We start from the raw sequence: 57671 nt of genomic DNA on the forward strand, positions 1-57671 counted from the left end.
GCGCGTTGCTAAAATCAATTTGATGGAAAGTCAGCAAAGGTTTTAACTCAACTATATTTTTTGATAACGTTTCTGGCACCTTAGACTTCTGTGAAACCTTACCGTCAGATAACAATAAATTTTGAAACGTCAGTTGAATATTTTCTGGATCGGCTAATTTAATTTCAGAGCCTTGTAAATTAAGCGCCTCAAGTGAAAAAATTAAATCATCGGATTCAGGCTGGCGCCATAAAAGCTGTTCAATTGAAGCTTGAGAATACAACGTACCTTTAAGAGACTGTATCGGGCTTTCCCATTTTATTGAGCTGTCATCAAGGGTTAGCTGGAATTTATTTGCCTTTAGGATAGTTGGCTGCTTATTAACCTCAATAGGCAAACTAAGCTCACTACCTTTTATCGACGATTTACCTAGGTTAATGTGCCATTGTTCATCTTCTTGAGTGATTTTTGCCGACAGTTCAGTATTAAACTTACCTTTAGCGGTTTTATAGGTTTCAGGTAACCATTGGTTTAAGGCATCAATGTTGACACCTGCTTTCATTGTTTCAATATCTAACGTAACGGCTTCTGTCGTTTTCTTAAATGATGAGATCAACGCAAGTTCTTCGTTGTTTAACATACTTTGAAGCGATACATCGCCAATAACACCTTTCGCATTTAATAAAGTGTTCGACAGCGTTAGCTCGGCTATTTGCCACTGATGCACAGTATTCGCTGCCAAATCAATATTGAAAGCTAATATGCGCATATTGTTTAACATCACATTTGATTCGGAAGCACTTTTTGCTTCTGTATCACTATCTGCAGATTTGGTAGGATCCCAACCGGCAAAGGTAAGACCGTTTTCTGACCATTGAACGCTTAATGTACCGCCGTTTAAAGTGCCTTGTTCAACCACAAGGTTACCTTGAATTAATTGCCGCCATTGCAAATCAACAGCAAGTTCATCAATAACTAAAAATTGTTTAGATTGATGAGCTAATGTCACTGACTCTACATTGATCGATAAAGTAAAAGGGTTTAAACGAACCTTTTTGATGTCAGCAATTAGCGCACTGTTTGGTAAACCTTTATTGACAAAATAGGTAACGAGCCCCGCCGTGCCTAAAGTTAGATAGGCAAAAAGAATTGCAAATACAGTACTGATACCAATAATAACTTTGTATTTTTTAATCATAAATCTCAATGTTAATAGGTGAATGTAAAAAACTTAATTAAAATTTGTACGATAGATTAATCAAAATGAGAGCAGTTCTTATGCTACTTACCTTGTTCCGTGATATCAACGTGATTCATCACCTAAAATAAAAAAAGCCTACTATCTAAGTAGGCTTAACAAGCTATTGCAGTAAAAATTTACTGACGTATTAAGTGATCAAACGCTGAAAGTGCTGATTTGGCTCCTTCACCCATTGCTACCACTATCTGTTTATAAGGAACAGTTGTTACATCACCACAAGCAAATATACCAGGTTCCGACGTTTGACCTTTTTCATCAATGATCACTTCACCGTGTGGTGTTAATTCCACAATACCTTTGAGAAACTCGCTATTAGGTAATAAGCCTATTTGAACAAAAATGCCCGCTAGGTGTTTTCTATGCACTTGATCTGTTGTTCTATCAAGATAATCAATGGCAACAACCTTACCATTATCAGCAATAACTTCTTTCGCTGCTGCATTATTGATCAAGGTGATGTTATCGCTTGCTTTTGCTTTATCAACCAATAATTTATCAGCTTTAAAATCAGATAAAAACTCAAAAACAGTCACATGATTTACCATACCAGCTAAATCTAACGCAGCTTCAATACCTGAATTACCACCACCAACAACAGCAACGTCTTTACCCTTAAAGAAAGGCCCATCGCAATGCGGACAATAAGCAACACCGTTACCGACATTTTCTTTTTCACCTGGTACACCAAGTTCCCGCCATTTTGCGCCAGTCGCAATAATTAATGCTTTTGTATTAATAACCTCACCAGTAGATAAGGTAAGAGATTTCGTCTTTCCTTTTTCAATCTTATCAACGCGAACATGCTCTTTTAGCGTAATATCGTATTCGGTTAGATGGCTATAAAGGTTTTTGGTTAATTCAGTACCTGTCGTTTGAGGTACGGAAATTAAATTTTCGATACCTACCGTGTCTTTTACTTGCCCGCCAATGCGATCAGCAACCATAGTGACTTTAAGGCCTTTTCGGGCTGCGTAAATTGCAGAAGCCACACCAGCAGGACCACCGCCTATTACGGTAATATCTTGTAAGGGAAGTGCTTCAGTTTCTGTTACTTGTGAAATAGTTGGAAATTTTTGCAACAACTTGTCTAATAACTGAGCCGTATCCACTTTACCATTGGCAAATAACTCACCATTTAAATAAACGCTTGGTACACCTTGTATGCCACGTTCTTCAATTAACGGTTGAAATTCACCGCCATCAATCATCTCGCTACTAATATTCTCATTAAGTAAGGCGAACTGATTTAACGCTTGCACTACATCCGGGCAGTTATGACAGCTTAAACTAATAAACACCTCAAAATGTAAGGGCTGGTCAACATTTTTAACCAATGTTTGCACATGCTTATCTAGTTTTAATGCTGTGCCTGATGATTGTAATATCGCCAGCACCAGTGAATTAAACTCATGACCTGAGGGTGTTCCAGAGAACTCTATACCATTACGAACACCATCAACTTCAAGCTCGAAAGAAATAGGACTACGTAAAGCGTTATCACGCTCTACTAACTGCAATTTATCACTGACTGATACTAGTTGAGTTAAGAAGTCTTTGAGTGCACTACGTTTTTCATGCTCACCCGTTTGTAAAACAAGTGTCACATCATTTGCCATTGTCGCGGTGTAAGTTTTTAATGCATTTAAAATATCGTTAGTTAACATTGTTTTACCTTTATATCATTCAATAGGGATGGTGAAAGGTGAGCACGACCGCCCACCTAAGTAAAAAAGTCTTAAATCTTGCCGACTAAATCTAAGCTAGGCGTTAAGGTTGCTTCACCTTGTTCCCAAGCTGCCGGACAAACTTCACCGTCATTTTCTCGTACGTATTGAGCAGCCTTAACTTTGCGTACCATATCTTTTGCAGAGCGACCAATGCCTCCTGCATGAATTTCAGCTACTTGAATAATGCCATCTGGATCGGCCAAAAAAGTACCTCGATGTGCCATATGATCTTCTTCGATCATCACATCAAAGCCGCGCGTTATTTTGCCCGTTTGATCGCCAAGCATTGGAAAGTTAATTTTGCCAATAGCATCACTTGAGTCATGCCACGCTTTATGTGAGAAATGTGTATCGGTTGACACGGCATAGACTTCCACGCCCAATTGCTGTAATTCTTCATATTGATTTGCCATATCTTCTAACTCTGTAGGGCAAACGAACGTAAAATCTGCTGGATAAAATAAAAATATCGACCATTTACCTTTAACCCCCTCAGATGATATTTCAGTAAATTCACCATTTTGGAACGCTGTCGCCGTAAATGTTGGGATTGATTGACCAATCTTCGCCATGAGTATTTCCTCTTTTCTTAAGTTGATGAAGCAAAAGTGCTTCGATGAGGAAATGATAAACAACACCAATTGATTAGGAAATTAGAATAACTTGATTTTAACGTTCGGTTTTTCTGAATGTTAAGTCAGCACCGTAAACCGTAAATAAATACCAGCGACTCAAAAATGAAGAGAAAGCGAGTACTCACTTTAATCAACTTAAGGAAGGATTTAATTGAGGATTTAAATAAAGATGAATGATTTACATCGTTTAACGATGAGATAAAAAGTTTTAGTCAGAAAGCTTTGAATAAACGATTCATTTGCAATCAGTGATCAATGACTAGGGCCTGTTGATCACTGATTGCAAATTTAGGCTCGCGTTACATTAATAATGCTCTTGTTTTGTAACCAACCAAACAGCATGAATAACAGCAGGCACCCAGAAAATAAAACACAGAATAATATTAATTAATAAATCTTGTCCTACGCCTTTTTTCAAAAACACGCCAATAGGTGGCAGTAATACAGCTAAAATTATCAGTATGAGTTTATTGTCCATTCTACACCCTTATAATTAAGTTCAATTAAATTTGTACGCACTTATTATCTGATAGCTTTCTTCGCAAAAATGCATTGCTTTTTGTAGCTTAACGTTGATGATAACGACTGACAAGGTTATGCAATATGATTTTGATTCGCCGTTACCTGTGAACTAACAAGTCTTATTTTTTTCGGCTAATTTCAATAGCGCCGTCAAGATGAATATCACGTTGTGGAAATGCCACGACAATACCATCTTGATTAAATTCTCGATTTAAGGCAAACCTAATATTACTAGCAACATGTCTTAATCCCCCTTCAACTTGAGAGTTAATCCAAAAGTACACTTCAAACACTAACGCATTGTCACCAAACTCTTGGAAAAATACTTGTGCCTTAGGTGATTGCAATACTTCCTCTTGTTCATTCGTGACATCTAACATAATACGGGCAACTTGATCACAGTTGCTGCCGTATTGTACGCCGACACTGACAGTTCCACGTATCAATTTATCACGCAATGTCCAGTTAATAACCGTGTTTTCAAGCAGCTTACTGTTGGGGATCAACATATGTACACCATCTACCCGCCGAACTCGGGTAGAGCGAGTATTTATTTCTTCGACCACGCCTTTTACACCTTCAAGCTCAAGAAAGTCTCCGATTCTAATCGGTTTTTCTCCGATCAAGATCCAACCACTAATAAAGTTATTTATGATATTTTGCGCACCAAAACCAAAGCCAATGGCAATAGCACCCGATAAAAAAGCAAAAGCTGTGATAGGTACTTTCAAAACAGCTAAAGTCGCAAAGAAAATAGCCACGAGTACTACCACATAAAGCACTCGCTCAATGAGCTGAATAAAGTTTGGATCTTTATTCCTCGCTTTAAGTACATTGGCGACCTTGCTAATCACCAATTTTGCCGCAATCAAGCTTACGATAATCCAAAGAGGTACAGCTAATACCTCAATCACCGTGACAGTTTCTTCATTAAAGGTGAACAATGGATAGTCTAATAAACGACGTACATCACTTAACATTAGCATTCTTCCCCTATATCGGAAGCAACAAATACATTAGCGGCATCAACATAAAAATGCGAGCCTAAGGCTTCACGGCCTAATAGCATCAGATAGGTCATGTCTGATCTATCTGTAAGTGTTATTTCAATGTCCCATTCAAAGTCACCGAGTTTTGCACCCGTTTTAATCACATAACGTTGTTCACTAATACCATTGGATGATTTTATTTTACGCACATCATGCACTAAGGCTTTACGCCGAACCACCTTTTGAACGTTATGTATTTCAGGATGAATATCAAACGCCACTCCTGGTTTATTACCGATTTTTATTCGTTGAATATTATCAACATGTAATGAAGATGTTTGTGCGCCAGTATCAACCCGTACCGTGAGCTGGTTTATCTCAAGATCTGGCAGGTTTACCGTTTCTAATCGACCTATAATGATTCTTTCATTCATATTAATGCTTCACTATTATCAATATTACCAATGAGCTCTTCTTCAATGGTATCAATATGATCAACAACATGCTGATCATCCTCAGAAAAGAACGCAATGTGGTACATTGCTTCACCTTCTTGTACTAATGGGATATTCTGTTTTCCTATAATAACACCATCTTTATTTGCTATTACCTGCCCTAACACTTTGCCAAATGGCGAACCGATATCAGCAAGTACATCGCCTTTTTTCACTTGATCACCCAGCGAATAATGGTGAGTTACAATGCCGCTAGCATTGCCTCTCACCCAACCACTATGATTGGCAATAAAGTGATTTTCTTTACGTTTTGCCGTTCGACGTTTCGGCATCATTTTTAAGTGTCGCAATATATTCACAATACCTTTAATACCCGCACGAATTGAAAATTCATCAAAACGCAAGGCTTCGCCCGCTTCATATAGTAAGACTTTAGTGTCATTAGCAACCGCTGCTTCTCGTAATGAACCATCAATAATATTTGAATGCAAAATCACCGGAACACCAAATATTTTAGCCAACTCAAGCGTTTCTTCATCAGCAAGATCCGCCCTGATCTGGGGTAAATTAGAACGATGAATAGCCCCAGTATGTAAATCAATACCATAATCGCAATGACTAACAATTTCTTTTAAAAATATGTTCGCTACTCGACCTGCTAATGAACCTTTCGCTGAACCAGGAAAGCAACGGTTTAAATCTCGTCTATCAGGCATATAGCGACTTTGATTTACCATGCCATATACATTTACCATCGGAACGGCGATAAAAGTACCTGCACTAATTTTAAATCCTTTTAAATTAATCAACCGGCGAATAATCTCTACGCCATTCAATTCGTCACCATGTACTGCAGCACTGACAAAAATCGTTGGTCCTGGCTTCTTTCCCCGCACAATATAGACAGGTAGATGAACATCCATATCGGTATATAATTTTGCTACTGGTAAGGCAATATTTTTTATTTCGCCGGGCAAAATAATATGTTCGCCTATTTTTAGTTCATTCAACACATCTCTCCTACAAAGGTGTTATAAAAAAGGGACTTACCCTTTTCCACGCATTCTATTGCTGGTGGTTTTTGCACTTTTTTCAATAAATTCAATTACTTTAGATGCAACATCTAAGCCCGTTGCCGTTTCTATACCTTCTAGCCCTGGAGATGAATTCACTTCCATTACCATTGGGCCATTATGAGAACGTAACAGGTCTACGCCACAAAAGTTTAATCCCATCACTTTGGCTGCATTTAAGGCAGTTAAGCGTTCTTCTTTACTCAGTTTGATCACCTCTGCCGAACCTCCGCGGTGTAAGTTAGATCGAAATTCACCCTCTAGACCTTGACGTTTCATCGCAGCTACTACACGTCCCCCCACGACTAAACATCGAATATCAGCACCGCCAGCTTCTTTAACAAACTCTTGAACCAAAATATTAGCCTTTAACCCCATAAACGCTTCAATAATACTTTCAGCCGCTTTTGCAGTATCTGCCAGCACTACGCCTATCCCTTGCGTACCTTCAAGTAATTTGATCACGAGTGGTGCGCCACCTACATTTTTAATTAAATCTTTGATGTTATCGGCCTTACTGGCAAAGCCTGTTCGTGGTAAGCCAATGCCTTTACGCGATAATAATTGTAAGGAACGTAGCTTGTCACGAGATCGACTAATGGCCACCGACTCATTCACATTAAAGGTGCCCATCATTTCGAATTGTCTGGCAACAGCAGTACCATAAAAAGTTACTGATGCACCTATACGTGGAATTATCGCATCATATTTTGGTAATTCTTCACCATGATATCGCACCGTCGGCCGACTACTGGTGATATCCATATAACAATGTAGGGTATCGACGATATCTACTTCATGTCCTCGTGCTATACATGCCTCTTTTAAACGGCGGGTTGAATATAAATTTTGATTTCTCGATAAGATAGCTATTTTCATTTTTTTCACTCTCAATCTATTTGGTGGCAAGATAATTGAAAAAACATGATTATTAAAACGAAATAAAATAAACTGTTTAATAAATTTTTCTTATTAAAGCATAGTATGAAACTCGCACTTTTAAGTACTTTTTTAGAAGTTAGTCAAACCTTGCATTTTCGCGTGGCTGCTGAAAATTTATTCATCACTCAAGCAGCGGTGAGTACCCGCATAAAACAGCTTGAACAAGAACTAGGTGTAATGCTTTTTGATCGAACTCATAAGCGCTTAACACTAACGGCAGAAGGCCATCGTTTAATAAAGCATGCTAACGACATGATTATTATGTGGCAAAAGCTAAAACAAGAGGTTGGCGTTGCACAAGCAAATTCAGCCCAATTGTTCGTTGGTTCTATGATGTCTATCTGGGATATTGTGTTACAAGACTGGTTGCAGAAAATTCATCGAAACTTAGATGATGTACACCTGATCACGCATACGTTCTCGCCAATGGAACTTAGAAAACAGGTTATTAGTCGCCTCGTTGATATTGCGTTTTTATTTGAGCCGCCTTACGTTGAAGATTTAGTCACAGACAAAGTCAGCAGCGTACCATTACAATTGGTTTCAACAGACAGTACCGCGCAGTTGAACACGTTAAATAATATGGTGATGGTAGATTATGGCGAATCCGTCAACGCGCAATTTTTACGTGAATTAGGTGATATGGCCGTAATTAGGCATAACATGAGCCAACCGAGGATCGCTTTGAACTTCATTTTAGAAGCAGGGGGATGCGCTTATTTGCCAAAACAAATGTGTTTTGAACATTTACGTAAAAACAAGTTATTTCTTGTACCTCAATCACCTGAGTTTAGTCGCGATATTTACGCAATTTATTTGGCGAAAAGTCACAAAGAAGCACTCATTCAAGATGCGTTACAACTTTTTCCTTACATGCGTACCTAACGGCACGCTTTAATAAGTTTAATAATTATATTTCAAGTGTTTGATAAAATATTTCTATTAAACACTAAGATCTGTTGCTCTTTCGAAATTAAATGTTGTTCGAACTAAACGTGAAAGACCAACAACCCTTAGTTATTTGACTATAAAATTTAATGTTTTTATTTATTTTCGCGTTTTGCTACGTACATTGCAGCATCTGCTTTTTCGAATATGGTTTGTGTATCCTCGCCGTCGATCCCCATAACAGCACCACCAAAACTCATGGTAATATTAAGCTCTAGTAATTTCTCAGTTGACGAAGCTAACGCATAAACACCACACAGCTTTTGTTTTTTAGCTTCAATAAACAATGCTAAATCTTGGTGATTATTAATGTGGGGGGCAAGAATAACAAATTCATCACCGCCAATACGCGCAACGGTATCTGATACTCGATTAAACATACGTAGTCTATCCGCTAATAACTGTAAAATGCGATCACCTACTAAATGGCCAAATTCATCATTAATTGGTTTAAAATTATCTAAATCAATTAAAACAAGTGCGAATTTACTTTGGTAACGAATATATTCTTCATATTTTTTTTCGACTTGTGCCTCAAAAGCTTCACGGTTGTATAGTTGTGTTAATTTATCTCGTATTGCTTGTTCTTCTAATGCTGACTGAAATAAAAAACGCTCGCGAGCAAATAAAATTGTACGAGTGATTAATGTGCTAGAAAGCTCCTCTTTTTTTAGAAAATCTTGCGCCCCTAATTGAATCGCTTTAATCGCTATATCTTCATCACTACCTGTTAAGACGATAATGGGAGTTTTCTTAGCGAATGCCTTTATCTTAATTAACGTATCAAGTCCTTGGCTTTCAGGTAAATTGAGGTCAGTGATCAATACATCTGGCTCTAACAAATTAATAGAATTAGCCAGCGACTCTATTGAGCTAAAACATTGCACATTGAACGTTTGCGTTTCAACTTCACTAAGCTTTTGCTTTATTAGGTACTGATCTTCAGAACAGTCTTCAAGTATGGCTACAACAATTCGATTCATTAGCTAGCCTTTTCTGAAAAAGCGTTAACCTCGAACCAATATTCTGTCACGTTGTTTAATAACTTTTGAATACCAGACATTGAATTTGGTTTAAGCAAATAAGATTTAACGCCTAATTCATAGGCGAATTTTATGTCTTTATCATGTGAAGACGTCGTATAAATAATGACAACCATCTGGTTAAAATCTGGGTGGTGACTAATTTTTTTCAGCGCTTCAAAACCGCTTAGTTTAGGCATATTTAAATCTAACAAAAACACAGTGTTTAGCACGGTGTTGTTTTGCACATAGTCAATAAACTCTAAACCATTACGTAAAACAGTAAGCTCAATAGTTAATGTCATTTGCTGACACGCAAGTTTGAAAAAATAAATATCATCATCATCGTCTTCAATGAGCACTAATTTACGCATAAAAAGCTCCTTTTTTAGGTAGGTACAAGGTAAATGTTGTGCCTTGGCCTTGCTCACTTTGGCAATATATTTGTCCTTCATGCACATTGATAATTTGCTGGCAAATTGCAAGTCCAATTCCACTACCTTCATATTCGCTATTAGCATGAAGTTTTTTAAACGGTTCAAAAATAGACTCTAAGTACGGTTCATCAATACCTATGCCGTTATCACTCAAGGTTATAATCGTTTCATGGTCACTTTCACGTAAGCGTATATCAATGATAGGATCTTGGTCAGTTTTCGCAAATTTTATCGCATTACCAATAAGATTCTGTAGTACTTGAACAAATAACGTTTGATCTGCCATCATTGTAGCGTTGTCGGGCGAAACATGAACTTCAGCGCCACTTTGCTCAATTAAAAATTGCAACCTATCACAGGCAACATTAACCACTTCTTGTAACTGACACTGCTTAATAGTTATGGCAGAGGTATTAATTCTCGATAATTTTAAAATATCTTTAATCATTGTTTTCATTCGCTCGGCAGCATTAATAAGGCGGGAGAATTCATATTCAGCGTCTTGATCATTAGCAATAATAGGTGCTAGCCGCTTGCTTAATAAACTAGAAAATGCCGTGATTTTCCGTAAAGGCTCCTGTAAGTCATGCGAGGCAACAAAAGCAAACCGTTCAAGATATTCGTTTGACTCTTTTAATTTCTGTAATAGCGTGGTTTGTTCTGTAATATCGACAAAAGTACCTAACATTAGCTCAGGTTGGTCAGATTTATTACGTTTTACAATGCAGTCGACCGAATAACACCACACCCAATGGCCTTCTTTATGTTTAAAACGGTAGGTTAATGGTACCAATGCTTGCTCTTCATCATTCATGACATTATTGATATGTGTTTCTACATGAAGAACATCATCAGGATGAAATAATTGCATATAATCGGCTGTAGCATTAATGTCATCAATGTTATAGCCTAGAATATCGGTGTAACGTTGATTTATTCTAACATTCACGTTTTGGCGGATATCAAACAGATACAGCCCACAAACTGTTGAATTTATAATCGTTTCGAGAAAAGCTTGATTTTCTTCTAACGCGATTTCACTTTGTTTTTGCAGGGTAACATCAATGGCTGTCCCGACAACCGCCGTGACATTTTTATGCTGATCAAATACGGGATATAGTGTTGCATTATACCAAGCACTAACTCCGTTTCTTCTGATGTGTTCTAGGTAATCAAAAGGTTGTTTACTCGATATACAGTGTTCATAGCGTTGTCTTATTTTATTGGCGACTTGTTCTGTTAACACATTACCCGATAGCTTTGTAAGCGTGAATCCCGTAATTTCTGATTGCGTTAAACCAGTCCATTGGCATGCTGTGTTGTTAAATTCTTCAAACATGAAGTCATGTTCAGGGGTGACCGACACCACCCAAACCGCATGACTCGTGCCATTATAAATGGCATTTAAAAAACCTTTTTTTTCTCGATAAAGTTTTTCAAGTTTTTTTGTTGGGTCGATATTTCTCAAAGAGCCAGACATTAATAAAGGTTGGCCATTTTGATCAAAAAGACTGTTGCCAATACTAACAAACCAACTATAACGTTGATATTTATCACGGCCAACATACTCAACAACATATTGTTCCTTATCGCTAAAATGAGTATCGAGAGCATTCTTGACCTTATCTTGAAAATCAGGATGGATATGCGAGAACCAATCGTCAAAACTAGGTTCTTGTATCTCAGGTTTACCAATTAATTCCATAAATTTGGGTGAATATTCGACATGATTGTTTTTTATATTCCACTCCCAAATACCATCTTCAGTGGCTGATATTGCTCTTGATAGGCGTTGATGAGATTCAAGTAACTCATTTTTTACTTGGGTAAATTCAGTGATGTTTTTAACCGCAATAAGTGTTACTAGCTGTCCTTCATATTCTGCGCGATCAAGCGACAATTCAACAGGTACATGAAAATTTTTAATCGCCGATATTCTGCCATTAACAATAAGCTTTTCTTTATCTTTACGCGTTTCATCGGCTAAGTATTGCTGAACACTCTCTGTTGTATTCTGATCAAGTTTTACAATATCAAAAAGAGAAAAATCAGTTAATTCAGGCGTAATATAATGAGAAAATTCATCGGTAAAGGTTTGGTTATAAAATACGATATTATTGTCTTTATCTAGCATTAAGGTACTTACCGGGATGCTATTAAGAATAAATTTTACTAATTTTTGATTCGCTAATTCAGACTCTAATGCATCAACCGTTGCCCGGTTAACATTAAGCTGCTCTTTTACTTCATCAAATTGCGCTACCGTCGGCAAAGTAATGGCTGCGGGCATCAACTTATAGACATAAATCGCTGTAGCAACAGAAACAACCGCGGTGATCGCTTTACTAAGGCCATGATAACCATACACACCATGCCAAATAGTCCAAATACCAAAAATATGGGTGATTCCACAACATAAAATAAACAGGCTGAATAACCAAAACACACCTTGAAAGCCAATGTCTTTTCGTTTCGCTGAAAAAATCATAATTGCAACAGGTAAAGAGAAGTAGGCAAAAGCGATAAGAAAGTCTGATATAACATTTGTCCAAAGAATGTGAGGTTGCCACAAATAGCAGTGTCCGTGTGGCATATAGTCCCCGCGAAAAAATGACGAGAGGGTATTTATTTCCATTTGTAAGATCCTAATAAATCTGTAAAAAACAATTTAGCAGAGGCAATTTTTCGCTAAATTTTATAAGAGATACCTTAGGTATAGCACAAATCGCTTAATGTAGGTTTTGTGCTTTCTTACAGATTAACGCTACAGTTAAAATGCCAACGTTTTATGTTACTAATAGGAAAAAGAAGTAAAACCACTATCATTGACAATGGCTTTAGTAAGTATTGAAACGCTTGAGGAATTATTTTATCGGTTCAACCATCGCTTGGCTTATTCAGTATTAATTTGAATATGTTTACGCTTTAGCTGCTGATAAACTTAATGCAAAAAAGTCTTTTGTGAGCTTCTGCTCTATTTTTGCTGCTTCTTGCGTAGGACAAAACAAGGTGAATGAAATACAGACCTTGCCCAGATCAGTTGTGGACATTTTAACACTTGGCTCTGGCCCAGGAATAGTAATTTCTAGTCGATTTTCAATCAATGTGCTGTAGCGTTCTGCAACATCATTAAAACCTGCACAGTAGCCAATAGCATTTGTTAACAAACACTCTTGTATGTTCGAGGGTAAATTTGATGCGTCATCACACACTAATGTAAATGAATGGTTCACATAGCGTTTCATATAATTAAGATTTTTAATCGGCTGCATCATCAATTGCGTATTAGGCAGAAAAACACTGCGCCCTGTGTAAGAATAATTAGTTAGACTGACTTCAAGTAGGGTAACTTTTGCCCAATCGGTCTCAGTAACCTCACCGGTATATTCATTTATTTGGATCCAGTCACCAATGCGAAATGCAGGGCTACTCGATAAATAAATAAAACCAATAATACACTGAATAATTTCTTTCGTTGCAATCACAATCGCAACAACAAATGCTGCAATGGAAAATGCAAAACGTTGCAATTCTTCGCTCCATAGCATCATAAGCGCAATCAATACGAATAAATTAATAATATTTTTCAAATGATTAACGACATATCGCTTATCAACACCTTTGCGTTTATAACGCCGCCTGATGACACGACTTATCGCAACTTTTATGGGGATAACAATTAATATCAATGCCGCAGATAACAGCCATTTATTGGTTAAAATAACATCCATTGATAAGCCTTATAGTGAGTATTTAATGTAATAACGTACGCGGTGCATTGTTTACGCGACGATAAATAACGTAACAAGTTTGAATATTAGTTGATATCCATCAGCCAATTCGTGTGTAAGTATTTACCAACTTACCAAGTCTAGCGATGGCTTGTTCGATGCCTTCATGCCATTTTACACCAAAGCTAATGCGCATATAATGCGTATATTTACCTGAAGGTGAAAATATTTGTCCTGGCGCAAAGCTTATCCCTTGCTCTATTGCTTGTTGAAAAATATCGCTTGTATCAATAACTGAGCGACATCTTATCCAAAGCACACTTCCTCCTTGTGGATTAGACACGCAGGTAGCTTCAGGAAAGTGCTTTGCGATTAAAGCAATCATCCGTTCACGATTATATCTCAGTATTTTTCTTAATACATGCAAATGACGATCATAATCGCCACTCAGTAAGTAATCTGTTAACGTCCATTGTTGTAACATTGAGGTTGAACACGATTGTGCACGTTTTATGCGTTTTGCTGCCTCTTCAAACTTTCCGGGGATAAGCCAACCAACGCGATATCCTGGTGCTGCCGTTTTAGAAAAAGAGGAACACGTCATGACTAAGCCTTTCTCCGAAAACAGTTGAGCTGGTATAGGTCGCTTCTCTGTAAAATATAAATCACTGTATACATCATCCTCGATTAAAGGGATGTCTTTTGATTCAAGCAGTTTTACTAATTGTTGACGCTTTTTCTCCGGCATGAAAGAACCCAGTGGATTGTTAATCGCTGTTGAAAATAAACACGCTTTTACCGGATGCTTTTCCAATACTTTTTCTAGCTCATCAATACACACACCATCTTCGGTGCAGGTGTATACTTCAAGCGCTTTCATTTCTAAACTTTCAATAAGCTCTATTAAACCAAAATAACAAGGTGACTCTACAGCAATAATATCGCCTTTTTTAGCGACACACTGTAACGCAATAGAAAGCGCCTCTTGCGCACCATTTGTGATTATCATGTCATGGTGATTTACACTCATACCATGTTCTTGATAGCGAAGCGCCAACGATAATCGTAATTTTTCATCCCCATTCACAGGCCCATAACTGACAGCCTTTTCAGCGGTTCTACTTAACACCGAGCGCATAAGTCGTGCTAATGTTTTATCTGGTGGATGAGCATTAACGGGATTAGAAATCCCTAACGCTACAGTATCAGGCACATGCATGGCATCGTAAACTTGTTCAATAAGGCTGCGACATGATACTTCAACGGGTTGGCATTGTGCCCACTTAGCTCTCATCGGTAATAATGTTCGAGCATTTTTTGCATTCAAATAATAACCAGACTGCGGCCTTGCAGAAACAGTACCTTGACGCTCAAGTTCTACATACGCTTGTTTTACCGTGGGCACACTTATACCAAACTGTTGGCTAAGTTTACGTAAACTTGGAAGTTTATCTCCCGGTCGAATTACGCCGCTATCACTCTGGTTTTCAATAAAGTCGATCACTTGCTGATATAGAAACTCGGGAGCTGAACGATTAACTAGCCTCAAACTGTATAGGTTCCATTTTTAATTTTTTGTATATGTTATTAAAACAAAGAGTCGGTAAACTGTCTACAAAAATTAGCTTTATAATGACAACGCATGAACAACTATTTTCTGTATGGTATTACCGTTTTAATTTGGGGCTCAACATGGTTTGCCATTCATCTTCAACTAGGGGTTGTAGCACCTGAAGCTTCAGTTGTTTATCGCTATGCGCTCGCCTCGGTGATGATCTTTATTTACTGCTTATTAAAAAAACAACGGTTACGGTTTTCTTTACGCCAGCATTACCAACTTGCTTTGTTTGGGGTTTGCTTGTTTAGCGTGAATTATTATTTTTTGTATCATGCACAAACACAGATCAACTCAGCATTAAGTTGCATTGGATTTTCCACCCTGATGATCATGAATATCATCAACGCGAAGCTATTTTTTGGTACGCGAATTGATACGTCAGTTTACCTAGGAGGGCTATTAGGGCTCACAGGTATTGTGATTTTATTTTGGCCGCAAGCCAGTGAAATTTCGCTATCAAATGCCACTGTGTGGGGGTTTTTACTGTGTTTAGTTGGCACACTATCGGCATCATTTGGCAATATGTTATCGATTAAAAATCAATCGGATGGTTTTGCCATTATGCCTGCGAATGCATGGGCAATGGGTTACGGAGCACTCTTTATGACTTTTGTACTACTGATACAGGGAAAGTCATTTACCTTTGATTGGTCAGTTAATTACGTTGCTTCGCTGGTATATTTGTCATTATTTGGCTCAGTGATCGCCTTCGGTTGTTATCTCAGCTTATTAACAAAAATTGGCGCTCATAAAGCTTCTTATGCAAATATTTTATTTCCTGCGGTAGCGGTTGTTATTTCAACATTTTTTGAAGGGTTTACTTGGGATACGTACACCATCATCGGTTTTATTGTCATCATGCTAGGCAATTTAGTATTGATTGTAAAACCCCGCATTACGGTGAAAGAATCACCTGCACTAACCTAATACCAAGGCTGACTAAATAACTAACGTGAAAATAGCACGGCCCTTAAAATTTCGTGCAATACGCACAGCGGCTTAAATAACTTCCTTCCGTTTAAGCCGCTTTTTCTTTTTCGCTCATCTAAGCAGTTAAGCTCCTATAGGTGAGCCAGGCGGTAATGTAATCTTACGATTTTCTTTTACTTTTAATGTGTTTGATAAATACAGTGGAACTTGCGTTGATAACAAACGATATTGTGCAGCTAAAGGATGATCTTCGGTTTGCGTTAAAAACCATTCTTCAAGTGATTTCAACGTAACAAACACCTCTGCTTTAACTTCTGTCACTAAAGACTCTTGCTGCCACAATTGTGCTAGTTTATCGATAACTAAACGATTGATACGCTGTTGCACTAACATTTCATGACCTTTGCCCACGGGCTGTTTTATCGTTTTATTAATTAATTGTGAGAACAACTCGGCGACTGAAGGCACACTATCATCTAAGGCAGATTGCTGTGCCAAACGACTCAAACGTGCTTTATTGAGTAATAGATCAATCGTATGTTTTGCGCTTGCTTGTGCTGCTGAAATAGCATCAAACGCGAGCCCTGTTTGGCTGGCAAAACTTTCTCTATCTCGATTATAGCCATATGCTTTTGGCGGTATAAGCTCAACAATATGTTTAGGCAGCGTTAATATATTAGGAGATAACGTCGCTAATAATTGGCTTATCGCCGCTTGTTGCTTTTGTCCTTCAACGATGCTTAAAGTATTAACGAAAGGTTGCTCACGCACTTGATAAGTGTAGTTAATACCGGCGACTATTTTTGCCGCTGCTTCTACTTGATAGCGATGAAAATTATAGATTGGTACTAATGCTTGCTCTAGTTCGGATAATGCTGTTCCTACTGGGATAGTGTTTATCCCAAGGTTTTTTAACGCTACTGCTCTTATGTCTAACACGCGTTGTAATTCTGCAACGGGGTCTTGACCATTATCCCATAAATGAGCAGTTGAATGCCCACCGGATTGAGGACGGGCGTCAGCGTCAGACATAAATTGCAGCCCTTTCTCTTGTGCTGTTTTTATCACGTTTGCCAAATATTGCTGTTCTTTTTTAGGCTCAACATCTTGATAACCATAGGCAACAGCATGTTTGTCCCACGTACCCAAATTAACATCATAGGCATTAGAAAGGTCTATTTTACCTTGGTTTAAACGAATGTAAGGGTGCGGGTAGTCCATCACAGATGTTCTATTATTACTGCTAGCAGAGAAATTATGAGCAATGCCTAGGGTATGCCCGACTTCATGTGCAGATAATTGGCGAATTCTCGCTAACGCCATTTCTTTCATTGCCGTTGTATCGGTATTTGCATCACTAAACGGTGAGGTTAGCCCTAAAGCAATTAAATAATCTTGACGCACTCTTAATGAGCCTAACGTAACATGACCTTTAATAATTTCTCCCGTACGGGGATCTACCACTGAAGAGCCATACGACCATCCTCTTGTTGCGCGATGAACCCACTGAATAACGTTATAACGTACATCCATTGGGTCAGCACCTGGTGGTAACATTTTCACTTGAAAGGCACTTTTATAGCCAATCGCTTCAAAAGCTTGATCCCACCACATTGCGCCATCAATTAATGCACTTTTTATCGGCTCTGGTACACCAGGATCTAAATAATACACAATAGGCTCTACCGCTTCGCTTAGCGTGGCTGTTGGTTGTTTTTTCGCTAATCGATGACGGTTAATCACGCGTTTTACTAAAGGTTCTTCAATCGCAGAGGCATAATCTGCAAATTTATGCGCCCAGAACCCACTGAACGGATGAAATTTTCGCATGGAATATTGATCATCGGGCAAAGCAATTAATGAATGATGAAAATTGACCGTTAGCGTATTATTGTCTGGTGTTACCGACTTTAAATATTGACCAGCACCAGTACCTTTAAAAGTAACCGTGGCTTCTAATTCAGTATTTTTTTCAAACGCTTTACTTCTTGGTGCATAAAAGGCGCTTCGAGAATTATCAATAGAAAAGTTACCTTGTTTACGTGCCTTTAACGTTGCAGATAATTTATGAATATCAGATAAAAGAAACGGCGTGTAATCAATAAGGTAACGTTGTTTCCCTTCAGCAACAACGTTAAACCCCCAAATAACCGCACTTGCAAACGCTTGTTCAACCGCTTTTTTTTCTAGTTCATTATCACTATCTGCGCGGTAATAAGTATTGCGTTGTCTTAATAAGGCTTTATCGCCTACTCGTTCAAAGGCAACTAAACGAGTTTGGCCTAACTGCCCTCGATCAAGACCAATATCATTTGAGCCAACACCGTGAGGCATCGCACTTTGAAATAAAAACGATTGTTGTTGTGCTACCTCTAAGAATACCTTTCCTGATGCGTCATCATAATAAAAGGTAAAAAAACCTTGGTGCTTTTGCTTATCTTCGACAAAAGATGTTAACTCATCAGTGGCGACCGCAGTAAAAACAAAACAATACAGTAAAATAAATACAATGTTTAATGGCTTCATTTCTTTCTCTTCTATCAACAGCATTGTCATACTTAAATAGATAATACACCTACAAAGCGACGCCGTTTTATTGTTATAATCAAATGAGAATAGGCGAAATAAACGCCTACGCTTAAAGCGACTTAAATGACTCGACACACATTCATCAAGCGCTTAAAAATAAATAAAAAGTACATTTTATACAATTTAACCACCCATACTGTAAAAAATTAGGTATTACAATGCAACGACTTGCCCCTGCTTTACGTGAAGATAATGTGCCATTAGATCTCATTTCCCTAATAAAAACCATTTTAGCCGCCACAAAGGAAATATCATTTCGTGTAAGCCAAGCTCATCTTGGTGGGTTAATGGGTTCAACGCTAGATGAAAATATACAAGGTGAAGTACAAAAAAAACTCGACGTAGTTGCCAATGAACTCATTAAAGATATTTTGCTTGAGTCAGGTTTTGTTCGCGCAATTTCTTCTGAAGAAGAAGAGCATTCTGTCGTTGGTGATGAAAACGGTAAATTTATTGTCTCATTTGACCCATTAGACGGTAGCTCAAATATTGATATTAATTCGCTAATCGGTACCATCTTTTCAATACACGAAGCTCGAGATGATGTACCTGCAGGAGATTCTGCACAATTCCAACAAGCAGGCACTAAACAGGTATGTGCTGGTTATGTATTGTACGGTCCTTCAACCATGTTAGTCATGACAACAGGTAAAGGTACGCATTTTTATGTATTAGATCGTACTCATGGTGGTTTTTTATTAGTTGAACGCAATGTGCAAGTACCTAAAACCACTCAGGAATTTGCAGTAAATATGTCAAACCAACGGTTTTGGCAACCGCCAATGCAGCGTTATATTCAAGATTTAATAGCGGGTGATACCGGCCCTAGAGAAAAAAACTTCAATATGCGCTGGATTGCAGCCATGGTTGGCGATATTCATCGTGTATTAACGCGCGGTGGCATTTTTACTTACCCTGCAGATAGTAAAGATCCTAAAAAGCCTTTTAAATTAAGATTAATGTATGAAGCTAACCCTATGAGCTTCCTTATTGAACAAGCTGGTGGCCTAGCGGTGACCTCTCAAGAGCGTATTATGGACATTGAACCTGACGATATTCATCAGCGTGTTGAAGTCATTATGGGCTCAGAAGAAGAAGTTAACATCTGCTTAAATTACTACAAGTAATATTGTTAAATATATACCGTTAATCATCGTATTCTTTCTTGTACGGTGATTAACTTTTTCACAACACGATTGTTCGCTCACCTAATAAATACCTTCCAGAACCTTCAGTGATTGATGCTATAAATTTGTTAATATCATGTGTCAGTTTTCTTTACAAAAAGTTATTTGTACATTCGTACAAACTGGTTAACCTCTTGAATAAATGTAACTAATTTACTTGGCATATTTTGTGCAATCTCAAGTTGAATTTAATATTTATTAAGGTATAAGGACATGTTTAAAAAATTATTAACCTCTGCACTATTTGCCGCTACGGCACTTAGCGCACAAGCAAATACAATTGTAGACTTAGAACTACAACTTCTCGCCGATGTTTCAGGTAGTGTTGATTCCGGTGAATATGCATTACAGCTTCAAGGCTATGAACAAGCGTTTCGCTCTGCAAGCGTGCATGCAGCGATTGAAGCAGGCACCGAAGGTAAGATCGCTGTGCAATACCTTGAGTGGTCAGGCTCAAGTAGCCAAAGTGTACAAGTTGATTGGACACTGATTGATACCGCAGCTGATGCCATTGCTTTTGCCGACCAATTAGCATTACTATCAAGAGCTTTTAGTGGCTCTACTGGTATTGGCTCTGCAATTGCATTTGGCGCAACATTATTTGGCACAAACGATTTTGATGCCGCTCGTCAAGTAATGGATGTATCGGGTGATGGCACAAATAATGATGGTGTCAGTGTTACAACGGCACGAGACAATGCATTAGCTGGTGGAATTGACACTATTAATGGTATTACTATTGGTAGTGCAGGTGTTGGCACATATTATCAAAACAATGTAATTGGTGGTTTTAATGCCTTTCATCTACACGCAGCTACATTTGCGGATTTTCAAGCGGGTATTGAGCGTAAATTAATCAGAGAAATCTCAGCAACTGTTTCAGAGCCAGGTACTATTGCTATGGTAGGTTTAGCTTTATTTGGATTAGCGCGTATTCGTAGAAGCTAATTTTTATTAAAAGCTGATATAACAAGTTTAAAGTCGCTTATAGCTTAAGCGGCTTTTTTTTGTCTCCATTATTTTGCTAAAATACCCATAACGTTTTAATCGCTCACTACGACAGAGAAATATTTATGCCCAATTATGTTGTCGGTCACAAGATCCCTGACTCAGATTCCATTTGTTCAGCAATTGCTTTATCTTATTTAAAAACCGAACTTGGTGAACATACTGTACCCGCCCGTTTAGGCGAATTATCGCCTGAAACACTATTTATCTTAGATAAGTTTGGCTTTGAACAACCAGAGCTTAAACTAAGTTATGCAGGTGAAAGCTTATATATCGTTGATCATTCAGAACGCACACAAGGCCCTGATGACATCGATGACGCAACTATTTTAGGCATTATTGATCATCATAAGCTTGGCGATATTACTACTTCTACGCCATTAGAATGCTGGATACGTCCTGTTGGCTGTACTAACACCATTATCAAAATGATGTACGATTTTCACGGTATCGCTATCCCAAAAGATATCGCTGGCGCTATGATGTGTGCAATCTTATCTGATACCGTTATTTTCAAATCACCAACCTGTACCACTGCTGATATAAAGTGTGTTGAAGCGTTGGCTGAAATTGCAGGTATTGACGACCCACAAGCACTTGGTATGGAAATGTTCAAAGTAAAATCAGCGGTTGAAGACACACCAATACGAGACCTCGTTTTGCGTGACTTTAAAGATTTTGACATGAACGGCCACTTAGTTGGTATTGGGCAATTAGAAGTTATCGATTTAGCTATTTTTGATGATATTAAAGCTGAACTTGAAGCAGATATAGCAGCGTTAAAAGTAGAAGGTAATCGCCATAGTGTACTGTTATTGTTAACCGACATTATGAAAGAAGGCTCTGAAGTGTTAATAGTAAGTGATAATGGCGATTTAACTGCTAATGCGTTTGATAAAGCGTCTATAGACGGACGTGTATGGCTCGATGGTGTGCTATCTCGTAAGAAACAAGTGGTACCGCCACTGCAAAAATCTTTTTCTTAAGCGTATAGTTAACCTTATTTTTTTAGAAACTCAGCAAATGCTGAGTTTCTTGTTTCAGGGCAACGATAATGAACATTAACAATAGCGAGCGTTTATCTTTTCGTTTAATGGATAAAAACGATAAGCAATTATTATGGCAGCTCGATCAAGACTCCGAAGTGATGAAATTCATTACTGGCGGGAAAATATCATCAATGGAAAAAATTGAACACGTTTTTATACCACGAATGGAAGCTTACCTTAATAAAGAAAAAGGCTGGGGACTATGGCAAGTCAACCTTCTGACAGACAACACTTACCTAGGTTGGATTTTAATTCGTCCTATGCAGTTTTTTTCAGATCACCCTGAGCTCGATAATTTAGAAATAGGATGGCGATTCTTTAGGGACACCTGGGGGAAAGGGTATGCAACTGAAGCCGCTCAGCAGGTAATGCAATCCTTACATTTACAGTTGGGTTACAATCAGTTTAGTGCGATTGCAGATGAAGACAATCACGCCTCAATTAAAGTCATGAAAAAGCTAGGCATGCACTACGTAAAAACATACCACCACAAGGATCAATTAATTGATTGCCAAGTTGCCTATTATCAGGTTAATAAAAACCCTAATATATTGTAATAAAATTCTTTTCGTAGCGACTAAGCGACCACATAACTAAGAACAAGGATTTTTATGCAGTTGCTCGTCAATCAAGTATTAAAGCAGTACGCTACTGTAAAAGCAGTAAATCACTTAAGTTTTAACGTTAATCGCGGGGAAATATTCGCGTTATTAGGTCCTAATGGCGCTGGTAAATCTTCTTTAGTTAAAATGCTCACTGGATTTACAAAGCCAGATGCTGGCAATATTAGTGTAACAATAGACGATGTGGAATATGACGCCATACCCAATTGGGCACTAGGTTATTTGCCAGAAGATCGTGGTTTATATCCGGAGAAATCCGTTATCGATAACATTTGCTATTTTGCACAATTAAATGGCATGGCAAAAAACGATGCAAAAGAGCAGGCAGCTTTTTGGTTAGAAAAATTTGACTTAAGCGAACGTAAAAGCGACCAACTTAAATCCTTATCAAAAGGAAATCAGCAAAAAGTACAGCTGATCACCGCTGTTATTCATCAACCTCAATGGATAATACTCGATGAACCTTTTTCAGGCTTAGATCCAGTCAACCAAGAAAAAGTCGTTACCTTTTTACATGAACTGAAAAAGCTTGGTATGACAGTACTACTTAGTGCCCACCAAATGGCCATGGTTGAAAAAATCGCTGACCGTATCTTACTCATGAACAAAGGGGAAGCCGTTTTCTATGGCACCCTAGGTGAAATTACACAGCAATTAGGCAGTAATAACCTCGTTGTCGCGAGTTATATACATGCTATCGATCAGGAAAAAATAACGGAATTGTTTCCTAAAGACGATGTTGTGCAAATAAACGATACGAAATTACAAGTTGCATGTGCAGAAAAGGATCAATTAAACCACGTGACAGATAAACTCACTAAACTTGGTGCGCTTTCTTCTATTCAATGTCAACAAAGAGATCTACATCAAATTTATATCGATGCTATTGAACAACATGGAGAAATTGCACATGAAGCCTAACAAATCAAAACAAGTATGGCTCGTTACCTGTTGGGAGTTTATGCACTTTTTCAAATGGAAACAGGAACTTATTTCAAAGCTGATCATGATTGCAATTGCAGCAATCGTGTACTTTTGGCAAGTGGTTAAACATGATGACATTACGATTTATCAAATAGCCCTGACAAGTCAAAACGTTGTCTTACAAAATGCCGGACAATTTAATTTTGAATATGTTGATAATACATCGCTTTCAGCCTTTGAATTGTTACAGCAAGAAGAGAGTAAATATGACGCTGTTATCGCGATGGGTTCTAATAAGCCAAGTGAACAGCAGCAGCTCATTTTAACGGTAAATGATAAGCAAAGCTGGCATAGCAGCTTGAATACGGAAGTATTAAATCAGTACCGACAATCTATTGCTCAACAGTTAAACTTGCAACCTAATCAGCTAGCACTGCTTCAAACACCTGTTGCTATAACGCAACAGTACGCTGATCAAGCAATTAAATCTGAAGACGACGTTAGCGATACGATTGCAATCGTGATGATAGTGCTCATGGCTGTCGGTATATTTACCTCTTTCGGACAACTCTTTGCAAGTATTACAGGAGAAAAACAACAGCGTGTAACAGAGCAACTCTATTCGTGTATTAGCGCACAAAGCTGGATAGATGGTAAAATTCTAGGCCAACTACTCCATGCGATTAAAGCGATGGTCACCGCGGGTATTACCGGTTTGCTTGGATATGCTTTTATGTCAGTTGTGATAAACGATCAAAGTATTGACCTTACAATGATTGATTGGTCGTTTATCCCCTGGTTGTTTATCTTCTCACTTTTAGGTATTTACATCAGTACTGCATTTATCGCGGCTGTCGCTGCTGCTATTGATGACCCGAATCATAGTGCTAAAACGAGTATGATGTTATTACCACTGGTACCTGTCGCTTTAGTTTTTATGACCATGGATGATGCGTCTGGTTGGGCGATGAGTATACTAAGCTTTTTACCACTAACTTCGTTTGTAGCTATGCCAGTTAAAATGTCGCTCATTGATGTGCCGCTATGGCATACACTTTTATCGCTGCTATTAGGTATTGCTTTAGCCGCGTGGTTAAGATCAGGTGCGGCAAGAATGTTTAAAATGGGTATGACTATGTACGGCAAAGAACCAAGCGTAGGTATGATGTTTAAATGGATGATTAAAGAGCCTAAATAACCTTTTTTATATGAGCCTATCCAAAGAATGGTAGGCTCAATATATAAATAACGTTTTATTTAGTTAGTTTTTTACGCGTCACTAAACCTAATAACGTTAAGCTTAATAAGGCAATTGTACCTGGTTCAGGTACCGTTACTGGCGTGGTATCATGACCAACACCACCAACATTGGTTAAATTTTCCCCTGAAATATCAAAGGCATAAAATGAAGTTCTATCGTTATCATCAGCATCAACAAAATTTGTCGTATCTGATAAAGACCATTCACCTGTTACCAAATCACCTGAAATGTAATCGCTGTCGAATTGCGTTAATACTGCAAAGTATGAACCAGTGTTTAACGTTCTTGAAATGAATGCATCCCAACTGTTACCACTTGTAGCTGATACAACATTAGAACCATCGTCATCAGATTCAAGAAGGTTACCAAGGCTATCAAAAATAAACAATTGACTGTCAAAGCCACCGTCAGCAATGGTAGTTCCTTCAGCATTTACACCGCCAGCATAACCCCAGCTTGTTAATTCAACCAACGAATTGTCAGTAGCAACGTCAAAGCTGATATAAAAACGACTTTCATCGTTATCAAAATTACCTGTAAACGATTCTGTAATAAGCGTTGCATTTGCCGTTAGGCTCATCATCAGTGCTGCTGCTGCCGAGATAAATTTTTTCATTCTATTAAATACCTTTCTTAATTAATTACTGCTGAGCAGCATAAAGCAAAAAAACGAACCAATAATATATAAGCAATATTTTTCAATTAGTTACATATTTCACCTTCGAATTATTATTATTTTTAAAACAGAGTGTAAACAAACCTGACACTAATTTTATCAATAAAAACGGTAACTTATGGTTAAATATCACACAAAGAAGAGGCAGTACGAATTTCATGGAATGCAAAAGTTGATCATATTTTGTGATCATAGAGGGCGATATTTAACTATTTAGACCCAGTTATAAAAAAGCTAGCGAAACGCCGGGCTATTGAATGAACTTGGAGCTACCAATTATGTTATTGGTAGCTTTTTACTTTTTCCAAAGTAATGTTAAATAAAAACAGTGCATTAACTATTCACATTAAATAAGCCAAAAGCTAAATCATTACAGTTAGCATATAATTTTCAGGATGTTATGATGCCTTTTTAAGCGTACATGCCTTTTACTGTTGATTACGGTTTTCAAAATTGCTAATTTAGAAAGTTATAAAGCAGTTACAAGGAAAGTAATGCAAATCGTATTCAGCCTAATTTTGTTTCTATTCTCAACCTTCAGTATATCTAAAGAGATTAATCCTGCCGATTGGTTACTCTGGCATAAGGTTGAAACTGAGTTACCTTATTCATCAACGTTAACAATTTATCCACCCGTAATGCTTTATGCAGAAAATGGAGTGCTTAGAGGCTCTATTTCTGCACCTTACTCTCTTAGCGGCAATAACAATAGAGTTATTAATGAATTTTTAATTACAGTCATGGATGCGCGAGGAAATACTCATTTTCTTGAACCTAAACTGGAATCAGTGGGCTTTGTTAATGATACTGGTATTAGTATGTCCTCTCTTAGCTCTAACTCTTTCCATAACGGTAAAATTCAAATCCAGCTTTACAAAACTAATTCAGTAGAGAATCGTCAGGAGTTGTCTGATAGAAATAAAAAAGACATGACTAGACAACAAGGAATTGAAAATGCTTTAACCAACATAAGAATTCCTAAACCAGTTTTAGGAGAAGTATGGCCCATTAAAGCTTTAACATTACAAGGACAGAATATAGATGTGATCATCTCTTCATCAAAATTCACAATAATCCAACTTTATAGTGAATTTTGTGGTTTCTGTAGAAAAGCAATTCCTTTGAATAACGCATTGAATGCTTCTGAGAATATTAAAGTTATAGGTATAGCTGGAACAAACAATTTTAACGCATTTAAGAGACACTTAAATACTAGTAGACTTGAATACTCGTTCATTACTTATGAAGACGACTACGCAGAATCAGCTCTGTTAGAAGCTACAGGACAACAGGGTTTCCCTACGTATTTTGTTCTGGACGCGACAAAGCAAGTACTCGGAATTTTTGTAGGGAACTCTTCTCTTGAGAGGTGGCTAGCAGCTCAAGCGATATAACATGAAATTACTTTGCCTTTCTGCTCAACAGGTGTATCTTTTCTTGGTTAAGGCTAAAGCTGAGTATGTGGTAATCCTCCCGAAAAATAGTTGACGTCAAAAGTGGAATTTCTCGTAAAATGATCGAAGGAGATCCTATGACCACCTTTATGCGGATTTAAGCCTGTTATCTCTGTGTCTAAGAAGACCTATCTCGTCATAATTCCCCACGCCACTGAAGGGGTTATAGGTGATTTGACTGGTTTTTATAGTATATTGTTGAAATTTAAATACTAATTGTAATGTATATTGAAGTTAATCTAGATTAAATATAGGTTGATTTTGGTGTAGGTTATTGTTTTATAAAAATAAGAATATAAAAAAGCCACTATTAAGAAACAGTGGCCTCCAAGCTCATTCAGTAGCCCAGCGAAACGCTAGCCTTTTAAACACTAATGTCTAAATCAGTAATTCACATGCATACACTAAACGTATTACACCCGCTCAAACACCGTTGCTATACCTTGACCTAAACCAATACACATCGTTGCTAAGCCAATGTTTGCATCTTTACCTTCCATCAAATTGATTAAAGTAGTTGAAATGCGGGAGCCTGAACATCCTAATGGGTGACCTAGTGCAATCGCTCCACCGTTTAGGTTGATCATGTCATCCATTTTATCTTCAATGCCAAGCGCTCTCACACATGATAATGCTTGTGCAGCAAAGGCTTCATTAAATTCAGCCAGTTCAATATCTTCAATAGTAAGACCAGCACGTTTTAATGCTTTTTTTGTAGCTGGAACTGGACCATAACCCATGGTTGAAGGATCACAACCCGCAACGCCCATACCTCTAATTTTAACCCGTGGCGTTAACCCCATCGCAGCCGCTTTTTCAGCTGACATCACTAACATTGCTGACGCACCATCAGAAAGCGCAGAAGAAGTACCTGCGGTGACTGTACCGTTAGCAGGGTCAAATACAGGACGTAAACCTGACAATGTTTCAATGGTCGTTTCAGGACGAATGACTTCATCATGATCGATCATGGTAAGTGCGCCAGTGACTGAATCATGCCCTTGAGTAGCAACTATTTCACTTGCCCAACGACCTTCAATAGTCGCTTCATGTGCTTTTTGGTGTGACCGCGCGCCAAAGGCATCTTGTTGCTCACGAGTAACACCATGTTGTCTACCAAGCAATTCGGCGGTCAATCCCATATTACCCGCAGCACGTGAGATGTATTTGCTTAATGCTGGATCAAAATCAACATCATACATCATCGGTACATGGCCCATATGCTCAACACCACCAATGATATAAACATCTCCCTGTTCGGCCATAATGTTCGTTGCTGCATCATGTAATGCTTGCATTGAAGAACCACATAAACGGTTTACTGTAACAGCACCAACATGCTTGGGAATATCTGTTAACAATTGTGCATTTCTGGCAATATTAAAGCCTTGTTCTTTGGTTTGTTTAACATTACCCCAAATAATATCTTCAATCGAATTAGGATCTAAATTTGGATTTCTAACTAACAACTGCTGCATCAAATGTGCAGACAATGTTTCAGCACGTGTATTTCGGAAAATACCAGCTTTTGAACGCCCCATTGGTGTGCGAATACAATCAACAATTACGACTTCTTTCATGTTCTTCTCCTAGGCAGTTTTAACGTCAGTGGAAAAATATGATTTACCTTCAGCAGCCATATTACGTAGACCATCTGTTACTTGGTAAATCTCACCTAAATGCGCATATTTATCTGCCATCGCGATAAAATTATCTAAGCCCAATGTTTCTAAATATCGTATTGGGCCACCTCTAAACGGTGGAAATCCTAAGCCGTAGATTAAGCCCATATCTGCTTCAGCGGCTGAACCTACAACCCCTTCTTCTAAACAACGTACCACTTCATTAACCATCGGCACCATTAAGCGTGCAATAATTTCTTCGCTGGTAAAGTCTTTTTGTTCAACTTCGAATAATTGATAGGCTTTCTCTGAGGCAACCTTAGTTGGTTTACCTCGTTTATCTTTTCCGTAATCATAGAAGCCATGGCCATTTTTCTGACCAAAACAATTTGCTTGGTATAATTTACTTACGGGATCATTGTCAATTTTAGCCATGCGAGTAGGAAAGCCTTCAGACATAACGCCTGTACAATGATCAGCAGTATCAATTCCAACAACATCGAGCAGATATGCTGGGCCCATTGGCCAACCAAACTGTTTTTCCATCACTTTATCAACGGCTGTAAAGTCAGCACCTTCAAGTACCAACTGACTAAAACCAGCAAAATAAGGAAAAAGTACACGGTTAATATAAAAACCAGGGCAATCATTCACAACAATAGGCGATTTACCCATCTTTGCTGCGTATGCAACAACAGCAGCAACGGTTTCGTCAGAAGTATCTTTACCGCGAATCACTTCAACCAGTGGCATTTTATGTACAGGATTGAAAAAATGCATACCGCAAAATTTATCTTTTCGCTTAACACTTTGCGCTAATAAATCGATAGAAATCGTTGAAGTATTTGACGTTAAAATAGCATCTTCAGCAACAGCTGCTTCCACTTCGGCAAGTACCATGCCTTTTACTTTAGGGTTTTCAACAACCGCTTCCACAACGATATCAGCATCTTTTACACCCTCATAGCTTAACGTTGGTGTAATATTATTCAGTACGCCAGCGAGCTTTTTCGCATTAATACGACCTCGATCGGCTAGCTTGGTTAATATGCCAGCAGCCGTGCTTAAACCTAAATCAAGTGCTTCATTATTGATATCTTTCATGACGATTGGCGTACCTTTATACGCCGATTGATATGCTATACCACCACCCATGATACCGGCACCAAGCACTGCAGCACGGTCAACTTGTTTAGTTGCCATTTTACTGGCTTTTTTCGCTTTACCTTTAACAACTTGATCTGCTAGAAACAACCCTATTTGAGCTGTTGCAGCTTCGGTTTTTGCAAGCTTTGCAAAGCCTTCATTTTCTAATGCCATTGCGCCACTACGATCAAGATCAGCTGCGGCTTCAATCACATTGATCGTCGCCATTGGTGCAGGGTAATGTTTACCCGCTTTTGCAGCAACCATGCCTTTACAGGTATTGAACGTCATCACTTTCTCTGTTGCAGATAACGTCAAGGGTGATAACTTAGGTTGGCGTTTAGCTCGCCAATCTAGTTTTCCAGCAATCGCTTCATGTAAAGTACTTAGCGCTGCTACACGTAATTGCTCTGGCTCAACAACGGCATCCAATACACCTGTTGCCAATGCTTGTGCAGGTTTAAATGCTTTACCCGTAGACATCCATTCAATCGCATTATCGGCACCTATTACACGAGGTAGCCTAACAGTACCGCCAAAACCAGGCATTAATCCTAATTTTACCTCAGGTAGGCCGATTGAAACCGTTGTATCAGCAATACGGTAATCACAAGCTAATGACATTTCACAACCACCGCCTAGTGCAAAGCCATTAAGTGCCACAACCGTTGGCATAGCTAAATCTTCAAAAGCGTCGAATACATCAGAGCCATTTTTAATCCATGGAATAAGTTCATCTACCGGCTGTTTGAATGTTTCTAGAAATTCAGTGATATCAGCACCGACAATAAAGTTGGATTTACCAGAGGTCACTAATACCCCTTTGGCATCTTTACACTGTTTTATCGCTTCAATGACTGCGATGAATTCTTTAAAAGTTTCCTGGTCAAACTTATTTACTGAACCTTCGGCGTCGAACTTAAACTCAACAACTCCAGCATCCAGTAGTTCGGCAGAAAGGCTTTTGCCTTGAAATAACATGCCTAGTCTCCTCACCTATTGAAATAAAAAGGGCTAACAATAAGGCGTACTGTATAAACATACGCCAACGTTCAGCACGTTGTTAACGTGCGTATTCTAATAATAGTCGAATGAGTGTGCCTTGAAAGAAAATGAAAAGCAAATTTTTTAAACAAGCGTTTAAATTATGCGTTTCACTGTGAATTAAACACCACTTCCCAATGCTTCATATGTGCTGATGAAGCATTGGGAAGTTGATAATTAGCCACTGTGCATCAAGTAAGCTCTGACACTAAGAAGTGAAGTAGGCTGAATAAACATCAACCTACTTACGATGCATCTACGTTATACAATTAGTCACTTTGTAACGCATCGATAGGATCTAGTTGCGAGGCTTTAATGGCAGGGTACACACCAAACGTTAATCCCACTAACGCACAAATAGAAAAAGAAAGGATAATGGCCGTTAATGACCAAGAAACTGCCCAGTCAGAATAAAGCGCGATCGCCTCAGAGAGTAAAATACCAAAAACAACGCCTATCAAGCCTCCTAAAATAGAGATAGTAAAGCTTTCAGCCATGAACTGCATTTGAATGTCTTTTTGTGTTGCACCAACAGCGCGTAATAGACCAATTTCTTTGGTGCGCTCTAGCACTGTTGCAAGCATAATATTCATAATTCCAATTCCCCCAACGAGCAATGAAATTCCCGCAACACATGACATAACAATATTGAAAATTTGCTGGGTTTGTTTCTGTTGTGCTAGTAACTGTGCTGGCACCGTCATTTCAAAATCATCAACGTCATTATGGCGCCTAGTCAATAAATGCTCGATTGAAGCAGCAGCAAGTGTCGGATCAACATCTTCTACTAATTTAAACTTTATACTAGAGAGTTCGCTAGAGAGCGTTTTACGCTTAAACTTATAAATCGCAGTGTTTAACGGAATAAATAATTGGTCTTGTTCGTTACCTAATTTAACGCCTTGAAACTCTGACTTTTTTAACATTGGATTGTATATTACGCCAACAACTTTAAACCATAAGTGATTAATTTTAACGTTTTGGCCTACGGCATCATTTTGTGGAAACAATTGCTTTGCTGCGTTACTACCTAACACAACCACTTGCTTATATTCGATGTGATCTTGCTTAGTTAAGAGCCGTCCATCAGCAACCGTTAAACTAGAAAGCTCAAAGTAACTTGGGCTTACACCCACGGCTTCTGTTTTAGATTGTCCTTGCGCGCTAAATATCGTATATGTGTCAATGACCTTTTGTGCACTGAATGCTTCGATAAAGGGTAAAGATGCTAGCGCAATTTCACCATCACGAATAGTGAGTCCAGATGAATGCTTGCGTTGCTCTTTTAATTCCTGTTCTTCAAATGATTTACTGTCTACGATTAGGTTTCTTAGCCCCATAGTTTCAATCATTTTCATTGCTTCTCGCTCAGCACCTTCGCCAATATTTAACATAGCAATAACGGCACCAACACCAAAAACCATACCCAGAAGCGTTAAAAGCGTACGTAGCTTATGCTGTGCGAGCTCTGCTAGCGTGTCATAAAACATCGCAACGTATTTCATTAACTTACTCCTCTTTCAACAAGCGATATTTCTTGTCCCGGCTTAAGACCTTGTTCAATCACTGCATGGCTTAAACTTGTTTGTCCAAGTTTAACCGGCGTTTTTTCAAACTTTCCTTGTGTATATAGCCAAACAAATTGCTCATTGTTTTGTGAGAAAACCGCTTGCAGCGGTACCACTAGCTTCTCTTTCGGTGGTTGAATCATGATGGTGGCTGTTACTTTTCTACCCGGTACAAATAATGAAGGTTGCTGTTCAGAAAGCACTACAATTACTTCAAAATACTTTTGCGGATCGCCTCTTTCAATAGAGCTAGGATACGCCGAAATACTTTCTACTTTACCATTAAAACGTTTACTTACATCTGCGTTTAATAAAAAAGAAACAGGCGCATCTTTGGTTAAATCAATCGCTTCTTTTTCTGCCACAAATAATTTTACCTTCATTTCTTGAATATCAGGTAATTCTGCAATTTTTTGACCTGGCCAGTACATCTGTCCTGGTCGAGATTTTTCGCCTCGCCAATTACTTTGATAAACAATCATACCGTCATGCGGTGCTTTAATCTCAAGCTTCGAAAGGCTGTCTTCCAACATATTTAAATTAGTTTGATGCTGATTTTTTTTCATTTCTAACAAGCTCATTTCACCCGATGAACTTTCGCTAAAGTTGCCTTCCTTCCATTCAAGGTACTCTTGTTTAGTGCCTAAATATTGGCTGTCTTGCATTGATTCTAATATCTCAAGTTTTGACAAAATACGCTCATCTTCAATGGCGAATTTATCGGCAAAAGTCTTCTCTTCTCCCACTAACGTGATATCTTTATTAATGCTCGTTAACTCTTTATTAAGCTGGCCGGATTTATCTTGTATATCTTGTAACGTCATGTTGAGTTCATTAAGCTTAGCTTCTTTACTTTTAACCATCACCTCACCATCAAATTTGGCAATGATTTCACCTTGTTTAACAAACGCATACTCCGGAGCTAACCAAGAAAGTACCTGAGAACCACTGCGTGATATCGGTGTACTAATAACCGTCGCTTTAGCGGCGAAAAGCTCACCTCTTGCTGGAATTTGAATAGAGAAATTATCGTGTTGAACGGTGTAAAGTAATGGTTTAGCCGTTTGTTCACTACAACCTAAAAGCACAGAAATAAACGTAATTAGCAGTATTATTTTCTTCATTATTCGTCTCCTGCCTTTCTTGCTTTACTTGTTGTAGGCAGTACTTCAATACGTGCACTCATGCCCGGGCGCATCACTTTCAAGTTGATATCATCGAGTGAAATCACCGCGTCGATTACCCGGGTTTTATCTTGGTGAGACTTATCACGAAATACACGCCCCATTTCTGCTATTTTGCCTTCATAGGTCACTTCATTGGCACTATCTAAAAGTATTTTAACTGTTTGTCCTTCACTCACTTTGCCGCTGTCTGGTTCAGTAATTTGTGCAAGTACTTGCATCTCTTCAAGTACTGCAAGTTCAATAATCGGTTGGCCAAATTGTATATTTTCACCAACCGCTGGCTTTTCACCTTGCCAATTAGCGCGATATATCACCATGCCATCGATTGGCGCTTTCACTTTCAATTTTTCCTTATCAGCTAATAAGGCATTCACCTTTGAGGTAATACGGTTAACTTTTCCGGTAAGGCGTTTTAAATTCATCACTGAGTTTTTACGATGGAACGCCAAGCGTTTATTGGCCATCACTAAATCACTTTCAGCAATGGTAAAATCTATCTTTGCTTTTCTTCTGTCGTTATCTGATTGACTATTATCAACAATGTTAATTCGCCGTTGTGACTTATCAAATTCCATTTGTTTTTCGGCCAAGGCAAGGATTAACTCTTGTTCTTTTTCTTGTTCTCTATTTTGTTTATTTTCCAACTCTTTTTTTGCTTGTTGCAATTTAGCTTGTTCATCTCTCAAACGATCTGAGGTCTTTTTATCATCAAAGGCAACCAGTAATTGACCAGCGTTGACTTTACTGTTGTCTGGCACAAGTGTTTTAATTTGATATTGCCACATATGACCAACAGAGGGCGGTGCAATTAATGCTGATGTTTTAGATTCAAGCTCGCCACTTGCGGTGATGATAGCCATTTTTTCAGACTGAACTTTTGATACGCTTTTAACTTCACTACATGACATTAAAGTGAAACAGCAGGCGATTAAAAATATATATTTCACGATTTTTCTCCTGCAAGCGCTATTTGCACACTCATGCCAGGCAATAATATAAACTTCGGTTTTTCCGCTAATTCAAACTTAAGGCGATAATAAACATCTTCACCCCACTCTTTGCGCACCTCTGGCTGTGTAGAAATATTTAATAACGACGTTGTAAATTGATGCTGAGGGTAAGCATCAAATATTAGCTTACCAGTGCTACCTTTTGATACTTTTTTATAGTCAACTTCGTGCAACCACGCCTCAATAAACATCCCTTTTGAGGACGGAATTTCAGCTATTTTCCAAGAAGGCTGAGCTGTCATGCCAACAAATACTTTTTCACCATTCCACGGATGAGAACCATAAATAACAGGCCCTTCACGTTCCGCATTAAGGCTCATTTGTTTAAGCTTGTATTGATTGTAAGATAACGAACGTTGATGTTTTTCAATGGTGAGTTTTTTCTTGGTGACATTCACTTCATTGGTGATGTTGACTTGCACTAAATTATCTTTTGCTTTGGCATGAGCGATGAGCGCCTTTTCATAATCAAGCTGATTTTTTTCATAATCGAATTGGCTAATGAACTGTTTACCAACACTTGCATCAATTTTCGCTTTTTCTAACAACAAGGCTGTACGCTTCACTTGATGCTGTGCCTCCAAAAGATTTTGAGTGGCCTCTGAAGTAACACGATGTAATTCATCTTCTGCGACAATTAAATTTGTTTCGGCTTGTTCAATGTTGCTGAGTATTGAGCCACTATCGAACACCACTACCACATCGCCTTCTTTGGCTACCTCTCCCTCTGGCAACATCCATTGTACTTGACTTCGCCAATTATCCGTTTTCGGTGAATAGAACACTTGGCTTTCATTTGCTTTAACCCGACCCGAAAGCAACATACTTTCTTGTGCTATTACATGTGACGCCATTAGTGTTAAAAACAAGATTAAGCAACGCATGATGTATCCTCTATAATTTTACCGTCGCGCATTCTGATCACGCGTTGTGCATATTCAGCAATATCTTCTTCATGAGTCACTAACACGATGGTTTGCCCTAATTGATGCAAAGACACTAACAAATCCATAATTTCATACGATGTTTTGCTGTCTAAATTTCCGGTAGGCTCATCAGCAAAAATCACTTGTGGTTCATTAACTAAAGCACGCGCAATAGCAACACGTTGGCGTTGGCCACCTGACATTTCAAAAGGTTTATGATGTGCTCTATCAGTTAAGCCCACTTTCGCTAGCATGGCTTCACCTTTCGCAACCGCTTGTTCAGCGGTATATTGTGAATACCTTAAAGGCACAGTGACATTCTCTAAGGCGGTTAATCGCGGTAACAAATGAAACGTTTGAAAAATGAAACCTATTTTTCGATTGCGAATTTGCGATAACGACTCATCATCCATTTGTTGAATACTCTGTCCGGATAATAAATATTCACCCGACGTTGGTGTATCTAACGCACCAAGTATATTCATTAAACTTGACTTACCGGAGCCTGACTGCCCCATTACAGCTACAAATTCGTTATCATTAATTGATAAAGAAACATTATCTAACGCGATAACTTCTGAGGCATCATGCCCATACACGCGAGAAACATTATTTAGCGTAATCATAGCGTCCTATCTTACTGTTATATATTACTTTTAAATATACCGAGAAAAAAACATAATAGCTTTTATCAATAGACACCAATTGTTACAGAATGTAAAATTAATAACCAATAAAAATGTGCGTTTTTATCGCCGTAACCGTTAAAATAACGCTTTGAGTCACTAGCTCACCAAATTTGGAACCCTCATGCAGTTACCCGCTAAATATAATCGTCCAGAGTATTTGCTTTTGGCTATGGCTTTTATTATGCCTTTAGTATTTTCCGTTTGGATGGCTTTGCTAAATAACTTTGTGATTGAAAAAGCGGCTTTTACCGGGAAAGAAATTGGCATCTTGCAAAGCTTACGTGAAATACCTGGTTTTCTCGCTTTTACAGCAATTTATGTGCTGATATTTTTAAAGGAACAAACTTTTGCCATCATTGCTTTAGGCCTAACGGCTTTTGGTGTTGCCATTACGGGCTATTTCCCCACAGCAATGGGCTTATACATTACTACTGTGATTATGTCGATTGGCTTTCACTATTTCGAAACCATTAATCAGTCGCTTACTTTGCAGTTGATAAAAAAGGAAAACACACCGCATTTTATGGGTAAAATGTTATCGGCAAAATCGGCAGCATCGTTATTAGCTTTTAGCAGCATTTGGCTACTGATGGAACATTTTTCTTGGAGCTATAAAGCAACCTATACGTTATTCGGTGGAATTGCATTGTTATTAACCTGTTATTTAGCCGTTGCCTTTAAACAATTTCCACTCCATGTTGAGCAAAATAAAAGGCTGATCTTACGTAAGCGTTACTGGCTATTTTATGCCTTAACCTTTTTCAGTGGTGCTAGACGACAAATATTTGTGGTATTTGCCGGTTTCTTGATGGTTGAAAAGTTTGGTTATAGTGTTGCCGATATTAGTGCATTATTCCTCATTAACTATGTATTCAACTGGTTATTTGCTGCAAAAATAGGCAAGTTAATCGGTATTATTGGCGAACGACGCGTACTAAAATTTGAATACTGTGGTTTAGTCACACTTTTTATTGCTTATGGGCTAGTTGAAAACTCCACTTTTGCAGCAGTACTTTATGTGGTAGATCACCTGTTTTTTGCTTTAGCAATCGCGATAAAAACCTACTTCCAAAAAATAGCGGCCCCAGAAGATATCGCCGCCAGTGCTGGCGTAAGCTTTTCCATTAATCATATTGCCGCTGTTGTTATACCAGCGTTACTTGGTTTAGTGTGGATAGTAAACTCTTCATGGGTTTTCTACATTGGAGCAGGCTTTGCTTTTTGCTCTTTAGTGTTGTCACATTTAATTCCAAGTCATCCTCGCCAAGGTATTGAATTAAAATGGCAAGAAGCGCAATAAATCCCCCATTAAAATGAAAAAAGTTGTAGTGATTTAGATACCACTACAACTTTATAATATTCATCGACACACTAAACATTGATACCAATTACTTTATAAAGTATCCGTTTATTTTCGCCTGTATAAAACTATTTATTATTCTCTAAAAACATTAAAAAATCATCAGCTGGCATCGGTTTGGCATAATAAAACCCCTGCACTTCATCGCAATTCTGCGCTTTCAGGTGCATTTCTTGGTCGATATCCTCTATCCCTTCGGCGATCACTTTTAAGTCTAATTGCTTACCTAAATTAATGATGGTGTCAGCAATAATAGATTCACCAGGTTTAGTAATATCATTGACAAAAGAGCGATCGACTTTTAAACGGTCAAGCGGCAATTGCTTTAAGTAACTAAGCGATGAATAACCTGTGCCAAAATCATCAAGCGCAATGCTAATGCCTTCGGCTTTTAATTCTTTTAACGCCTCAACCACAACTTGAGGTTCATCCATTAAGATGTTTTCTGTAATTTCTAATTCTAATTTTCTAGGGTGTACTTGGTGTTTATTGATCGCAGCAATAATGCGCGCCACAAAATCTACGCGTTTAAATTGCGGAATAGAAACATTAACGGAAATACCGACTTGATCATAAGAATGTTGTTCCAGAATCTTTATTTGCTGGCATGCTTGATTGATCACCCAATCGCCAATTTCAATAATTAACCCTGAATATTCAGCAAGAGGAATAAATTCTGCTGGTGAAATAAAGTTGCCGTCAGCTGTTCGCCATCTTAACAACGCTTCTGCACCAGTAACTTTGCCTGTTGATAAATTTAATTGTGGTTGATACCAAAGCTCTAAACGGTTATCAGCAAAATCTGTTCTTAATTGGCGGATCATACCAAGACGCCAAAGCGTTTTATCTTCCATCGCTTGTTTATAATAAGCAAAATGCTGTTGGTTATTCTTTTTCGCTAAATTCAAGGCAATATTAATTTGGTTTAATACTTTTACTCCTCGAGGGCCTGCGTCTTCTTTCTCGCAGAAACCAAACGTAGCACTTATTGGTAGATGTTGTTCACCAGCAGAAAATGGCTGGTCAAACATTCTGCTTAATTCATCAGGGTTGACAATATTTTTAGGCCCAATAATACCAAAGACATCTGCCCCTATACGTGCAAATTGACATGGCCCACCAAATGCTTTCATTCGGGTGGTAACCGACATTAACAACTGATTGCCCAAATCTTGCCCTAAGCCATCATTGATATCACTAAAATGGTTAATATCAATAAGTCCTGCAACTAATCCACTATCTTGGCTTTGAGCAAAGTCGTCAAGTAAATTGACAAATTCTAATCGATTCGGAAGCTCAGTTAGCCAATCTTTATACGCCGCATTTCGTAATTTTTGAAATAAATGAACGTTTTCATAACCGATAGATATATTGGTTAAATATACCTCTGCCAGCTGTTTATCAATGTCTGATAATTCGCCCGCTAGCTCAAGAAATATTACTGCTCGGTAGCCACCACTTGTGAGGTATAAGCAGGCATGACTATCGCTAAATTGATGTTGTTTTTGTTGAAAGCAATTTTTAATCGCTTGCTGAATATCAGGATTGACTATTGACTCGATTTTCTGGTTCTTCTCAATGGGAGAACCGCCTGACTTGCCTAATACATAGAGACTGAGATCATCTGCACCTTCTACAATACCCTGACCTCGTGCACAAAACAGGCTTGACTTGCTATCAATCAATGGCAGTAATTGTTCTAACACACCGTCGGCGTAGTCATAAACAGAATGCAGTTCAAGTAACTCAGCCGCAGCCCCCACAATTTTTTCTAATCCTTGACGATTCTGAGTAACGGTATCGATTTGTTGATAAGAACGAATAGCGGCATAAACTGTAGTAACAAGTTTTCGACGAGTCAGCTCTGTTTTTGTTTTATAATCGTTAATGTCATAATCTTTAATGACACTTTCTTCTGGGGCGTATCCTGGCTGTCCGGTGCGTAGTACTATGCGAATATCTTGTCGTGCTAACGATTCACGAATATGTTTTACTACGCTTAAACCCGCATCGTCAGTTTCCATAACGACATCTAGTAGCACCAGAACAATATCATCGTGTTGTTCTATTAAATGGCAAGCATCCCTACCAGAGTACGCGTGTATGTACTCTAAACGTTTACCTAGTACGATAAGATCTGATAATGCAAGCTGTGTTACTGAATGTATCTCAGGGTCATCATCTACAATTAAGACTTTCCAAGTATCTATACCTGCGTCTTCTACAATCTCATCTTCATCACTATCATCGATAAACAAAAAATCGTCGTTAGTTTCTTCGGAAGCCTGCATATTTCCCTCTAATCAGTGGCAACCTGCTCACTGAAAACCTAGCGATGTTCACTAGTACATTATTGTAATTTTATTTACTATCTTTTACATAATAAAAGTGAGTGACAGATTATTCAATAAAACAATTGGATAATTATCAACATTTCCCAAGATGTTAATACACTGTTAAACAGGTGTTTAATGTCGGTTTAAAATTAGCCATAGACATTTTTCTGCGTGCCAGTAATACTAATCAAGGTTTTACACGAACTTTTGCCAAGATAAAATATATTTCTTCTATTATTAACGGCAGTTTTATCAGTTTTGTCAATCGCTCTTTGCGTAAATGAGGTAACAAAGATGAAAGTTACAAAAACACCCTCTACTGAAACAGTAGTTGTTGAGGCTGAAAATACCGCCGATATTGTTACCACATCTGAACCAAACCAACAGCATAACAAGCACACTAACCAACTCTCTTCACAAATGCAGTTGCTTGGCTTAGCAAAGCAATTTGTTATTGACGGGTCTTTGCTACCCATTGAAAAACAAATGCCATTAGAAGATAGGTGTAAAAGAAGAGAACGCACGGCTGTATTGCGTAAACAACAAAACATGGAAAGTATTATTCAACGTGCCGTTACCTATTGCGCAGGAGATAAAGTAACAGACCGAGTTGATCAAGACTGGTTTGCCAGCTTTATTGAATTAGCAGAACATATTAGCAATAAAACCATGCAAGATTTATGGGCCAAAATTTTAGCAGGTGAAATATCTGCGCCAGGTAGCTTTTCTTTGAAATCATTACAAACGTTTCGCACGATGAGCATACACGAAGCTAAATTACTAGCGAAAGCCTGTAGCTTAGCGGTAAGCGACAACCATCGTAAAAATATGCGTCTTATTTCAGGCGCTTCTCAAACACCAGGCATTATTAATTTTTTTACTGGTAATCGTTATTATCCTATAAACCTTTCAGCTTTCGGCTTATCTTATGCTGAGCTACTTACCTTAGCAGATAACCATTTAATCTTTATTCAAGAAACAGAAACAACCCCGCTAAAAAAAGGAGATACGCTAAGTTTTGATTACAATGGCGAACCTTTCAATTTAACGCCTAAAAAGAACAACGCGTTGTTATCCTTCTATAAATTCACGCCTATTGGAACAGAGCTTGCGCAATTAATTGCTAATAAGCCAGACAATAAATATCGCGCTTATATCAAAGAAGAGTTTTCGAATATATTTGCTTTACAATAAGAAAAAGCCTTCAAGCGTTACGCTTAAAGGCTTTATCAAATACGTTTAGCTTGATGACAAAAACGGCTAAATGCCATCTCCATCTGTATGCAAACCACATTCTCTTTGCATACCTGAAAAACGAACATCACTTTCATTCATACCCAATGTTAATGGCCGCGTTGAGTGTGTATCACCAACACTCACATAACCTTGATCCCATAATGGATGATACGGTAAACCATGTTTCGTTAAGTATTGATGCACATCTTTGTTATGCCAATCAATAATCGGGTGTACCTTAAAACGCCCACGTAAAATACTTACAACAGACAAACCTTCTCGATGATCTGATTGCTGACGACGTATGCCAGAAAACCACGTACCTGCTGAATGCTCAGTTAAACCGCGCTCTAATGGTTCAACCTTATTTCGTCGGTTATATGCTTTTAATGCTTGTTCATCTTTCGCCCATTCTTCACCGTACTTAGCTAGCTGCCAAGCAGCACTTTCTTTAGCACTATATACATGAAGATTCAGCTTTAATTTTTCTGCAAGCGTATCTATAAATTGATATGTTTCCGGAAACAAATGTCCTGTATCGGTTAATATCACCGGTATATTCGGGTCAACCTGCGTCATCATATGTAGCATAACGGCAGACTGAATACCAAAGCTTGAGGAGAGTACAAACTGACCAGGTAAGTTTTCTAACGCCCACTCTACACGACCAGTAGCACTTTGCTTTTCAAGTAATTCATTCCATTGTATTAACCATGGTTCAGGTAATGACGCTGGAAATTTATTACTGATCACTGTAGAAGCGGCAGTTTGTGTATTATTGGTCATAAAAGTCTCGCTTACTGACTTTCACTTCTTGCACAATACCAACACGAATAACAAAGTCACCAAATGCTTCACTTTGCTCACGTTCTTCAACCCATCGGGCTACCAGTGAATCTATTTCTGTCAGAATATCTTGTTCGTCTAGGTTTTCCTTGTACATTTTAGGAACCCGCGTACCTGCGATATTGCCGCCTAGATGCATATTATACTTGCCTGGCCCTTTGCCTACTAAACCAAGCTCCGCTAACATGGCACGACCACAACCATTTGGACAACCCGTAACACGTAAAATAATATGTTCATCAGGTACGCCGTGTTTAGTAAGTAAGGCATCAACATCATCAATTAGGCCTGGTAAATAACGTTCTGCTTCTGCCATGGCTAATGGACACGTTGGAAATGCTACACACGCCATAGAGTTTTTTCGTTGGTTCGATACTTTATCGTCTAACAAACCATGTTCACGGGCAATTTTTTCAATTAATGCTTTATCTTGTTCTGCAACGCCAGCGATAATTAAGTTTTGGTTCGCGGTCATGCGAAAATCACCTTTATGTATTTTCGCAATTTCAGCAACGCCTGTTTTTAACGGTTTTCCTGGGTAATCCAATAAGCGGCCACTTTCAATAAACAGCGCTAAATGGTGTTTACCGTCAATTCCAGCAACCCAACCTAAGCGATCACCACGTTCGGTAAATTCATAAGGACGACTTTGTTCGAATACTACACCGGCTCTTCGCTCAACTTCGGTTTTAAACGTATCAATACCTACTCGGTCTAATGTGTATTTCGTTTTCGCATTTTTACGATTTACGCGGTTGCCCCAGTCACGTTGCGTGGTAACAACAGCTGCAGCAACATCTAAAGTATTAGCTAATGGCACAAAGCCAAAATCATCGGCCTTTCTAGGATATGTTGATTTGTCGCCATGTGTCATGGCTAACCCGCCACCCACTAACACGTTAAAACCGATAAGCTTACCTTGGTCAGCAATGGCAACAAAGTTTAAGTCATTGGCGTGTACATCCACATCGTTTTGCGGTGGAATAACAACCGTTGTTTTAAATTTACGTGGTAAATAATTACTGCCTAGAATAGGTTCTTCGGTATTTTCACCTTTTTCACCTTCAAGCTTTTCACCATCCAACCAAATTTCGGCATACGCACGTGTTTTAGGAAGCAAGTGCTCACTAATCTTCTTAGCCCACTCATAGGCTTCTTGATGAAGCTCTGATTCAACTGGGTTTGTAGTACATAATACGTTTCGATTAACATCACCTGCAGTTGCAATTGCATCAATACCAATACTGTTTAACGTTTGATGCATTACTTTAATATTAGGTTTTAATACTCCATGAAATTGAAACGTTTGACGCGTTGTTAACCGAATAGAACCATACATGGTCTTTTCTTCAGCAAATTTATCAATCGCTAACCATTGCGTTGGCGTAATAATACCACCCGGCATACGCGCACGTAGCATCACATTATGTAACGGTTCTAATTTTTGCTTGGTTCTTTCGGCACGAATGTCACGATCGTCTTGTTGATACATGCCGTGAAAACGTATTAATTGGAAATTATCCCCATTAAAGCCACCGGTGACGGCGTCAGATAAATCTTCTTTGATTGTACCGCGTAAAAAATTACTTTCGCGCTTCAATCTTTCATTATCAGCGAGTGTTCCTTCGACAATTAAAGGGCCGTTTTCTTGGGTTACATCTGTCATTAGTAAACATCCTTCTGATAACGCTTATCATTGCGTAAATCTTTTAAATATTGCTCGGCTTGTTCTGCCGTTTTATTACCTTGTTCAGCGATAATATCGATAAGTGCGGTTTCAACATCTTTTGCCATTCTGCTCATATCACCACACACATACAAATGTGCGCCACGCTCTAACCATGCATAAACATCGGCCGCGTGCTCACGCAAACGATCTTGTACATAAATTTTTTCAGCTTGATCTCGAGAAAATGCAAGATCAAGGCGTGTTAATAAACCAGACTTTAAATAACCCTGCCATTCAAGTTGATACAGAAAGTCTTGCGTAAAGGTTTGATCACCAAAAAACAGCCAATTATCACCTTCTGCTTCTGCTGCATCACGCTCTTGTAAAAAAGCACGGAAAGGAGCGATACCAGTACCAGGACCAATCATAATCACTGGGGTATTACTGTCTTGTGGTAAACGGAAGTTATCGTTATGTTCGATGAATACTTTGACTTCACCGCCTTCAGCTAAACGCTTACCTAAAAAGCTTGAAGCACCACCAGACCGTGTATGATCGGCGTGCTGATATTCCACTAAACCAACCGTTAAATGTACTTCTTCATCAACTTCCGACGGGCTCGATGCAATAGAATACAAACGCGGTGTAATTTTACGTAAAGCATCAACAAACACTTGTGCTTCAACCGTAGCTGGCGCGGCTTTTACAATATCTACAATTTGATGATTTGCCGCGTATTCACGTGCTGTGTTTTTATCACTCGCCAGTTTAGTTAATGTTTCATCATTGGAAACGCTTGCCCAAAATTCTATAAATGCCGGTGCTGTTTGGGTTATTTCTAGTTTAGAGACTAAGGCATCTTGTAAGCGATACGCTTCTTTGTTTACCGTAATGGTATCGTCGGCAGATAAAGACAACGCCGCGATGAGTTCATTGACTAATTCAAGATCATTTTCAAACCAAACCCCTAAGGCGTCACCCGCTTGATAGGTGATCCCTGACTCGCCTAAATCAACTTCAATATGTCGAACATCTTTATTTGAATCTCGACCCGTTATTTTTTGGCTAAGCGCTAATTCAGCAGTGTACGGGTTCTGCTTAGTATATTGACTCGTTGCGCCTGCTGTTGGCATAGCCACAACATTCGTAGTTGTAACATTGGCACCCAATAAGTCCTGAGATTTCGACAAAATATCTTCTGACCATGCCTGTGCATCGTCGTCATAATCAACATCGCAATCTAAACGAGGAGCAATTTTTTTCGCGCCTAGATTTGCTAAGTATTCGTCAAAGTCTTTACCCGTTTTACAGAAATATTCATAACTAGAGTCACCCAACGCAAGCACGCTGTAATGTAAATGATCTAATTTCGGTGCTTTTTTTGACGATAAAAATTCGTGAAAACCAATAGCATCATCTGGCGGCTCGCCTTCACCATTGGTACTAGCAACAATCAATAAATGTGTAACATTTTTAATGCTTTTCGGCTTAAACTCGCCCATGCTTTTGCAGTCAACGGTTAACCCTTGAGCTTGCGCTTGTTCAGCTAAACTTTTAGCAACACCTTTAGCATTGCCTGTTTGCGAACCATAAAGAATAGTTAAGGTAGCTGAGGCTTGAGGTGCACTTGCCGTAGGTAATACCGCAACCGATGAACCTTCACTTTTTGCAGCTAAATAACCGCTTGCCCAAGCTAACTGCAGCGGAGAAAAGCCACCAACCGTTTCTTTAAGCGTGGTTAATTGCTCTTGATTTAGCATGGTTTGATTTAAATTTTGCTCAGACATTTATCGTCAACTCGCCCATTTCTAATATGGGAGAAGAATAGACTGAGAACTTACAAATTAAAAAGAATAGAAACGGCTTTTTTATTCCAAAAAAGCATAATAAGCTTTTTTTCAGTACTATCAAGTACTATTGGTGAATCTATTTACGGGTTTAGTCAATTGCTTTGTGGTGTTATCAACATTCAATTATAAACCTCGTATAAACATTCGTGTATAACGGTGGACTCTGTCGTTTGACCTTTGTTGTGAGTATGTGATAAAAGAAAAAACTACAAAAGAATTAAGGGATTAATGTGTCTTCTTTATATCGTCGAATTTATTCCAATAAATTGCTTTTTGCTATTGCACTTATCATTTTCAGCTATTTTATTTTACGAGGTATCGCCTGGTACAAACACGAAATATTTGTGCTACAGGGTGAGTACTTTACGTTTCAAGACAAAAAAGTAAGATACCTTTGTCAGGGTAGTGGCCATCCTTATGTGATCTTAGAAACTGGTTTTGGTAATGACTCTGAGGAAGTATGGTCTTCCATTGCAAATCAGTTACCTTCAACTTTCACAACCTGTTACTACGACCGCTTAGGTCATGGTGGCAGTGATGATGTACCAACAACTTTCACCACTGAACAAAAATCTCAGCTCCAAGAGTCTTTAATTAAGCACATTGCTGGCGACAGCCCTGTTGTACTTGTTGCTAAATCTTATGGCGGGATTATCGCAAGAAGAACCACTGCCAGAGAAAATATTAATTTGGCGGCGCTGTTGTTGTTAGATTCCGCCCACGAAAACCAACACGAAGTTTTACGTGGCATATTTGACCCTATCTCAGATACCGTGAAAAATTTACAATACATTAATGCAACTCTAGGTCTCTTCGAAATTAAGAATATTTTTAATGAATACAACTCTGATAGGTCCAAACGCTTAGCTCAATATTATGCTGGTTTTCGATGGGCACATGTGCTGTCGACGTATCGAAACGAAAAAGGATTTTATACGCCGCTGGAAAATTTCAATTATGATTTTGGGGACTTAAAACTGGTGGTAATGAGCCATGACCGTGAGGCCTATGCTTCACGCCCTCGCTTCTACAGCATGGGAGAAAAGTGGGCTAAAATGCAACAAAGTCTAGCGAAGTTATCTACCAACTCTGAACACATGATTGTTAACGATGCCACTCATAACATTACGGGTGATGCTCCTGAAGTTGTTATTGCTAAAATCAAGGAAGCCGTTGAGTACGTGAACAATCAATTCAGTCGCAATGTAACCAACGCCTCCGGCACGACCGACTCATAATTTTTAACTCAATAAATGTATGAAAGGATGTTAGGGTCAGGTCTTGCATCGTGTAAGATGTTGGTTTTCACTGTCCGTTTTTGACAGTTTTCATTACCTTATTAAAAACCTCAATTTGAAAAAATGACCACTTAAAAACTCTCGCTGTTTTATGGTTCAGAAGCTTAATACATCGTGCGATGCACATCCCCCTCGAAGCTTTCGATATCACTGACGATAATGTTACCGTTATTAACGTCGTAGCCTATAAAGTCATTTAAACGATATTTTTGGCTTTGAGCCTTAGTATCTAATGGCACGGCATTTAGATAAGCACTGCCATTCTCATCGCTACCATAATACAACACGTTGTCGTCTATTTTTACCAGGAAAAAACCACTAGGCAGCGTTATTTGTGTATTGGTCAAATGTTGTAATTTATCAATTGAATCATCACTGAATGTTGGTGAAGCTACCCGATATAAGGTATTACTCTGTTGATCGATTAAATAGTGATACTCAGGGTGTTTGCTGTCAGTCAAACCATACGACCATTTTCCACTGAGTGGTTGCGCTTTTCGGTTCAGTAAATTAACCACCCTTAATTCAGGTATGCCGTTATTCACAACGGTAATTGCCGCACCATTTTCTGATAACCAATCAAGAGAAATAATGGGGCTTTCATTCGTAAAAATGATCTGCTCTTCTTTGAGGCTTGTTAACGGGCTATGTTCATTCAAGTCATACATGGGAATAAGGTAAACCTTATTATCAACGTTAAGTAATAGGTGTTGATCATTAGGTGATAAAGCCATATAGCTCAAGCGATAAGGTTGAGTAAAATTTGACACTATTTTGGCTTGCTTACCTTCGTTTGATGCCAAATACAATTGTGCTCGGCCACTGCGGTTTGATATAAACAAATACTGAGAACTCTGGTGAAATAACGCTGGATTAAAGTCGTCTACGGTGGAGTTATCGATCTTAATGTTGACGCTTTCATTTATGTTTTTAGGTGCAACTAACCAACTATTTCCGTAATTGTTCTGCTTGGTGCTAAACAGTAAATTTTTTCCATCTGGGAACAGCGACATTTGTGGGGATAAATATTCAGATGCGCTTACAAACAACGTTGCATTGTTACCTTGTATATCACTTTTAATAATTTGTTCTGCTGGTGGCGCAGCATAATAATACACATGTTCAGAGTTATGATGCCAAATAGCTTCAGTAACAAGGTAATCAAATTTTACGCCCTCAGTTATTTCATTCGTACGTAAGTTCAACACCTGCAGCTGGGTTTTGATATCACCAGTAGTACTCATAATGAGTAGTTTGTTGCCATCAGGTGAAATATCAATATTGTGATGTCCCCAACCAACAGGCTCCGCTTGTGTGACAAAACTATGCTTTTTAGTTTCTAAATCAAAAGCATAAATTTGATTAGGCCAAAAGTTTTGCGGTTGTGCTGTATAATAAATCGTGTTTCTACCTGCATGATAATCAATATCTTTTATCCGCTTATCTCTACAGTCAAACAGCCTTTCATCGTTTTGTTGCCAGTGCATTGTAGGACTTGTAGAATCGGGTGTTTTAGCCGTTATCGTCGCTTGATAAACACGACAAGTCCCTCGCTGTTTATCAAGATATAGCATGTGGGTTATTGCGTTATTTGGCGTTGAAACAACAGCAATAATTTTACTAATGTTAGTGTTCCCTATATCAATTTGCTTTGTTTGCGCGGTATGAATATTTTTAAGCCTCAATTGATAGCGCGTATTTTTAGCAGCTGTATTTACATCCTGCTTTAAATAATAAAGATGGTTGTTATCTGGGTGCATACGTGCTGATTCTTCCATGCCGTGAGCACGCGTTAACGCTTTGGTATAGGAGTTATGAGCGCCTTGATTATTGTTATTATTAACTATTTTCCATAAATACCCACTACCAAGTAACAGTATTAGCAAGAAGGCTACACCGCTTATCACCTTATTTCGAACTCTGTGTTGCTGGGCGCTTCCATCATCTACTTCATTATTAATGAGTGAATCTCTGTCAACAACTTGCGATGTATCAAGCAGGTTTACCTGACATATAAATCGGTAACCTCGTTTAGGCACCGTTTGTATGTATTGAGGTTTTTTAGGATCATCTGCCAACACTTTGCGAAGGCTGGCAACGAGCTTATTAATAGCATTATCAGTTACAAGCGAACCTGGCCACAAATGCGCTAAAATGTCTTGACGGGAAATAATCGTATTTTGCTGATTAACAAAAAGTAATAACAATTCAAATAGCTTTGGCTCTAACGCTATTTCTGTCTCTTGGCAATATAATCGCGCCTGTATTTCATCAAGGATAAACTCGCCAAATTGGATCATAACGACTTGTTTGCTCTGGAGGTTAGCATAAATAACAACGATTAACGTAAAAGCAGTTTATCACGCAGCTCACCAGATAAAAAATAGGTAAAATGCACAACACCAGCTTTTCGTTCAAAAAACACACTGAAATGTGCGTTATCACCTTTTCATCACCTTTTTTCCTCAAATAATCATTACATTAGCGACAAAAGAAATCACAGTGATTGCTGTTGAATATGCCACTTAACCTAATTTAACTTAAAGGATCACTTTATGTTTAACCATGTAATCGCAATACTGCTTTTTCTCCTACTAGCCAATATCACGAGTGTTTATGCCAAGGTACGAGGCGAATCAAAAATCGATAGTTTACCCTCTAAAATATTAGCCGAGCAACGAGAACTGTTAATACACTTACCCAATAATTATCAATTGAACACCGAGTTAGATTATCCCGTATTGTACTTATTAGATGGCCAAAGAAATTTTAATCATGTTGTGGGCTCACTAGATCTGCACAACCAAGATAATAATGCTCACGAAATGATTATTGTTGCCATTAAAAATACCCACCGTACTCGAGACTTCACCCCTACTTATGATGAAAGTTATAACGAATGGGGCATTTCAGGTGGCGCTGATAACTTTCTTGATTTTCTCGAACAAGAACTTATCCCCTATATCAACAAAAACTATCGTACCAATAAGTTTAAAGTATTATCAGGGCACTCTTTGAGCGGTTTATTTGCCGTGTATGCGATGCAAACTCGGCCAGAACTATTTCAAGCTCATTTTGCTTTTAGTCCGAGCTTATGGTGGCATAACAAGGTAATATTTCAAGAGGCTGAACACTTTTTTGCCAACACCTCTAAGCTCAATAGCTATTTATATATCAATATGGGCAATGAAGGCGGTATGATGCTGAGTGCTTATCAGCAATACTTACAATTATTGAAAAAGCATACCCCTGAAGGTTTTCGTTACCATGAGAGTTTAGTGGAACAAGAAGGTCACAACACCACTGCACTTGCAGGGCACCCTAAAGCATTCCACTCATTACAACAATCATTGCAGTGTCCAAAAGAAATTATTGAGCAAGGTTTAGTGGCAATCGAGCAGTTTTATCAACAACAATCTGAATTATACGGTTATCAGATAACACCTAGTTACCGTGCAGTTAATCATGCAGGTTATATAGCGTTAGAAAAAAAAGACATTGAAAAAGCAATAGAAATATTTACCTATAATGTAAAAAATTACCCTTATAAAGCTGACAGTTATGACAGCTTAGCTGATGGCCTAGCCGCTGATGGACAACTTAACAAAGCGCTCAACATGATGAATACTGCCATTGAAAAAAGCGTCATTGAAAATGTTGAGAATAATTCATTTAAACACCACCGCGACAATTTACTTAATCGCATCAAGGAAAGATGACACGCTAAAAGCAAAAATCGAATGGCAGCAAAAAGTAACAACCAGCGGTTTGGTTAAGCTAAACTAACTACTCTGCTTGAAGAATATCTGTTACCCACTCGACCTATTCATATAAACAGAATAGGTCGAAGCATTAAAATATATGCGCACCTTTATATAGGGTCTGTAATATTGAGTTCATTTGACGAATCAATACAGAAAAAATATATTTTCTCGCTCTGAAAGAATACTGAAGCTTTCATTTATTAAATCTTATCACTTAAAACTAAGTTAACGCTAAATAGTTAAAATTATCTGCTAAAATATTAACAGAGTGATGTTTAGCAAGTAACTTTATTATCAACATGTTACGAAACGACATGCTTAATCTCTCACCTAGCACTCAGTAATAAACATAGACAGGATCAGTTCTTGAAGAAAATATCATTCCTTGCTTTTACAAAGTTTTTGTTATTATCGCTCTTTTTATTATCCTCGCCATTAACAGCATCAACATCCATCGCACTTGATAGCAAAAGTGCGCATCAAATTGCTGATAAACAACTCTGGCGCAAAGTATCCACGGGAATAACAGACGTAAACAAACAGAATATAGAGCAACTATGGCATGAGTCTTTAATCGTTGATGGCAGTATCGTAGGGCAGTCTGGCGGATATCTTGCGAAACTAAATATAACGAATAGGCAAAATACGGTTTGGTTTTTAGTGGTTAATGCCAACTTTATCGACCAAGGGTTAACTTATTGGCAACCTATCGATAAAGGCATTGTTACTTTTGGTGACTTTTCACAACTCAATAATAGAAATACACCGCAATTACTTCATTTTCAGGCGATTCCATTACAACTAGCAAAACAAGAAAGCGGTACATTATGGCTTTACATAACAGCAAAGCATTTTCCTACACCTGCTTCGTTGACAATTTACGATACCAGTAGCTTTTACTGGTATCAGAGTATTAACAACACGGTTACTCTTGTCACGATTACCGCCATGCTACTTCTAGGTATACTCGCACTTTTAATTTACCTTGGCACCCGACATAGAGTAGCAATTACCTGCGCAGGCTATGTTGGTTTGCACGGGATTGGTTGGTTAGCTGCTTCTGGACTCTTCGAAGACATATTTATCGGCTCCCACAATAACTGGAGTTATGCTGGTATGTATATTTTCCCGTTTGCGATCGCCTGTGCTAGCCAGTTTGTTGCCGACTTGTTTGAATGCAAAGCCAAACATAATTCTCTATATAAGTTTCTTAATTTAATAACAGCTGTTTGCTTTTCTTTAGGTTTAGTCATGGTATTTCTGCCGTTTCAATTAAGCTTTTACCTTGCACACATTTTGGCATTTGGCTGGATCATTTTGACCATATCTGTTAGTTGCAAAATGCTAACCAAGCATGATTTTAGAGCGAAGTACTTTCTTATCGGTAACGTGCTGTATAGTTTATCATTAATTTATTATACCGCTGCCCACAGCCGATATTTTGGTTCATTAGCCTACCCAGAGATAACGGTGTTAGTGGCGTTGTCTATTGATTGTATCTGTATTGTTCTTTCACTATCTGAATGGTTCAAAATAAAGCAATCAGAATTTAATCGACACTTTTATTTATCACGCATAGATCCACTTACCCAGTTAGGTAACCGTTATGCGTTAAACGAAACGTTAAATTGCCTATCAGAATGCTATTTTATCGTTTATATAGACTTTGATGGTTTAAAAATTATCAATGACAAATTTGGTCACGAGCAAGGAGATCTATTAATTGTCAACGGAGCTCGGCTTATATCAAACTTAGTGGTCGATAAAGGAAAAGCATTTCGAACAGGGGGCGATGAATTTATTTGTGTTTTTTCTCATTGTTCATCAGAAAGTTTACCTCAATTACAGGATACTGTTTCACAAGCACTTGAGGACATTAGTAAAACGTTAAAAAACACATGGAAGGCCGCAGGGCTTAGCTTTGGTACTGCTACACACCAAGAAGCTAGCACAGTGTCTGAATGTTTGTCATTAGCCGATAAAAGAATGTATCAACAAAAACAGCAGAAAAAGTAAGCTTGCATTAAATAACGTGTGGCAAGCTTATTTACAGTAACACTAGGGCCTGTTGATCTTTCGCGCTTATTTTTGCAGCAGTTTATTGGTATTTAGACAAGGCATTGCGATTAATGTGTGGTTATTCCACATGAAAAAGCAATAACGACGTATAAATACCAAAAAACGCTGCCCTTTAGGTTGAGCTAAACGCTATTTCTTCATCGTTGTTCGCAATTTACATGGAATAACCATGCGACATTGCTCACGTCTTGAACAAAAAGCGTTTAGTTCGAACAAAATTTAATCTCAAAAGATCAACAGACCTTAGTTAGTATCTAATTTCATCCGCCCAAAACATCAATTAATTGGTGCTTTGAATGTTACATCACCTACTTTCAAGTTGTTCCACTTTGGTTTTATCACTGTCACGTTATTTTCCATGATCTGTTCTTTTAGGTAACGGACTTTAGAAGGGTTATGTACTGGCATATGTTTTGGCTGCCATTTTTCATCACTAAGAAACCATAAATTAGCTGACGTTGAATAGTTATTTTCAGTGATAATAACAAATTCTGCTTTTTGATCACCATTCAAGTCGGTTGCTAAAAAATAGTAACTATTATTATCAAAACCTGACCATTGATGCTCAGTAGCCTTATTATAAACGGCTTCAATTAAGTTAGCAGAAAACTCACTTTGTTGCGGCCAATAAGTCACTAATGTTTTAAACTGTGTAAGAGTGAAATTTTCTTTACTCCTATGCTGGGTATTAATATACATTCTATCAATGATCACAATCTTCTCAGGAGCAGCTGTTGCTAGTTCATCTTTAAGGGCTTGTAATGCTAAATAACCTTGCCGTCCTAGAGAATGGTCAAAATACTGATAATCAAAATCATCGTAAGTCGTTTGCCCTTTCTCTAAGCGGGCTATCTGACTCTGCACCGCTATGCTTTGAAAATTTAAAACGGGTGAATTTACCAGCAACATAACAACTAAAACAACCACGCCCATTGCAATATTGACTTTGCTTAAGGTTTCTAACCATGCATCACGCTGCTTTACTATGCCAAACAAATAGCCCAATGAGAAACACGTGAGCAATAGCCATACTAACAAGGCCCAACAACGATCAACGGTTAAGCCATATTGCTCCACTCGTAACCATAACCCAAACACAGCAATAACGCTGTACACGGGCAACAACGCAATACCAATAAAAATAAGCCGATGAATAAATGGGTGGTACGGCCTTTCATGCGATTCATCTTGGTAAACTGCATTAACGAAAAACAGCGTGAGTGCTTGTAACCACATCACTAATAGGCTTCCTGAACCTGTTTTCCATAAAGTTCCTAATCCCGTAAAAGGTAAAGTGGCTAGAAAACCCAACGAAACAACTGTCAGCGCAGGTAGCAAAAACTTGATCAGTGTTTGTAAAATTGTAGAGATATGGTCAACGGTATAAGTAATATTTCTAAAAACAATAATAGCGAAGCCAAAAGCAAGGTTTAACACCGGTATCACAAACCAATCTTTTCTCAACAGTTGTTGAAAAAATTCAATTTCTACAACTGAAAACAACCCCGCGCCAAGGTGTAATATCCCCCAAAATATCGCCACAAACAGCCAGCACTCAGCAAAAATAATGAAGTTTCGCCAAGATAACGTAAACAACGAACTATACGTTATTGGCTGCTTACTCATATACTGTTTGATATACATGAGAGCTTTAAAAGAAGCTAATAATGCAGTAAAGCCAAATACAACAACTACGCTATCGTTATTAACATATTTTATCGGCTCAAGTTGAAAGCCAATATACCCGCCTAAAGCGGATAGCAATAAGCAAAACGGTAACAAGTATTTTGCTATGGCTTTGCCATTTGTTTTTGTAATGCATAAAAAAGTCAGTAAAGGAAAACTTATTGCAAATGTTGCTAGCGAAGTAAGCCATACTGGTTGTGTGGCTGGCCAACTACTTTGTTCAACACTTTGATATAAAAGCGTTAATATAGCTCCTTGAAGTAACGCAAACACGATGATAAAAGGCTTAGGTAATTGATTGTCCATATCCACTCTTTTTGAAGTTAAACACATTCACGGTTCCATTTAACCACAGGTAAATACTTTTAGTCACGCTATGTCAAACAAATAGCAACACAATCGCTTTCTATCTTAACACCCCGTATTGTTAGTTTGCTTTTTCGTTTCAAAAATATTTATTTTGCACTTGCATTAGTAGCAAAAAAACATACCATACCGTATGGTATGTAATTATTATCACAAGGCAACGTAATGGTTAAACTATTTCCTGCGATTCAAGCCGTAAAAGTTTCGGCTGATGATGCGTTAATTAGCAAAGCAGTACACCCTTTTTTCAGAGATGCACTACAAACGAAGGTTTCAAAAGTCAAACTATCCCCTAGCCAGTTGCAATATGCCATTTTTCATTATCTTCCTAACTGGGTAAACGGGCTAATGAATTTGCGTAATAAACTCGTGGGAATATTTGGTTTTAAGGTTAATCAAGGTAATTTAATACCGCAAAGTGATGAATTAATGGTGGGAGATCAAGCTGGCTTTCTAACTGTTATCGAAAAATCGCACAACGAGATTATTAGCTACGCAGAGGATAAGCACATGGCTTTTTATCTGAGTATTAAAAAACAAGAAAACACCGTAATTGTTTCAAGTTTAGTCAACCAGAAAACAATACTTGGCCGCATTTATGTTAATGCCATTTTGCCCTTTCATTATTTTATTGCGCGTATTGTGATTAACAACGCGATAAAAGCGAATAGAATATGAGTACTTCAACTAAGAATAGTCAATTAGACTGGCTGACCTTCGCACTTAAGGTACTGATTGAAAAAGGGCCAGAGCATCTTAGAATAGCTAAACTTTGTGACCTAAAAGGGGTGACAAAAGGCTCTTTTTATCATCATTTTAACAATCGTGCAGTGTTCATTGAATGCTTAATGTCTCATTGGTACGAAACAACGACCGTTTCCTTTATTGAACAAGCAAACACACAAGATTCTGCTCAGGAAAGGTTACAAAAACTTGATAGCGTGATTGCCAATAATAATATAGAAGCTGAAAAACATATTCGCGCGTGGGCATTAAATGAACCAGCGATCAAAGTTTACCTTGAGAAAATAGATAATCAAAGACGACAGTATTTAGCTCAGTGCTACGTTGAATTAGGGTTAGAACAATCACAAGCGAATGATATTGCGTTAATGGCATATGCTAACTTTTTGGGCATGCAGCAAATACATCCCGAACCAAATATTGAAGATGTACTTAGAATATCGGCTATGGCCTCTAAGGCTTTACTACCAACAATGTAAATTTAACCATAAATATTAAGGACGACACATGAAAATTATGCAATATTCAGGATATTACTTATTAGCCACGGGTATATTACACAATATTATTGGCCTAAGTTTAGGCTGGTCTAGTTTAGTTGCAATGCATCAAGATGGCTGGTTTTTTTCGACTCTCGTTAATAACCAAATGGCCTTTGATCGAGAAGCAATAAGTTGGTTTTTAATTACTGGTTGCTTTTGGATGCTATTTGGCTTGATGTTGCAAAAAGCATTAAATGAAGGTTATTGTCCGCCACTATCACTGGGTTGGGGGTTTGTGTTTATCGGCGTTATTGTTGCGGTGATTATGCCAATATCAGGGGCATATTTGTTTATCATTCAGGGCGCCATTTTAATCATAGGCACAACAAAGCGTAAACAACCTGATAGCAAAATAACGACCGCCCCGTCTAGCCAACATAATTAACAATATCAATAAGGTAAAGCATTGCTCTAAAATACCCATGGTTCAATGCTTACTTCATTTGTTATACGTGGCTTTAAATTAATGACAAACGGTAGATAACAAAGCACTATTGCCCGTTATACTGTATAAATAATGTTATTTTTGTAAACAAAGCGGTAGCCCCTGTTATGCCTTTCTCAACGCTATTAGATAAACTTCCTTCAAGGAAAATTTGCTTGGCAAATGCGTTGTTTTGGCTACTACTAAACACATTTGCTGCTTATTACAATTACCGAATGCTGCTTCATTATGATAAACCCGCAGTATACACTGATATTTGGCTAGAATATTTACCTTGGTGGGGAAATTGGGCGCTTATCGCACCATTGGTATTCACATCAACCCAATTAATTCCCTATAAAAAAGAACGAATATCAACATTTATTTGCCTCAATATACTGGCATCTTTGATGTTATTTTTTTTATATTGGTTTTTAACCATTATCGAGGTGGCACTGATCAAGCACGGCGCTGTGAACCTAGAAATCATAAATGAAGCATTTGAACGGTTGCTATTAAGTCCGCTACATATTGATTTTCTCATTTATCTATCTGTATTTTGTACCGGCTACGCAATTACTTATTACACGCGAGCAAAACAGCATGCGGTAAAAAATGACCTATTAGCCAAACAGTTACTCGAAATAGAACTACAATCGTTACGTTCACAATTAAACCCGCATTTTTTATTTAATACCTTAAATACGGTTGCCAGCTTGATCCGGCTAGATGAAAAAAGCAAAGCGGTAAAAGCGTTAAGTGAATTAAGCCAAATGTTAAGAAAAGTATTAGAAAACCAAAATCATCAGCTTATACCTTTACCTCAAGAAATTGAATTTATCGAGAGTTACCTCACGATTCAAAAAATGCGTTTCGAAGATAAACTACTTACAACCGTTAATTTGTCAGGAAATTTACATGACTGCCAAATACCTTTCATGTTGTTACAACCCCTAGTTGAAAATGCAGTACAGCATGGCTGCCAACTAGAAAGTAATCAAAATAAATTAACGCTAAAAATCGCTTGTGATGACAAACAGCTATCAGTCACATTAATCAATAAAATATCACAAACCGACGAACATCAAGGCTTTGGCATTGGTATCACTAACTGTCGGCAACGTTTAGATAAAATCTATCAACAACGTTATACCTTAAGCCTAAACGAAATTGAAAATGATTATTTCGAAACACGATTAACACTACCAATTGGGGTGCATTATGATTAGTGTTTTAATT

The 57671-nt window shown here is 38.2% G+C and carries 47 protein-coding genes (2 of these 47 cut by a window edge); 19 read left to right on the forward strand and 28 right to left on the reverse strand.

All coding sequences use genetic code 11. The features are described 5' to 3' along the window. The 8 genes from QUE72_RS16850 to rimK all read right to left on the reverse strand — a co-directional run. Positions 1-1177 carry the beginning of a DUF748 domain-containing protein gene (locus tag QUE72_RS16850; RefSeq protein WP_286270287.1) on the reverse strand. 1232 nt of this gene lie to the left of the window's left edge, so the window shows 1177 of its 2409 coding nt (coding positions 1-1177); the start codon lies at positions 1175-1177; its stop codon lies off the left edge, out of view. Between the two features lie 179 nt (positions 1178-1356). Further along, a complete protein-coding gene (gene ahpF, locus QUE72_RS16855; RefSeq protein ID WP_286270290.1) occupies positions 1357-2904 on the reverse strand; it encodes an alkyl hydroperoxide reductase subunit F in 1548 nt (515 codons plus the stop codon). 71 nt (positions 2905-2975) lie between these two features. Further along, positions 2976-3539 (reverse strand): alkyl hydroperoxide reductase subunit C, encoded by a 564-nt coding sequence (ahpC, locus tag QUE72_RS16860; RefSeq protein WP_074496402.1) that lies wholly within the window; start codon positions 3537-3539, stop codon positions 2976-2978. Positions 3540-3906: 367 nt separating this feature from the next. Beyond that, positions 3907-4080, reverse strand: coding sequence for a YqaE/Pmp3 family membrane protein (locus tag QUE72_RS16865; RefSeq protein WP_074496401.1), 174 nt, complete (start codon positions 4078-4080; stop codon positions 3907-3909). A 163-nt stretch (positions 4081-4243) separates the two neighbouring features. Beyond that, positions 4244-5104: a mechanosensitive ion channel family protein gene (locus tag QUE72_RS16870; protein WP_074496400.1), complete on the reverse strand. Its 861-nt coding sequence runs from the start codon at positions 5102-5104 to the stop codon at positions 4244-4246. Beyond that, entirely contained in the window at positions 5104-5547 is a 444-nt protein-coding gene (locus tag QUE72_RS16875; RefSeq protein ID WP_074496399.1) for an ATP-dependent zinc protease family protein, read from the reverse strand. Before QUE72_RS16875 ends, QUE72_RS16870 begins: the two co-directional genes overlap by 1 nt. After that, complete coding sequence (locus tag QUE72_RS16880) at positions 5544-6581, reverse strand: succinylglutamate desuccinylase/aspartoacylase family protein (protein ID WP_407704936.1); 1038 nt, start codon at positions 6579-6581, stop codon at positions 5544-5546. Before QUE72_RS16880 ends, QUE72_RS16875 begins: the two co-directional genes overlap by 4 nt. Positions 6582-6614: 33 nt before the next feature. Continuing rightward, positions 6615-7520, reverse strand: coding sequence for a 30S ribosomal protein S6--L-glutamate ligase (gene rimK / locus QUE72_RS16885; RefSeq protein ID WP_074496398.1), 906 nt, complete (start codon positions 7518-7520; stop codon positions 6615-6617). A gap of 105 nt (positions 7521-7625) precedes the next feature. Here rimK and QUE72_RS16890 point away from each other — a divergent pair, with 105 nt between their 5' ends. Further along, entirely contained in the window at positions 7626-8468 is an 843-nt protein-coding gene (locus tag QUE72_RS16890) for a LysR family transcriptional regulator (RefSeq protein ID WP_074496397.1), read from the forward strand. A 158-nt stretch (positions 8469-8626) separates the two neighbouring features. On the opposite strand, the gene QUE72_RS16895 is transcribed toward QUE72_RS16890, so the two are convergent. The 5 genes from QUE72_RS16895 to QUE72_RS16915 form a co-directional block, all read right to left on the reverse strand. Continuing rightward, positions 8627-9514 (reverse strand): GGDEF domain-containing response regulator, encoded by an 888-nt coding sequence (locus QUE72_RS16895; protein ID WP_286270295.1) that lies wholly within the window; start codon positions 9512-9514, stop codon positions 8627-8629. Further along, entirely contained in the window at positions 9514-9927 is a 414-nt protein-coding gene (locus tag QUE72_RS16900) for a response regulator (RefSeq protein ID WP_074496395.1), read from the reverse strand. Before QUE72_RS16900 ends, QUE72_RS16895 begins: the two co-directional genes overlap by 1 nt. Continuing rightward, positions 9920-12625 carry a PAS domain-containing sensor histidine kinase gene (locus QUE72_RS16905; protein WP_286270297.1) on the reverse strand — a complete coding sequence of 902 codons (2706 nt, stop codon included), beginning with the start codon at positions 12623-12625 and terminating at the stop codon, positions 9920-9922. Before QUE72_RS16905 ends, QUE72_RS16900 begins: the two co-directional genes overlap by 8 nt. Positions 12626-12908: 283 nt before the next feature. Further along, entirely contained in the window at positions 12909-13721 is an 813-nt protein-coding gene (locus QUE72_RS16910) for a mechanosensitive ion channel family protein (RefSeq protein ID WP_074496393.1), read from the reverse strand. Positions 13722-13821: 100 nt separating this feature from the next. Beyond that, the gene (locus QUE72_RS16915; protein WP_286270299.1) at positions 13822-15270 is read right to left on the reverse strand and encodes an aminotransferase-like domain-containing protein; all 1449 of its coding nucleotides are present in this window, start codon (positions 15268-15270) and stop codon (positions 13822-13824) included. 93 nt (positions 15271-15363) lie between these two features. Between QUE72_RS16915 and QUE72_RS16920 the strand changes: the two genes are divergently transcribed. Continuing rightward, a complete protein-coding gene (locus tag QUE72_RS16920) occupies positions 15364-16266 on the forward strand; it encodes a DMT family transporter (RefSeq protein WP_286270300.1) in 903 nt (300 codons plus the stop codon). 126 nt (positions 16267-16392) lie between these two features. Here the strand turns inward: QUE72_RS16920 and QUE72_RS16925 are convergent, their stop codons facing one another. Beyond that, complete coding sequence (locus tag QUE72_RS16925; RefSeq protein ID WP_286270302.1) at positions 16393-18795, reverse strand: zinc-dependent metalloprotease; 2403 nt, start codon at positions 18793-18795, stop codon at positions 16393-16395. A gap of 221 nt (positions 18796-19016) precedes the next feature. On the opposite strand from QUE72_RS16925, the gene QUE72_RS16930 reads away from it, so the two are divergent. From QUE72_RS16930 to QUE72_RS16955, 6 genes are all read left to right on the forward strand, one after another. Next, positions 19017-19985 carry a class 1 fructose-bisphosphatase gene (locus QUE72_RS16930; protein ID WP_286270303.1) on the forward strand — a complete coding sequence of 323 codons (969 nt, stop codon included), beginning with the start codon at positions 19017-19019 and terminating at the stop codon, positions 19983-19985. Positions 19986-20258: 273 nt separating this feature from the next. Beyond that, a complete protein-coding gene (locus tag QUE72_RS16935; RefSeq protein ID WP_286270305.1) occupies positions 20259-20993 on the forward strand; it encodes a DUF1194 domain-containing protein in 735 nt (244 codons plus the stop codon). A 125-nt stretch (positions 20994-21118) separates the two neighbouring features. Next, positions 21119-22039 (forward strand): manganese-dependent inorganic pyrophosphatase, encoded by a 921-nt coding sequence (locus QUE72_RS16940; protein ID WP_074496388.1) that lies wholly within the window; start codon positions 21119-21121, stop codon positions 22037-22039. A 68-nt stretch (positions 22040-22107) separates the two neighbouring features. Continuing rightward, a complete protein-coding gene (locus QUE72_RS16945) occupies positions 22108-22659 on the forward strand; it encodes a GNAT family N-acetyltransferase (RefSeq protein WP_286270308.1) in 552 nt (183 codons plus the stop codon). Between the two features lie 54 nt (positions 22660-22713). After that, entirely contained in the window at positions 22714-23646 is a 933-nt protein-coding gene (locus QUE72_RS16950) for an ABC transporter ATP-binding protein (protein WP_286270310.1), read from the forward strand. Continuing rightward, entirely contained in the window at positions 23636-24847 is a 1212-nt protein-coding gene (locus QUE72_RS16955) for an ABC transporter permease (protein ID WP_286270311.1), read from the forward strand. The genes QUE72_RS16950 and QUE72_RS16955 overlap by 11 nt, the downstream gene beginning before the upstream one ends. Before the next feature lie 55 nt (positions 24848-24902). Here QUE72_RS16955 and QUE72_RS16960 read toward each other — a convergent pair whose 3' ends face one another. Then, a complete protein-coding gene (locus QUE72_RS16960; protein WP_286270313.1) occupies positions 24903-25526 on the reverse strand; it encodes a DVUA0089 family protein in 624 nt (207 codons plus the stop codon). Positions 25527-26080: 554 nt separating this feature from the next. On the opposite strand from QUE72_RS16960, the gene QUE72_RS16965 reads away from it, so the two are divergent. Further along, positions 26081-26980: a TlpA family protein disulfide reductase gene (locus QUE72_RS16965; RefSeq protein WP_286270314.1), complete on the forward strand. Its 900-nt coding sequence runs from the start codon at positions 26081-26083 to the stop codon at positions 26978-26980. A gap of 473 nt (positions 26981-27453) precedes the next feature. On the opposite strand, the gene fadA is transcribed toward QUE72_RS16965, so the two are convergent. The 7 genes from fadA to QUE72_RS17000 form a co-directional block, all read right to left on the reverse strand. Further along, complete coding sequence (fadA, locus tag QUE72_RS16970; RefSeq protein WP_074496382.1) at positions 27454-28620, reverse strand: acetyl-CoA C-acyltransferase FadA; 1167 nt, start codon at positions 28618-28620, stop codon at positions 27454-27456. 9 nt (positions 28621-28629) lie between these two features. After that, on the reverse strand, positions 28630-30789 hold the full coding sequence (fadB, locus tag QUE72_RS16975) for a fatty acid oxidation complex subunit alpha FadB (protein ID WP_286270316.1): 2160 nt from the start codon (positions 30787-30789) through the stop codon (positions 28630-28632). 332 nt (positions 30790-31121) lie between these two features. Continuing rightward, entirely contained in the window at positions 31122-32357 is a 1236-nt protein-coding gene (locus QUE72_RS16980) for an ABC transporter permease (protein WP_074496380.1), read from the reverse strand. Continuing rightward, positions 32357-33544, reverse strand: coding sequence for an efflux RND transporter periplasmic adaptor subunit (locus tag QUE72_RS16985; RefSeq protein ID WP_286270317.1), 1188 nt, complete (start codon positions 33542-33544; stop codon positions 32357-32359). Before QUE72_RS16985 ends, QUE72_RS16980 begins: the two co-directional genes overlap by 1 nt. Continuing rightward, positions 33544-34554, reverse strand: a complete 1011-nt coding sequence (locus tag QUE72_RS16990; RefSeq protein ID WP_286270319.1) for an HlyD family secretion protein — start codon at positions 34552-34554, stop codon at positions 33544-33546. The genes QUE72_RS16985 and QUE72_RS16990 overlap by 1 nt, the downstream gene beginning before the upstream one ends. Then, on the reverse strand, positions 34551-35501 hold the full coding sequence (locus tag QUE72_RS16995) for an HlyD family secretion protein (protein WP_286270320.1): 951 nt from the start codon (positions 35499-35501) through the stop codon (positions 34551-34553). The genes QUE72_RS16990 and QUE72_RS16995 overlap by 4 nt, the downstream gene beginning before the upstream one ends. Continuing rightward, the gene (locus tag QUE72_RS17000) at positions 35489-36169 is read right to left on the reverse strand and encodes an ABC transporter ATP-binding protein (protein ID WP_286270322.1); all 681 of its coding nucleotides are present in this window, start codon (positions 36167-36169) and stop codon (positions 35489-35491) included. The genes QUE72_RS16995 and QUE72_RS17000 overlap by 13 nt, the downstream gene beginning before the upstream one ends. Positions 36170-36353: 184 nt before the next feature. Here QUE72_RS17000 and QUE72_RS17005 point away from each other — a divergent pair, with 184 nt between their 5' ends. Continuing rightward, the gene (locus QUE72_RS17005; protein WP_286270323.1) at positions 36354-37532 is read left to right on the forward strand and encodes an MFS transporter; all 1179 of its coding nucleotides are present in this window, start codon (positions 36354-36356) and stop codon (positions 37530-37532) included. Between the two features lie 128 nt (positions 37533-37660). Here the strand turns inward: QUE72_RS17005 and QUE72_RS17010 are convergent, their stop codons facing one another. Beyond that, the gene (locus QUE72_RS17010) at positions 37661-39883 is read right to left on the reverse strand and encodes a bifunctional diguanylate cyclase/phosphodiesterase (RefSeq protein WP_286270324.1); all 2223 of its coding nucleotides are present in this window, start codon (positions 39881-39883) and stop codon (positions 37661-37663) included. 339 nt (positions 39884-40222) lie between these two features. Between QUE72_RS17010 and QUE72_RS17015 the strand changes: the two genes are divergently transcribed. Beyond that, positions 40223-41122, forward strand: coding sequence for a TIGR03899 family protein (locus tag QUE72_RS17015; protein ID WP_074496373.1), 900 nt, complete (start codon positions 40223-40225; stop codon positions 41120-41122). 66 nt (positions 41123-41188) lie between these two features. Here the strand turns inward: QUE72_RS17015 and QUE72_RS17020 are convergent, their stop codons facing one another. From QUE72_RS17020 to QUE72_RS17030, 3 genes are read right to left on the reverse strand one after another with little or no spacing between them, the layout of a single operon-like run. Further along, positions 41189-41950, reverse strand: a complete 762-nt coding sequence (locus tag QUE72_RS17020) for a phosphoadenylyl-sulfate reductase (protein WP_074496372.1) — start codon at positions 41948-41950, stop codon at positions 41189-41191. After that, the gene (cysI, locus tag QUE72_RS17025) at positions 41940-43676 is read right to left on the reverse strand and encodes an assimilatory sulfite reductase (NADPH) hemoprotein subunit (RefSeq protein ID WP_286270326.1); all 1737 of its coding nucleotides are present in this window, start codon (positions 43674-43676) and stop codon (positions 41940-41942) included. The genes QUE72_RS17020 and cysI overlap by 11 nt, the downstream gene beginning before the upstream one ends. After that, the gene (locus tag QUE72_RS17030; protein ID WP_286270327.1) at positions 43676-45466 is read right to left on the reverse strand and encodes an assimilatory sulfite reductase (NADPH) flavoprotein subunit; all 1791 of its coding nucleotides are present in this window, start codon (positions 45464-45466) and stop codon (positions 43676-43678) included. Before QUE72_RS17030 ends, cysI begins: the two co-directional genes overlap by 1 nt. Before the next feature lie 293 nt (positions 45467-45759). On the opposite strand from QUE72_RS17030, the gene QUE72_RS17035 reads away from it, so the two are divergent. Beyond that, on the forward strand, positions 45760-46767 hold the full coding sequence (locus QUE72_RS17035) for an alpha/beta fold hydrolase (RefSeq protein WP_286270328.1): 1008 nt from the start codon (positions 45760-45762) through the stop codon (positions 46765-46767). Between the two features lie 164 nt (positions 46768-46931). On the opposite strand, the gene QUE72_RS17040 is transcribed toward QUE72_RS17035, so the two are convergent. Next, entirely contained in the window at positions 46932-49127 is a 2196-nt protein-coding gene (locus tag QUE72_RS17040; RefSeq protein WP_286270329.1) for a winged helix-turn-helix domain-containing protein, read from the reverse strand. A 255-nt stretch (positions 49128-49382) separates the two neighbouring features. Between QUE72_RS17040 and QUE72_RS17045 the strand changes: the two genes are divergently transcribed. Together QUE72_RS17045 and QUE72_RS17050 are read left to right on the forward strand one after the other, a co-directional pair. Continuing rightward, a complete protein-coding gene (locus QUE72_RS17045) occupies positions 49383-50546 on the forward strand; it encodes an alpha/beta hydrolase-fold protein (RefSeq protein ID WP_286270330.1) in 1164 nt (387 codons plus the stop codon). A gap of 411 nt (positions 50547-50957) precedes the next feature. Continuing rightward, positions 50958-52607 (forward strand): GGDEF domain-containing protein, encoded by a 1650-nt coding sequence (locus tag QUE72_RS17050; protein ID WP_286270331.1) that lies wholly within the window; start codon positions 50958-50960, stop codon positions 52605-52607. Positions 52608-52946: 339 nt separating this feature from the next. On the opposite strand, the gene QUE72_RS17055 is transcribed toward QUE72_RS17050, so the two are convergent. After that, on the reverse strand, positions 52947-54662 hold the full coding sequence (locus tag QUE72_RS17055; RefSeq protein WP_286270332.1) for a DUF4153 domain-containing protein: 1716 nt from the start codon (positions 54660-54662) through the stop codon (positions 52947-52949). Positions 54663-54887: 225 nt separating this feature from the next. Between QUE72_RS17055 and QUE72_RS17060 the strand changes: the two genes are divergently transcribed. The 5 genes from QUE72_RS17060 to QUE72_RS17080 all read left to right on the forward strand — a co-directional run. Beyond that, complete coding sequence (locus QUE72_RS17060) at positions 54888-55400, forward strand: DUF2867 domain-containing protein (RefSeq protein ID WP_074496106.1); 513 nt, start codon at positions 54888-54890, stop codon at positions 55398-55400. Then, positions 55397-55945 carry a TetR/AcrR family transcriptional regulator gene (locus QUE72_RS17065; protein ID WP_074496109.1) on the forward strand — a complete coding sequence of 183 codons (549 nt, stop codon included), beginning with the start codon at positions 55397-55399 and terminating at the stop codon, positions 55943-55945. The genes QUE72_RS17060 and QUE72_RS17065 overlap by 4 nt, the downstream gene beginning before the upstream one ends. A gap of 28 nt (positions 55946-55973) precedes the next feature. After that, on the forward strand, positions 55974-56393 hold the full coding sequence (locus QUE72_RS17070; protein WP_175573065.1) for a DUF6463 family protein: 420 nt from the start codon (positions 55974-55976) through the stop codon (positions 56391-56393). Between the two features lie 215 nt (positions 56394-56608). After that, on the forward strand, positions 56609-57661 hold the full coding sequence (locus QUE72_RS17075) for a sensor histidine kinase (protein ID WP_286270336.1): 1053 nt from the start codon (positions 56609-56611) through the stop codon (positions 57659-57661). Beyond that, a protein-coding gene (locus tag QUE72_RS17080) for a LytR/AlgR family response regulator transcription factor (RefSeq protein WP_286270339.1) crosses the window boundary here: on the forward strand, positions 57654-57671 show its beginning. The gene runs 750 nt beyond the window's last position; only the first 18 of its 768 coding nucleotides appear in the window; the start codon lies at positions 57654-57656; the stop codon falls past the right edge of the window. The genes QUE72_RS17075 and QUE72_RS17080 overlap by 8 nt, the downstream gene beginning before the upstream one ends.

Origin of the sequence: Thalassotalea hakodatensis (assembly GCF_030295995.1) — a bacterium.
GTDB lineage: Bacteria > Pseudomonadota > Gammaproteobacteria > Enterobacterales > Alteromonadaceae > Thalassotalea_C > Thalassotalea_C hakodatensis.

Bases quoted from the DNA above. Each gene is read 5' to 3' on its own strand.
- QUE72_RS16935 (WP_286270305.1), top strand. From the start codon at position 20,259: ATGTTTAAAAAATTATTAACCTCTGCACTATTTGCCGCTACGGCACTT.
- QUE72_RS17030 (WP_286270327.1), bottom strand. From the start codon at position 45,466: ATGTCTGAGCAAAATTTAAATCAAACCATGCTAAATCAAGAGCAATTA.
- QUE72_RS16895 (WP_286270295.1), bottom strand. From the start codon at position 9,514: ATGAATCGAATTGTTGTAGCCATACTTGAAGACTGTTCTGAAGATCAG.
- QUE72_RS17070 (WP_175573065.1), top strand. From the start codon at position 55,974: ATGAAAATTATGCAATATTCAGGATATTACTTATTAGCCACGGGTATA.
- QUE72_RS16910 (WP_074496393.1), bottom strand. From the start codon at position 13,721: ATGGATGTTATTTTAACCAATAAATGGCTGTTATCTGCGGCATTGATA.
- QUE72_RS16940 (WP_074496388.1), top strand. From the start codon at position 21,119: ATGCCCAATTATGTTGTCGGTCACAAGATCCCTGACTCAGATTCCATT.
- QUE72_RS17065 (WP_074496109.1), top strand. From the start codon at position 55,397: ATGAGTACTTCAACTAAGAATAGTCAATTAGACTGGCTGACCTTCGCA.
- QUE72_RS16950 (WP_286270310.1), top strand. From the start codon at position 22,714: ATGCAGTTGCTCGTCAATCAAGTATTAAAGCAGTACGCTACTGTAAAA.
- QUE72_RS17040 (WP_286270329.1), bottom strand. From the start codon at position 49,127: ATGATCCAATTTGGCGAGTTTATCCTTGATGAAATACAGGCGCGATTA.
- cysI (WP_286270326.1), bottom strand. From the start codon at position 43,676: ATGACAGATGTAACCCAAGAAAACGGCCCTTTAATTGTCGAAGGAACA.
- QUE72_RS16920 (WP_286270300.1), top strand. From the start codon at position 15,364: ATGAACAACTATTTTCTGTATGGTATTACCGTTTTAATTTGGGGCTCA.
- QUE72_RS16905 (WP_286270297.1), bottom strand. From the start codon at position 12,625: ATGGAAATAAATACCCTCTCGTCATTTTTTCGCGGGGACTATATGCCA.
- QUE72_RS16875 (WP_074496399.1), bottom strand. From the start codon at position 5,547: ATGAATGAAAGAATCATTATAGGTCGATTAGAAACGGTAAACCTGCCA.
- rimK (WP_074496398.1), bottom strand. From the start codon at position 7,520: ATGAAAATAGCTATCTTATCGAGAAATCAAAATTTATATTCAACCCGC.
- QUE72_RS17010 (WP_286270324.1), bottom strand. From the start codon at position 39,883: ATGCAGGCTTCCGAAGAAACTAACGACGATTTTTTGTTTATCGATGAT.
- ahpF (WP_286270290.1), bottom strand. From the start codon at position 2,904: ATGTTAACTAACGATATTTTAAATGCATTAAAAACTTACACCGCGACA.
- QUE72_RS17015 (WP_074496373.1), top strand. From the start codon at position 40,223: ATGAAAGTTACAAAAACACCCTCTACTGAAACAGTAGTTGTTGAGGCT.
- QUE72_RS16960 (WP_286270313.1), bottom strand. From the start codon at position 25,526: ATGAAAAAATTTATCTCGGCAGCAGCAGCACTGATGATGAGCCTAACG.
- QUE72_RS16930 (WP_286270303.1), top strand. From the start codon at position 19,017: ATGCAACGACTTGCCCCTGCTTTACGTGAAGATAATGTGCCATTAGAT.
- QUE72_RS16955 (WP_286270311.1), top strand. From the start codon at position 23,636: ATGAAGCCTAACAAATCAAAACAAGTATGGCTCGTTACCTGTTGGGAG.
- QUE72_RS16995 (WP_286270320.1), bottom strand. From the start codon at position 35,501: ATGCGTTGCTTAATCTTGTTTTTAACACTAATGGCGTCACATGTAATA.
- QUE72_RS17000 (WP_286270322.1), bottom strand. From the start codon at position 36,169: ATGATTACGCTAAATAATGTTTCTCGCGTGTATGGGCATGATGCCTCA.
- QUE72_RS17060 (WP_074496106.1), top strand. From the start codon at position 54,888: ATGGTTAAACTATTTCCTGCGATTCAAGCCGTAAAAGTTTCGGCTGAT.
- QUE72_RS17055 (WP_286270332.1), bottom strand. From the start codon at position 54,662: ATGGACAATCAATTACCTAAGCCTTTTATCATCGTGTTTGCGTTACTT.
- QUE72_RS16900 (WP_074496395.1), bottom strand. From the start codon at position 9,927: ATGCGTAAATTAGTGCTCATTGAAGACGATGATGATGATATTTATTTT.
- QUE72_RS16925 (WP_286270302.1), bottom strand. From the start codon at position 18,795: ATGAAGCCATTAAACATTGTATTTATTTTACTGTATTGTTTTGTTTTT.
- QUE72_RS17005 (WP_286270323.1), top strand. From the start codon at position 36,354: ATGCAGTTACCCGCTAAATATAATCGTCCAGAGTATTTGCTTTTGGCT.
- QUE72_RS16865 (WP_074496401.1), bottom strand. From the start codon at position 4,080: ATGGACAATAAACTCATACTGATAATTTTAGCTGTATTACTGCCACCT.
- QUE72_RS16870 (WP_074496400.1), bottom strand. From the start codon at position 5,104: ATGTTAAGTGATGTACGTCGTTTATTAGACTATCCATTGTTCACCTTT.
- QUE72_RS16890 (WP_074496397.1), top strand. From the start codon at position 7,626: ATGAAACTCGCACTTTTAAGTACTTTTTTAGAAGTTAGTCAAACCTTG.
- QUE72_RS16965 (WP_286270314.1), top strand. From the start codon at position 26,081: ATGCAAATCGTATTCAGCCTAATTTTGTTTCTATTCTCAACCTTCAGT.
- QUE72_RS16945 (WP_286270308.1), top strand. From the start codon at position 22,108: ATGAACATTAACAATAGCGAGCGTTTATCTTTTCGTTTAATGGATAAA.
- fadA (WP_074496382.1), bottom strand. From the start codon at position 28,620: ATGAAAGAAGTCGTAATTGTTGATTGTATTCGCACACCAATGGGGCGT.
- QUE72_RS17045 (WP_286270330.1), top strand. From the start codon at position 49,383: ATGTTTAACCATGTAATCGCAATACTGCTTTTTCTCCTACTAGCCAAT.
- fadB (WP_286270316.1), bottom strand. From the start codon at position 30,789: ATGTTATTTCAAGGCAAAAGCCTTTCTGCCGAACTACTGGATGCTGGA.
- QUE72_RS17020 (WP_074496372.1), bottom strand. From the start codon at position 41,950: ATGACCAATAATACACAAACTGCCGCTTCTACAGTGATCAGTAATAAA.
- QUE72_RS16985 (WP_286270317.1), bottom strand. From the start codon at position 33,544: ATGAAGAAAATAATACTGCTAATTACGTTTATTTCTGTGCTTTTAGGT.
- ahpC (WP_074496402.1), bottom strand. From the start codon at position 3,539: ATGGCGAAGATTGGTCAATCAATCCCAACATTTACGGCGACAGCGTTC.
- QUE72_RS16980 (WP_074496380.1), bottom strand. From the start codon at position 32,357: ATGAAATACGTTGCGATGTTTTATGACACGCTAGCAGAGCTCGCACAG.